This is a genomic window from Pseudomonas sp. v388, from assembly GCF_003935425.1.
Lineage (GTDB): Bacteria > Pseudomonadota > Gammaproteobacteria > Pseudomonadales > Pseudomonadaceae > Aquipseudomonas.
This window is the reverse complement of sequence record NZ_RHQN01000007.1, coordinates 287,664-344,615: the sequence shown is the minus strand read 5'-3', so window position 1 is coordinate 344,615 and position 56,952 is coordinate 287,664. Positions and strand designations below refer to the sequence as shown.

Annotated in this window: 52 protein-coding genes and 1 pseudogene (2 of these 53 running past the window's edge); 33 read left to right on the top strand and 20 right to left on the bottom strand. The window is 62.2% G+C overall.

The genetic code is table 11. The annotated features are described in order from the left end of the window. Window positions 1–964, bottom strand: the 5' portion of a protein-coding gene (locus tag EGJ27_RS18385) for a cysteine desulfurase family protein (protein WP_125832163.1). Its footprint begins 209 nt before the window's first position; the window shows 964 of its 1,173 coding nt (coding positions 1–964); it begins with the start codon at window positions 962–964; its stop codon lies beyond the left edge, outside the window. A 936-nt stretch (window positions 965–1,900) separates the two neighbouring features. Between EGJ27_RS18385 and EGJ27_RS18380 the strand changes: the two genes are divergently transcribed. From EGJ27_RS18380 to ssuE, 16 genes are all read left to right on the top strand, one after another. Then, window positions 1,901–2,695, top strand: coding sequence for a hypothetical protein (locus EGJ27_RS18380; RefSeq protein WP_125832162.1), 795 nt, complete (start codon window positions 1,901–1,903; stop codon window positions 2,693–2,695). A gap of 44 nt (window positions 2,696–2,739) precedes the next feature. After that, window positions 2,740–3,861 (top strand): DegT/DnrJ/EryC1/StrS aminotransferase family protein, encoded by a 1,122-nt coding sequence (locus EGJ27_RS18375; protein ID WP_125832161.1) that lies wholly within the window; start codon window positions 2,740–2,742, stop codon window positions 3,859–3,861. Window positions 3,862–3,865: 4 nt separating this feature from the next. Further along, window positions 3,866–5,371, top strand: coding sequence for a lipopolysaccharide biosynthesis protein (locus tag EGJ27_RS18370; protein WP_125832160.1), 1,506 nt, complete (start codon window positions 3,866–3,868; stop codon window positions 5,369–5,371). A 3-nt stretch (window positions 5,372–5,374) separates the two neighbouring features. Beyond that, complete coding sequence (locus tag EGJ27_RS18365; RefSeq protein WP_125832159.1) at window positions 5,375–6,310, top strand: glycosyltransferase; 936 nt, start codon at window positions 5,375–5,377, stop codon at window positions 6,308–6,310. Then, window positions 6,300–6,752, top strand: coding sequence for a low molecular weight protein-tyrosine-phosphatase (locus EGJ27_RS18360; RefSeq protein ID WP_125832158.1), 453 nt, complete (start codon window positions 6,300–6,302; stop codon window positions 6,750–6,752). Before EGJ27_RS18365 ends, EGJ27_RS18360 begins: the two co-directional genes overlap by 11 nt. Continuing rightward, a complete protein-coding gene (locus EGJ27_RS18355; RefSeq protein WP_125832157.1) occupies window positions 6,753–8,969 on the top strand; it encodes a polysaccharide biosynthesis tyrosine autokinase in 2,217 nt (738 codons plus the stop codon). It abuts the gene before it with no gap. Between the two features lie 53 nt (window positions 8,970–9,022). Then, window positions 9,023–9,811, top strand: coding sequence for a WbqC family protein (locus EGJ27_RS18350; RefSeq protein WP_125832156.1), 789 nt, complete (start codon window positions 9,023–9,025; stop codon window positions 9,809–9,811). 4 nt (window positions 9,812–9,815) lie between these two features. After that, entirely contained in the window at window positions 9,816–10,337 is a 522-nt protein-coding gene (gene rfaH / locus EGJ27_RS18345) for a transcription/translation regulatory transformer protein RfaH (protein WP_125832155.1), read from the top strand. Window positions 10,338–10,432: 95 nt separating this feature from the next. Continuing rightward, window positions 10,433–11,434: a glycosyltransferase gene (locus tag EGJ27_RS18340; RefSeq protein WP_125832154.1), complete on the top strand. Its 1,002-nt coding sequence runs from the start codon at window positions 10,433–10,435 to the stop codon at window positions 11,432–11,434. Next, entirely contained in the window at window positions 11,431–12,678 is a 1,248-nt protein-coding gene (locus tag EGJ27_RS18335) for a glycosyltransferase family 4 protein (protein WP_125832153.1), read from the top strand. The genes EGJ27_RS18340 and EGJ27_RS18335 overlap by 4 nt, the downstream gene beginning before the upstream one ends. A gap of 131 nt (window positions 12,679–12,809) precedes the next feature. Further along, window positions 12,810–14,105, top strand: coding sequence for a hypothetical protein (locus EGJ27_RS18330; protein ID WP_256672875.1), 1,296 nt, complete (start codon window positions 12,810–12,812; stop codon window positions 14,103–14,105). 55 nt (window positions 14,106–14,160) lie between these two features. Next, window positions 14,161–15,276, top strand: a complete 1,116-nt coding sequence (locus tag EGJ27_RS18325; RefSeq protein ID WP_125832151.1) for a glycosyltransferase family 1 protein — start codon at window positions 14,161–14,163, stop codon at window positions 15,274–15,276. A gap of 71 nt (window positions 15,277–15,347) precedes the next feature. Further along, on the top strand, window positions 15,348–16,571 hold the full coding sequence (locus tag EGJ27_RS18320) for a glycosyltransferase family 4 protein (protein ID WP_125832150.1): 1,224 nt from the start codon (window positions 15,348–15,350) through the stop codon (window positions 16,569–16,571). A gap of 12 nt (window positions 16,572–16,583) precedes the next feature. Then, window positions 16,584–17,993, top strand: a complete 1,410-nt coding sequence (locus EGJ27_RS18315) for an undecaprenyl-phosphate glucose phosphotransferase (RefSeq protein WP_125832149.1) — start codon at window positions 16,584–16,586, stop codon at window positions 17,991–17,993. 161 nt (window positions 17,994–18,154) lie between these two features. Further along, on the top strand, window positions 18,155–19,240 hold the full coding sequence (locus tag EGJ27_RS18310; RefSeq protein ID WP_125832148.1) for a polysaccharide biosynthesis/export family protein: 1,086 nt from the start codon (window positions 18,155–18,157) through the stop codon (window positions 19,238–19,240). A gap of 279 nt (window positions 19,241–19,519) precedes the next feature. Continuing rightward, entirely contained in the window at window positions 19,520–20,101 is a 582-nt protein-coding gene (gene ssuE, locus EGJ27_RS18305; RefSeq protein ID WP_125832147.1) for an NADPH-dependent FMN reductase, read from the top strand. 178 nt (window positions 20,102–20,279) lie between these two features. Here ssuE and EGJ27_RS18300 read toward each other — a convergent pair whose 3' ends face one another. From EGJ27_RS18300 to EGJ27_RS18290, 3 genes are all read right to left on the bottom strand, one after another. Further along, on the bottom strand, window positions 20,280–20,888 hold the full coding sequence (locus EGJ27_RS18300) for a LysE family translocator (RefSeq protein ID WP_125832146.1): 609 nt from the start codon (window positions 20,886–20,888) through the stop codon (window positions 20,280–20,282). Between the two features lie 136 nt (window positions 20,889–21,024). After that, a complete protein-coding gene (locus EGJ27_RS18295) occupies window positions 21,025–21,300 on the bottom strand; it encodes a hypothetical protein (protein WP_125832145.1) in 276 nt (91 codons plus the stop codon). Window positions 21,301–21,387: 87 nt separating this feature from the next. Continuing rightward, window positions 21,388–22,278 (bottom strand): LysR family transcriptional regulator, encoded by an 891-nt coding sequence (locus EGJ27_RS18290; RefSeq protein ID WP_125832144.1) that lies wholly within the window; start codon window positions 22,276–22,278, stop codon window positions 21,388–21,390. Between the two features lie 130 nt (window positions 22,279–22,408). Between EGJ27_RS18290 and EGJ27_RS18285 the strand changes: the two genes are divergently transcribed. From EGJ27_RS18285 to EGJ27_RS18275, 3 genes are all read left to right on the top strand, one after another. Beyond that, window positions 22,409–23,110 carry a CoA transferase subunit A gene (locus EGJ27_RS18285; RefSeq protein ID WP_125832143.1) on the top strand — a complete coding sequence of 234 codons (702 nt, stop codon included), beginning with the start codon at window positions 22,409–22,411 and terminating at the stop codon, window positions 23,108–23,110. A gap of 57 nt (window positions 23,111–23,167) precedes the next feature. Next, entirely contained in the window at window positions 23,168–23,824 is a 657-nt protein-coding gene (locus EGJ27_RS18280; protein WP_125832142.1) for a CoA transferase subunit B, read from the top strand. Between the two features lie 168 nt (window positions 23,825–23,992). Then, on the top strand, window positions 23,993–25,411 hold the full coding sequence (locus EGJ27_RS18275) for a short-chain fatty acid transporter (protein ID WP_125832141.1): 1,419 nt from the start codon (window positions 23,993–23,995) through the stop codon (window positions 25,409–25,411). Window positions 25,412–25,557: 146 nt separating this feature from the next. On the opposite strand, the gene EGJ27_RS18270 is transcribed toward EGJ27_RS18275, so the two are convergent. Continuing rightward, window positions 25,558–26,490, bottom strand: a complete 933-nt coding sequence (locus EGJ27_RS18270; protein WP_125832140.1) for a 2-hydroxyacid dehydrogenase — start codon at window positions 26,488–26,490, stop codon at window positions 25,558–25,560. A 130-nt stretch (window positions 26,491–26,620) separates the two neighbouring features. Here EGJ27_RS18270 and EGJ27_RS18265 point away from each other — a divergent pair, with 130 nt between their 5' ends. Both EGJ27_RS18265 and pssA read left to right on the top strand, forming a co-directional pair. Further along, window positions 26,621–27,766, top strand: a complete 1,146-nt coding sequence (locus EGJ27_RS18265) for a glycerophosphodiester phosphodiesterase (protein WP_125832139.1) — start codon at window positions 26,621–26,623, stop codon at window positions 27,764–27,766. A 172-nt stretch (window positions 27,767–27,938) separates the two neighbouring features. Further along, a complete protein-coding gene (gene pssA, locus EGJ27_RS18260; RefSeq protein WP_125832138.1) occupies window positions 27,939–29,282 on the top strand; it encodes a CDP-diacylglycerol--serine O-phosphatidyltransferase in 1,344 nt (447 codons plus the stop codon). Here the strand turns inward: pssA and EGJ27_RS18255 are convergent. From EGJ27_RS18255 to EGJ27_RS18235, 5 genes are all read right to left on the bottom strand, one after another. Beyond that, the gene (locus EGJ27_RS18255) at window positions 29,279–30,262 is read right to left on the bottom strand and encodes an aldo/keto reductase (RefSeq protein ID WP_125832137.1); all 984 of its coding nucleotides are present in this window, start codon (window positions 30,260–30,262) and stop codon (window positions 29,279–29,281) included. The two genes, pssA and EGJ27_RS18255, sit on opposite strands and share 4 nt — an antisense overlap. A gap of 3 nt (window positions 30,263–30,265) precedes the next feature. Continuing rightward, a complete protein-coding gene (locus tag EGJ27_RS18250) occupies window positions 30,266–31,579 on the bottom strand; it encodes an NTP/NDP exchange transporter (protein WP_125832136.1) in 1,314 nt (437 codons plus the stop codon). Between the two features lie 28 nt (window positions 31,580–31,607). Then, on the bottom strand, window positions 31,608–31,949 hold the full coding sequence (locus EGJ27_RS18245; protein WP_125832135.1) for a carboxymuconolactone decarboxylase family protein: 342 nt from the start codon (window positions 31,947–31,949) through the stop codon (window positions 31,608–31,610). A 99-nt stretch (window positions 31,950–32,048) separates the two neighbouring features. After that, the gene (gene ligD, locus EGJ27_RS18240) at window positions 32,049–34,667 is read right to left on the bottom strand and encodes a DNA ligase D (protein WP_125832134.1); all 2,619 of its coding nucleotides are present in this window, start codon (window positions 34,665–34,667) and stop codon (window positions 32,049–32,051) included. Window positions 34,668–34,688: 21 nt separating this feature from the next. Beyond that, on the bottom strand, window positions 34,689–35,597 hold the full coding sequence (locus EGJ27_RS18235) for a Ku protein (RefSeq protein ID WP_125832133.1): 909 nt from the start codon (window positions 35,595–35,597) through the stop codon (window positions 34,689–34,691). 357 nt (window positions 35,598–35,954) lie between these two features. Between EGJ27_RS18235 and ssuD the strand changes: the two genes are divergently transcribed. Further along, window positions 35,955–37,094, top strand: coding sequence for an FMNH2-dependent alkanesulfonate monooxygenase (gene ssuD / locus EGJ27_RS18230; protein WP_125832132.1), 1,140 nt, complete (start codon window positions 35,955–35,957; stop codon window positions 37,092–37,094). 14 nt (window positions 37,095–37,108) lie between these two features. Here the strand turns inward: ssuD and EGJ27_RS18225 are convergent, their stop codons facing one another. Continuing rightward, complete coding sequence (locus tag EGJ27_RS18225) at window positions 37,109–37,450, bottom strand: antibiotic biosynthesis monooxygenase (RefSeq protein WP_125832131.1); 342 nt, start codon at window positions 37,448–37,450, stop codon at window positions 37,109–37,111. Window positions 37,451–37,537: 87 nt separating this feature from the next. Here EGJ27_RS18225 and soxR point away from each other — a divergent pair, with 87 nt between their 5' ends. Then, window positions 37,538–37,999, top strand: a complete 462-nt coding sequence (soxR, locus tag EGJ27_RS18220; protein ID WP_125832130.1) for a redox-sensitive transcriptional activator SoxR — start codon at window positions 37,538–37,540, stop codon at window positions 37,997–37,999. Here the strand turns inward: soxR and EGJ27_RS18215 are convergent. Together EGJ27_RS18215 and EGJ27_RS18210 are read right to left on the bottom strand one after the other, a co-directional pair. Then, on the bottom strand, window positions 37,990–39,417 hold the full coding sequence (locus EGJ27_RS18215) for an FAD/NAD(P)-binding protein (protein ID WP_125832129.1): 1,428 nt from the start codon (window positions 39,415–39,417) through the stop codon (window positions 37,990–37,992). The two genes, soxR and EGJ27_RS18215, sit on opposite strands and share 10 nt — an antisense overlap. Before the next feature lie 23 nt (window positions 39,418–39,440). Then, window positions 39,441–40,010, bottom strand: coding sequence for a helix-turn-helix domain-containing protein (locus tag EGJ27_RS18210; protein WP_125832128.1), 570 nt, complete (start codon window positions 40,008–40,010; stop codon window positions 39,441–39,443). 92 nt (window positions 40,011–40,102) lie between these two features. Here EGJ27_RS18210 and EGJ27_RS18205 point away from each other — a divergent pair, with 92 nt between their 5' ends. From EGJ27_RS18205 to EGJ27_RS18175, 7 genes are all read left to right on the top strand, one after another. After that, window positions 40,103–41,023 (top strand): DMT family transporter, encoded by a 921-nt coding sequence (locus tag EGJ27_RS18205; protein WP_125832127.1) that lies wholly within the window; start codon window positions 40,103–40,105, stop codon window positions 41,021–41,023. A gap of 155 nt (window positions 41,024–41,178) precedes the next feature. Beyond that, window positions 41,179–44,121, top strand: a complete 2,943-nt coding sequence (locus EGJ27_RS18200; RefSeq protein WP_125832126.1) for a monovalent cation/H+ antiporter subunit A — start codon at window positions 41,179–41,181, stop codon at window positions 44,119–44,121. Next, entirely contained in the window at window positions 44,121–44,465 is a 345-nt protein-coding gene (locus EGJ27_RS18195; RefSeq protein WP_125832125.1) for a Na+/H+ antiporter subunit C, read from the top strand. Before EGJ27_RS18200 ends, EGJ27_RS18195 begins: the two co-directional genes overlap by 1 nt. Beyond that, a complete protein-coding gene (locus EGJ27_RS18190; protein ID WP_125832124.1) occupies window positions 44,462–46,147 on the top strand; it encodes a monovalent cation/H+ antiporter subunit D in 1,686 nt (561 codons plus the stop codon). The genes EGJ27_RS18195 and EGJ27_RS18190 overlap by 4 nt, the downstream gene beginning before the upstream one ends. Beyond that, window positions 46,144–46,632: a Na+/H+ antiporter subunit E gene (locus tag EGJ27_RS18185; protein ID WP_125832123.1), complete on the top strand. Its 489-nt coding sequence runs from the start codon at window positions 46,144–46,146 to the stop codon at window positions 46,630–46,632. The genes EGJ27_RS18190 and EGJ27_RS18185 overlap by 4 nt, the downstream gene beginning before the upstream one ends. Continuing rightward, on the top strand, window positions 46,629–46,907 hold the full coding sequence (locus EGJ27_RS18180; RefSeq protein ID WP_125832122.1) for a K+/H+ antiporter subunit F: 279 nt from the start codon (window positions 46,629–46,631) through the stop codon (window positions 46,905–46,907). Before EGJ27_RS18185 ends, EGJ27_RS18180 begins: the two co-directional genes overlap by 4 nt. Beyond that, a complete protein-coding gene (locus EGJ27_RS18175) occupies window positions 46,904–47,281 on the top strand; it encodes a Na+/H+ antiporter subunit G (RefSeq protein ID WP_125832121.1) in 378 nt (125 codons plus the stop codon). Before EGJ27_RS18180 ends, EGJ27_RS18175 begins: the two co-directional genes overlap by 4 nt. 32 nt (window positions 47,282–47,313) lie before the next feature. Here EGJ27_RS18175 and EGJ27_RS18170 read toward each other — a convergent pair whose 3' ends face one another. Beyond that, window positions 47,314–47,781, bottom strand: a complete 468-nt coding sequence (locus EGJ27_RS18170; RefSeq protein ID WP_125832120.1) for a hypothetical protein — start codon at window positions 47,779–47,781, stop codon at window positions 47,314–47,316. A gap of 429 nt (window positions 47,782–48,210) precedes the next feature. Here EGJ27_RS18170 and EGJ27_RS18165 point away from each other — a divergent pair, with 429 nt between their 5' ends. Next, window positions 48,211–48,441, top strand: coding sequence for a DUF2789 domain-containing protein (locus tag EGJ27_RS18165; RefSeq protein WP_125832119.1), 231 nt, complete (start codon window positions 48,211–48,213; stop codon window positions 48,439–48,441). Between the two features lie 5 nt (window positions 48,442–48,446). On the opposite strand, the gene EGJ27_RS18160 is transcribed toward EGJ27_RS18165, so the two are convergent. The 4 genes from EGJ27_RS18160 to iolB all read right to left on the bottom strand — a co-directional run bounded on the left by EGJ27_RS18160 (window position 48,447) and on the right by iolB (window position 52,916). Further along, on the bottom strand, window positions 48,447–49,931 hold the full coding sequence (locus EGJ27_RS18160; RefSeq protein ID WP_125832118.1) for a DUF2235 domain-containing protein: 1,485 nt from the start codon (window positions 49,929–49,931) through the stop codon (window positions 48,447–48,449). Window positions 49,932–50,279: 348 nt separating this feature from the next. Continuing rightward, the gene (locus tag EGJ27_RS18155) at window positions 50,280–50,684 is read right to left on the bottom strand and encodes a TraR/DksA C4-type zinc finger protein (RefSeq protein WP_025259414.1); all 405 of its coding nucleotides are present in this window, start codon (window positions 50,682–50,684) and stop codon (window positions 50,280–50,282) included. 298 nt (window positions 50,685–50,982) lie between these two features. Then, window positions 50,983–52,002: a Gfo/Idh/MocA family oxidoreductase gene (locus EGJ27_RS18150; protein ID WP_125832117.1), complete on the bottom strand. Its 1,020-nt coding sequence runs from the start codon at window positions 52,000–52,002 to the stop codon at window positions 50,983–50,985. Window positions 52,003–52,106: 104 nt separating this feature from the next. Then, window positions 52,107–52,916 carry a 5-deoxy-glucuronate isomerase gene (gene iolB / locus EGJ27_RS18145; RefSeq protein ID WP_125832116.1) on the bottom strand — a complete coding sequence of 270 codons (810 nt, stop codon included), beginning with the start codon at window positions 52,914–52,916 and terminating at the stop codon, window positions 52,107–52,109. Window positions 52,917–53,419: 503 nt separating this feature from the next. Between iolB and EGJ27_RS25355 the strand changes: the two are divergent. Together EGJ27_RS25355 and EGJ27_RS25350 are read left to right on the top strand one after the other, a co-directional pair. After that, window positions 53,420–54,268, top strand: a pseudogene (locus EGJ27_RS25355) (PAS domain-containing protein); the annotation flags it as partial. Window positions 54,269–54,355: 87 nt separating this feature from the next. After that, window positions 54,356–54,814 carry a methyl-accepting chemotaxis protein gene (locus EGJ27_RS25350; RefSeq protein ID WP_371920866.1) on the top strand — a complete coding sequence of 153 codons (459 nt, stop codon included), beginning with the start codon at window positions 54,356–54,358 and terminating at the stop codon, window positions 54,812–54,814. A gap of 28 nt (window positions 54,815–54,842) precedes the next feature. On the opposite strand, the gene EGJ27_RS18135 is transcribed toward EGJ27_RS25350, so the two are convergent. Further along, entirely contained in the window at window positions 54,843–55,856 is a 1,014-nt protein-coding gene (locus tag EGJ27_RS18135) for a lysylphosphatidylglycerol synthase domain-containing protein (protein ID WP_125832115.1), read from the bottom strand. Continuing rightward, window positions 55,853–56,952 carry the 3' portion of a cardiolipin synthase ClsB gene (gene clsB, locus EGJ27_RS18130; protein WP_125832114.1) on the bottom strand. The gene runs 166 nt beyond the window's last position, so only the last 1,100 of its 1,266 coding nucleotides appear in the window; its start codon lies off the right edge, out of view; the stop codon is at window positions 55,853–55,855. Before clsB ends, EGJ27_RS18135 begins: the two co-directional genes overlap by 4 nt.

The following is a 56,952-nucleotide window of genomic DNA, read 5'->3' as shown; positions in this document are numbered from 1 at the left end:
GGCCATGGCTCAACGCGCCGATATCAAGCACACCTTGAGTAAAGGTCAGGCTCAGCGTGTGGGGAATGCGCCGAGTGACGCTGCCGTTGATCCGGACCCCGGGAATCTGCGACAGATGTTCCACCAGCCGGCGATTGAGCCGCTCAATGTGCAGTGCCTCAGGTGCCAGGGTGTCGGCAGCAATCTCGAAGGCTTTGCCCATCCCGGCGATCTGGTGAGTCGCCAGGGTTCCGGAGCGCAAGCCCAGTTCGTGGCCGCCACCGTGAATCTGCGCCAGCACACGCTGCTCGGCACGCGGCCCGACATACAGTGCGCCGATGCCCTTGGGGCCGTAGATCTTGTGGGCCGACAGCGACATCAGGTCGACGGCCAGTCCGGACAGATTGATCGGCAGCTTGCCGGCGCCCTGCGCGGCGTCGACGTGAAACAAGGCACCATGCTCGCGTACCACGGTGCCGATGGCCGCGATATCGGTGACCGTACCCAATTCATTGTTCACCACCATCAGCGAGACCAGGAAGGTGTCGTCTCGTAACGCGTCGCGCACCGCAGCGGGGCTGATCAGGCCATCGGCATCCGGCGCCAGGTAGGTGACGTCGAACCCGTCCAGCTCCAGTTGTCGGGCAGTGTCGAGGATGGCCTTGTGTTCAATCTGGCTGGTGATGACATGCCCGCCACCGACACTGCGACGGCGGGCCTGCGCGGCACCCTTGAGTGCCAGGTTGTTCGACTCGGTTGCTCCCGAAGTCCAGACAATCTGCCCGGCCTGCGCGCCGATCAGTCTCGCCACCTGCGCACGAGCCTGCTCGACGGCAGCACGGGCATCACGCCCATAGCCATGAGAGCTGGATGCGGGGTTACCGAAGTTGGCCGAAACCCCCAGGCACTCGATCATGACCGGGATCACACGCTCGTCCACAGGCGTGGTTGCAGCGTAGTCAAAGTACAGCGCAGTGGTATTCATGGCTTCTCTCTCAACTGTCCGAGCCTTGGCAGCCTGGTCGCAGGCCTATCATGCACGATCTTGGTTAGAACCAAATATTATCAATGGATATTTATATATATCTTGGAGGTATATACGGCCTTGTAAACAGTGTGGTTCGTTCATCCTTCCGTCCGATAACGGAAACATTCTGGTCAGTCAACGAGACCAATAATGGATGAGCCGCCGCGGTGGACTGACAATACATTGGATATCCGAAAAATGGCCGACCGTCAGTACATGCCGGATTTCAAGGTAATTGCAAGTCTCGATAACGCTCTGTCCGCACGCCGAGCATCACGCTATTCAGACTTCCGTTTGCGCACGTCGGGCACACTACTGATCATCAAAGCGACACACGGCCATAACACTGAAAACTTGTAAAACCGCCTGAAAAACGTCATCGGGGCGCCTACGGGCAAGTGGTATTTTTTTGACTGTGTTGTAAATCAATGACTTAGAAAAGCGATGAAACCATTTATCAAAAACTTAACAGAAAGCTGACGAAATAATTTGACAGAATCCCACGCGCCACCAATATATATGCGTGTCAGACACCTCCTGGCCTGTACGCCACTGCCGAAGAGCAATGCGCAGGTAGTTGTCAGCCGTGACCCCTTTCCGTTGTGCCCTCGATGTTAGTTGTATCCACGGTGCTTTATTTGCGCCGGTGGATGTCTGTTGACTCTCTGAATTGCTGAATGACCGATACGTTCGGTGTGGCGGTAGCTTTGTCTGAAGCAAACCGGGCCATGCAGTACAGGTTCATGACGCTGTCGTGGGTAGCAACCAAACCGATGCACCAGCCTGGATCCGAGCGATTCGGGCGGTAGCGTGCCCGAGCTTCAAGCTGACCCATATACCAGGCAGCAGTATCGCTTTTGGTTTTTCGCCTCTCACGCCCCGAGGTGTAACTGAATGCCCATTCCGTCCGAGTTCAGTCCGCAGCAAATCCAAGATTTCGCAAGAGATATCGATACCCACGGTTTCGCCCGCCTGGAAGATGCCCTGAGTCCCGCCGACCTGGAGCAACTGCGTGCGTTCACTGACAGCCGGGCCGCCCACCATCCGGGCGAGTATTTTGCCTACCACGGCGAAACGGCCCTGGCCGAGAGCCTGCTGGCAAGCCTGTGGGCAGATTCGGCAATCAAGCAGTTACTGGCCGGTCTGTTCCGCCATGCAGCGGGTCGCACCAGCTCCAGCAGCCAGATATTCCCGGTCCTGCGCTGCGTTCAAGGCGACATAGGCCGGCGCGAGTCCAACTGCTTCCACTATGACGCCAGCCTGGTCACCGCACTGATCCCTATCTACATCCCGCAGGAAGGCCAGGAGTGCGGCGACCTGATGCTGTTTCCCAACCTGCGCAAGGTCCGCAGCAACGTCGTGTTCAACGTCATCGAAAAATCGGTGATGCAGAACCGCCTGGGACGCTGGGTGACCTGTCAGGCCATCGACAAAGGCTGGGCCAAGCCGCGCGTGCTCAAGCTTAAACCCGGCGATATCTATCTGTTCTGGGGATACCGGACCCTGCACGCCAACCAGCCCTGCAGCGCCGGGCTCAAGCGCGCAACCGCGATCCTGCATTACGGCGATCCCCACAGTGGCAGCACCGCCACCCGCGTGATTCTGGGGATCAACCAGCGACGCGCGGCACGCCGCAGCGCCCGCACCAACATTGCGCCTCCCGAAACCACACCCCGCCAGCAGCCATGACGCCTGACTGGCCATATCGATTCAACGCAGACAAGGAGGCTTCGATGATCAACGTAACCAAGACTTACCTGGGCGATATCGACAAGTTCCAGCGCTATGTCGAAGGCATTTACGCGCGTGGCTGGCTGACCAATCACGGTCCGCTGGTGGGCGAACTGCAGGACCGGCTCAAGGATTACCTGGGGGTCCGGCACATTATCCTGACCAATAACGGCACCCTGGCACTGCAGGTCGCCTATCGGGCGCTGGGCCTGACCGGCAGCGCGGTGACTACCCCGTTCAGCTTCGTGGCCACCACCAGTTCCTTGCAGTGGGAAGGGATCCGCCCGATCTTTGCCGACATCGACCCGCTGACCTGGAACATCTCGCCCCAGAACATCGAAAGCCGGATCGAAGAAGACACCACGGCCATCGTCGGCACCCATGTATTCGGCAACCCTTGCGCCGTGGACGCCATCGACCAGATCGCTCGCAAGCGCAACCTCAAGGTGGTCTACGACGGCGCCCATGCCTTCGCGGTGCGCCAGGGCGGCCAGTCGGTGCTCAACCGGGGCGACATCAGCACCCTGAGCTTCCACGCCACCAAGCTGTTTCACACCATCGAAGGCGGCGCGATCATCACCAACGATGACGAACTGGCGCGGCGCGCCTACCTGTTGTGCAACTTCGGCATTTCCGGCGTCGACAAGATCGACAGCATCGGCATCAACGCCAAGCTCAACGAGTTTTCCGCGGCCATGGGCCTGTGCATTCTCGACAATATCGAGAACATCCTCGAGGAACGGGCCGAGATCGCCCACCGCTATACCTCGCGGCTGGAAAACTATCTGGATCTGCAACAGCCCGAGGCCGACAGCCAGCTCAACCACAGTTATTACCCGGTTGCCCTGAGCGATGAGCAGCAGCTGTTGCAGGCCCGCACCGCACTCAACGCCCGCGGCATCAACCCGCGCCGTTACTTCTACCCGTCGCTGGACACGCTGGAGTATCTGCAACCGCAACCCGCGCAGCCGGTCTCCCGCGCCCTGAGCGAGCGAGTGCTGTGCCTGCCGATCTATCCAGGCTTGCAGCCCGAAGACCAGGAACGGGTCATCCACACGCTGATCGAGGAATGCAGCCTGAATAACCTGAGCTATCAGGCGCCTGCACCGGCGCAGGTCGTATAACGCCATGCCCAATAAAGCGTCCGTCATCCGCAATACGGCCCTGAATTACCTCGGGCAGGCTTATGTCCTGCTGGTGGGCATTCTGATCATGCCGTTCTATCTGGTGCATCTGGGGGCCGAGGCCTACGGCCTGATCGGTTTTTTCGCGGTCATGCAAGCCTGGCTGCAATTGCTCGATGCCGGGCTGTCACCCAGCCTGGTGCGCGCTGTGGCCCATCAGCAGGGCGAACCTGCGGCGCGGCGCAACCTGGGTCGCCTGTTGCGCTCGTTCGAGATCATTTTCCTGCCGCTGGCGGGCGCAGCCTGTATCGGGATCTACCTTGCCAGCCCGTGGATCGCCGTGCATTGGCTGAACGCTCAGGCACTGGAACCGCAGACCTTGATCAACTGCATCGGCCTGATGGGGGCGGTGGTTGCCCTGCGGTTGTATTCGACGCTTTACAAGAGTGGCATCCAAGGGTTGGAACAACACGGCTGGCTCAACGGCGTCAATGTGTTCATCGCCACGCTGCGCTATTTCGGCGGCCTGTTGCTGGTCAGCCTGTATTCCCAGGACCCGCAGGATTTCTTCGAATTCCAGGTGCTGATCGGCTTGATCGAAACCCTGATATTCGCTGTCCGCGCCTGGCGGCAGATGCCGGCCGGTCGCTGGCTGACCGGCTTCGACTGGCAGCTGGTCAAGCCGATCCTGCCCTTCGCCGCCAGCATGTCGCTGACCGCCGTGCTGTGGATCGTGCTGACCCAGTTGGACAAAGTGCTGTTGTCCGAGCAGCTGCCGTTGGACCAGTACGGCTACTTCTCGCTGGTGGCGTTGATCACCACCGGCATCCTGATGCTGACCAACCCGCTGGTCCAGGCGCTGCTGCCACGGTTGACGGTCTTGATCGCCGAAGGTCGCCATCAGGACATGCAGTCGCTGTTCCTGCAGGCCAACCGGTTCACCTGCACCTTTCTGTTCCCGCTGGCCGCCATCGTCGCCATGCATGCCGAGCCGCTGATTTATGCCTGGACGGGCGATCAGGCCGCAGCGCAGTGGAGCCGCTCGGTGCTGCCGTGGTACGCGCTGGGCAGCGCGATCATGGCGGCCAGCGCATTTCAGTTCTATCTGCAATACGCCTACGGGCAGATGCGCCTGCATGTCTGGTACAGCGTGATTTCCGCGCTGATCACCGTGCCGGTGATGATTCTGGCCATTCGTTATCAAGGAGCCTATGGCGCCGCACTGGCCTGGTTTTTCCTGCGTGCCGTGTCGTTCGCGGTATGGCCGATGATCGTGCATCAACGCCTGGCGCCGGGCATCCACGGGCAGTGGTTGCGCGATGTGCTGCGCATCATCGCCATGACTGCCGTCGGCGCAGTGGTCAGCACACCGGTCCTGCACCTGATCGCCGGCCAGAGCCGGGCCAGCGTGTTGCTGGGGCTGGCAGCCGGCGGCCTGATCACCCTGTTGCTGGTCGCGGCGAGTTACAAGCCTCTGGCCCTGAAGATCTACATCAAACCGAGTACCTGAGCCATGGATGCCACTGCAACTATCGCAAGCAAACGCCCGCCGCAACCGCCGCTGCTGAGCATCGTGTGCCCGGCCTACAACCAGGAAGCGTTCGTCGCCCAGACGCTGGACGGTTTCCTGTCCCAGCAGACCAGCTTCAGCTACGAAATCCTGATCAACGATGATGCGTCCACCGACAACACGGCACGCATCATCGCCCAGTACGCCGAGCGCCATCCGGACATCATCCGCCCGTTCTACCAACAGGTTAACCAGTACCGCCTGGGCAAGCCCTGCGTACCCAACCTGTTTGCCAAGGCGCGTGGACGCTACATCGCCTACTGCGAAGCGGACGACTACTGGACCGACCCGCGCAAACTGCAGCTGCAAGTGGACTTTCTCGAAAGCCACCCTGACTACGTGCTGACCTACCACGACGCCATCGCCTTCGATGCCAACGGTCAGTACGGCGTGCAGTTGCAAGGCAAGTTGCGTGGCGATGCCACCGCGCTCGAGCTGCAAAAGGCCCGGCCGATTTCGACCCTGACCACCTGCTTTCGCAATCTGTTCTGCAGTATGCCGCCGGAGTTGCAGATGGAAGTCGCGCCGCTCAACGACCTGTGCTGGTGGTCGCTGCTCGGCGCCCACGGCAAGGGCAAGTTCATGGCCGAGATCAAGCCGGCGGCGTATCGCCTGCACCCCGGCGGGATTTTTTCCATGCGCAGCGACAAACGCAAATTGCACATGAGCCTGCAAACCTGCTCCAGCCTGGCCAACTACTACAACCGCCTGGGCAATCAGGAGTTGTACGAATACTTCCTGATGCAAGCGGTCGAGCTGTCGCTGTCGGCGCTGGCGCCCAGGCACAAGATCCAGACCCTGCTGATGGTGGCGCGCAACTTCACCGTCAACCTGAGCAGGCGTCTGATGTCGGTGGTCGGCAGACCCCATGTTCAGTGACGTACTGGTGGTCTGCATCGGCAACATCTGTCGCAGCCCGATGGCTGAAGCGCTGCTGCGTCATCGGCTCAAGGCGTCCGGCGTCCGGGTGCATTCGGCCGGGATCGGCGCGGTTCCCGGCACCCCGATGGACCGCTTCGCCCAAGAGGTGTTGCAGGCGCATCAGGTGCCGATGCGCTCCCATGCGGCGCGGCGCGTGGATCGAGGGCTGCTGCGCCAGGCCGAGCTGATCCTGCTCATGGAGCAGGCGCATCTGGTGAATATTTTCCAGCTGGCGCCCGAAGCGCGCGGCAAAACGTTTTTGATCGGCCAATGGCAACACCCGTCCGAAATAGCCGACCCCTATCGGCGACCCAAGTCAGCCTTTGAACAGACCTTTGATCATCTGTCGAGATGTGTCGATGACTGGCTTCCTTATCTTCAGTCCGGAGAAACAAGATAAATGACCGTCATGAACCGTTCCTCACTGGATTACTACCAGGACACCCGGGTCGATTTGGCAACTATCTTGCGTGTGTTGTTCGACCACAAAGGCTTGATTTTCAGTATCGTCGGCCTGTTTTTCCTGGTCGGTGTGGCCTACGCGATTCTGGCCACGCCGATTTACCAGGCCGACGCCATGATCCAGATCGAGCCCAAGAAAGTCGGCATCGAAGGCACTCCGGAGGTCAACAACAAGCCGATGTCGGTGTCCCAGGCGACCACCGAAATCGAGCTGATCAAGTCCCGCGCGCTGCTGGGCAAAGTCGTCGACGACCTCAAGCTCAACATCGTGCAGAAGCCCGACCTGTTCCCGGTGATCGGGCCGTACCTGTACCGCACGTTCAGCCCTGAACATGAAGGCGCCCTCGCCGAGCCGTGGCTGGGCATGGATCAGTACGCCTGGGGCGGCGAGCGCATCGACGTGTTCCAGCTCGAAGTGCCGGAGCAACTGCTGGGGGAAAACCTCACCCTGGTGGCGGGCAAGGCCGGTGCCTTCTCGATCTACGACAAGGACCGCACCCTGCTGCTGAGCGGCACCACCAACCGGGTGGTCGAGGGCAATGGCCTGAAAGTGCAGATCGCCCGGCTGATCGCACGGCCCGGCACCGAGTTCACGCTGACGCGGCTGCGCACCCTGAATGCCGCACTGGACTATCAGAACCGCCTGAAAATCAGTGAAGCGGGCAAGGATTCCGGGATCATCTACCTGTCTCTGGAAGACGCCGATCCGGATCGCGCCAACCACATCCTCAATGAAGTCAGCCGCCTCTATGTGCGCCAGAACGTCGAACGCAGCTCCGCCGAAGCGGCGCAGCGCCTGGAATTCCTGCGCTCGCAACTGCCCATGGTGCGCAAGCAGCTGGAAGCGTCGGAAACGGCCCTGAACAATTTCCAGACCAGCGCCAAGTCGGTGGATCTGAGCATCGAGACCAAGGGTGTGCTGGATCAGGTGGTCAAGCTTGATTCACTGCTGTCCGAACTCAAGCTCAAGCGCGTTGAAACCGAGCGCCTGTATACCCCGGAACACCCGACCTATCGCGGCCTGCTGAACCAGATGAGCCAGCTGGAACAACAGAAACAGGGGCTTTTGAAGAAAATCGAATCCCTGCCCCAGACCCAACAGGATCTGCTGCGTCTGACCCGCGACATGCAGGTCACCAGCCAGACCTACACCCTGATGCTCAACAAGAGTCAGGAGCAGGACATTCTGCGTGCCGGCAGCATCGGCAACGTGCGAGTGATCGACAACGCCGACACCAACGTCGAAAAACCGGTCAAGCCGATGAAGAAGCTGACCGTGCTGTTCGCCACGCTGCTGGGCATGCTGGTGGCGGTGATCATCATCTTCGTGCGCCAGGCCTTTTCACGCGGCGTCGAAAGTGCCGAGCTGATCGAGAACATCGGCATGCCGGTCTACGCGGCGCTGCCCTACTCCCGCCAGCAGGACCGCCTGGAGAAAAACGCCAAGAACAGTGCGGCGAAAAATGTGCCCACGCTGCTCAGCCTTGCCGAACCCAACGAGCTGGCCGTGGAATCGCTGCGCAGCCTGCGCACCAGCCTGCATTTCGCCATGCTTGAGGCGCGCAACAACGTGCTGATGATTTCCAGCCCCACGCCCGGCGCCGGCAAGTCGTTCGTCTCCAGCAACCTGGCGGCGATCATCGCCCAGACCGGCAAGCGGGTATTGCTGATCGACGCCGACATGCGCAAGGGCTACCTGCACCGGGTATTCGGCCTGCATCCCAAGCACGGGCTGTCCGACACACTGGCCGCACGCCTCAAGCCTGCCGACGTCATCAACCACACCCAGATCCGCCACCTGGACTTCATCTCCTGCGGCTTCGCGGCGCCCAACCCGTCGGAGCTGCTGATGCATGACAACTTCAACAAGATGCTCACCGAACTCTCGCCGCTGTATGACCTGATCCTGATCGACACCCCGCCGATCCTGGCGGTGACCGACGCGACCCTGGTCGGCCGCCAGGCCGGGACCTGCCTGCTGGTGGCGCGTTTCGGCCTGACCACCATCAAGGAGATCGAGGCCAGCAAACGCCGGCTGGGACAGAACGGCATCCTGATCAAAGGCGCCATTTTCAACTCGGTGGTGCGCAAGGCTTCCACCTCCGATTACGACTGCGCCACCTATGGCTACAACTACCACCCTGTTCGCAAATGAACAGGCGCGGCTGATCACTTTCACTCACGCCCGCCATCCACATGGAGCTCAACATGGCCCGGACCATAGCAATGATGCAGCCGTACCTTTTCCCTTACCTGGGGTACTTCCAACTCATCGCCGCGGCGGATGTGTTCGTCCTGGGAGACGACCTGCAGTTCATCCGTGCCGGCTGGGTGAATCGCAACCGGATTCTGAGCAATGGGCAAGCCCGGTTGATTACGTTCCCGCTCAAGAAGGATCACTTCGAACTGCCGATCATGCAGCGTCAGTTGATCGAAGGCTTCCCGGACGAGGCCGCGCGAATCATCAATCTGATTCGCCAGAATTACCGCAAGGCGCCGTTCTTCGCCGAGGTGATGCCGTTGCTCGAAGGGCTGATCCGCTTCCCGCAACTGAACCTGGCGCGTTATGCGGAACACAGCCTGCGTGAGTTATGCGCCTATCTGCAGATCAGCACGCCTATCCTGCGCGGTTCGGACATCGCCCTGGAGTCCTGCACCGACAAACAGGACCGGGTCATCCGCATCGCCCACGCCCTGTCGGCCACCACCGTGCTCAATTCCATCGGCGGCCTGGAGCTTTACGACCGTGATCACTTCGCCCGCAACGGCCTGTTGCTGCGGTTTTTCAAGATGGACACCATCGAGTACCAGCAATTCGCGCACCCCTTCGTGCCTCATCTTTCGATCATCGACGTGCTGATGTTCAACAGCGTCGAACGCATCCAGGAGCTGCTCACGTTCTGCAATGCCAACGAAGGCGCTGCAGCGAATGACGCTTTCATGCGGGTCAAGACCGATCAGGTCACGACCTATCTGCCGCACCTGGCCGTGGAGTAACGACATGTCTTTATATGACAACCCCGCTCGCTGGTATCTGATCCAGACCAAGCCTCGCCAGGAAGCCCGGGCACAGGAGCATCTGCAGCGTCAGCATTTCGAATGCTATCGCCCGCTCAAGTCCGACGCTGCCAGGCGGCGCGGTGCACGGCCGCACGTCGAAGAAGAGCTGTTCCCCGGCTATCTGTTCATCCGCATGGATCAACTGCACGACAATTGGTACCCGATCCGCTCGACCCGCGGCGTGGCCCGCATCGTCACCTTCGGCGGGCATCCGGTGCCGGTCCAGGACGAGCTGATCGAACAGATCCGCCAGCGCCTGGCCGCGCCGATGCCCACGCAACGGGTGGTGTTCACCCAAGGCGAACTGGTCAGGATCAATGCCGGCGGGTTTGGCGATGTGGAAGCGATCTTCCTCGCCGCCGACGGTACCGAACGCGCCGTGATCCTGCTCAATCTGTTGCAGCGCCAGCAGAAAGTCGTGCTGCCGATGAGCAGCCTGGTGCGCATGCAAGCCCACGCCTGAAGTGCCGGCGCCGACCCGGCTCAGCTCGTTGCGCGAGCGTGAACCGGACCGGCGCCGCCGGCCTGGCCACAGACAACCCTGGACGGACCCTCACCATGACCCAACGAACTTCCCTGGTGACGCTCACCTATGGTGACCGTTTCAACTACCTGCACACACTGGTCAGTCGCTCGCTGGAAAGCCCGCTGATCGATCGGGTGATCATCGTCAGCAACGCATCGGTCGCTCCGCTGCACACCCTGAGCGAGAAGTGGCCGGGTCAGGTGCAGGTGATCTACCTGGAGCACAACACCGGCTCGGCCAATGGCTATTCGGTGGGCATCCAGGCCGCGCTGGACGCAGGAGCCGACTACATCTGGCTGATGGATGACGACAACGCGCCGACCATCAACGCCATCGAAGTCCTGCACCAGCATCTGCACCAGCGGGAACAGATCGACGGCCAGGAAAACGCTGCGGTGCTCGGCTTTCGGCCCACGCACCAGGCCGATATCGCAGCAGGCGTGCCGGAACGGTTCGCGATCCAGCGCCGCTCCAGTTTCTTCGGTTTCCACATCGCTCAATTACCGTACAAGATCTGGCGCCGCCTGCCGTGGGGACGACCGCAAGGCACCGGCGGCACCCCGCAGATGGTGCAACTGCCCTTCGCCACCTACGGCGGGCTGCTGGCCCACCGCAACCTGTACAAGAAGATCGGCCTGCCGCTGGACGCCCTCAAGCTCTATGCCGACGACAGCGAGTACACCTGGCGTATTACCGCCAACGGCGGGCGGATTTTCCTGGTGCCCGAGGCGTTGCTCGATGATCTGGAAGATTCCTGGAACATCAAGGCACGCACCGGCAATGTCTACGAAAGTTTCCTGCTGGGCGGCTCGGACCTGCGCGCCTACTACGGTGCGCGCAACCAGGCCTGGTTCGACAAGAACGTCTGGGCCTCGTCGCCGCTGATCTACGGCCTCAACCGCTGGATGTTTTTCCGCCTGCTGCGCCTGATCGCCAAACGTTGTGACGCCGGCCCACGCCTGAGCCTGATCGAGAACGCCATCCGCGATGGCGAAGCCGGTGTGCTCGGCCTGAACAGGTCCTACCCGCTATGAAAATTCTCTTCATCAGCAGTCTCTACGCACCCGATATCGGCGGCGGCGCCGAAGTCATCCTGCAACGCACCGTCGAGGGTCTGCAACGACGCGGCTACCAGGTCGCCGTGCTGGCAACCGCCGGGCAGCCGGGCCTGCACATGAACGCCGTGAACCAGATCAAGGTCTACCGCGCCGGCCTGCACAACCTCTACTGGCACTTCACGGCCCAGCGCCCCGGCCGCCTGGCTCGCCTGGGCTGGCACCTGCGTGATCGCTACAACCACAGCATGCGCGATTATGTGAAAGACGTTCTGGAACTGGAGCGCCCCGATCTGGTGGTGTGCCATAACCTCACCGGCTGGTCGGTGTCGGCCTGGGACGAAGTCGCTGCCGCCGACCTGCCCATGGTGCAAGTGCTGCATGACATGTACCTGCTGTGCCCCAGCAGCACCATGTTCAGGAAAGGCCACAGCTGCCAGCAGCAATGCGGGCTGTGCGCGCGTTTTCGCAAGGGCCATGACGAACGCTCGGCGCGGGTCGACACGGTGGTAGGCGTCAGCCGCTACATGCTCGACACGCTCAAGGCCAACGGTTACTTCCAGGGCAGCCGCGGCTATGTCGTGCACAACGCCAGTCCCTACTCGGCACCCGGGCTCATCGCCTCCAGCGCGAACGCCGCCGATCCGGATCAGGCGCCGCTGCGCTTCGGCTACCTGGGCACTCTGTCCGAGCCCAAGGGCGTGGGTTGGCTGATCGAGCAATTCCAGCACCTGCCGTGTGACGCGACCCTGCAGATTGCCGGACGCGGCCAGCTGGAAGACGAACGTAAGTTCAAGGCCATGGCCAAGTCGCCGAATATCAGCTTCGTCGGTTATCAGAAGCCCGAAGAGTTCTACAGCCAGATCGACGTCGCCATTGTGCCGTCCATGTGGAACGAACCCTTTGGCATGGTGGCGGTGGAAGCCTGCGCCCACTCGCGGCCGGTGATCGCCAGCCGTATGGGCGGCCTGACCGAAATCATCCAGGACCAGTTCAACGGCCTGTTATGCAGCCCGGACGATCCGGATTCGCTGGGTGTGGCGATGCTCAAGCTGCATCAGCAGCCGCAACTGCTGGCGCGCCTCAGCGCCCAGGCCCGCGGCAGCGTGGCCTCGCTGCTCAACCTGGACCTGATGCTCGACCAATACGAAAGCATTTTCGCCCAGACCCTGCTCGACCGGGTCGCGCTGCCGGGAATGCAGCCGCTGTCAAACCCGGTCTGAGCGCCGCCGCTCCCGTCACTGCAGTGAACTCCATCGGCCCGTGCCCCTACTGAGCAAGCGCTCCGGACCGTGCCTCTTCATTGAGACAATACATGCTTAAGCAACCCGCGCGCCGATGGCGCCGAATCCTCATGGCTCTGCTGCTGAGCTTGTGGTGGGGCCTTCCGGCATCGGGCGAAGAGGCTTTCATCATCGGGGTCGACACCCATCTGATGAACACCAATGGCGCTTCGGCCCTGGCTCTGAAACTGTTGGAAGAAGCCGGCGTCGGTTCGGTCCGGGACGATGCCTACTGGACCAGCGTCGAACCCCGACGCGCGGCCCTGCGCATTCCCCCGTCCTGGCAGGCGTACCTGAGCAAGGCCCGGGAACACCGCGTAAGACCGCTGCTGGTCCTGGGCTACGGCAGCCCGTTCTATGAAAACTACGCCAAGCCGCGCCAGCCGCTGGTGCGCCAGGCGTTCGGCAACTATGCAAGTTTCGTGGCCAGGGAGCTGGCCGACAGCGTGGATCTGTATGAGATCTGGAATGAGTGGGACCGGGAAAACCCCATCGATGCCTGGGCCAGCAAAGACTACAGCAACCTGGTCGAGGAAACCGTCGCCCGCTTGCGCCAGCAGCGACGGCCGATCACGGTGCTGGCCGGTGCGGTCACCAGTCTGGGCATGGACCTGGGCTTTGCCGACCGGCTGATCCAGAACGGTACGTTGGATCACGTCGACGGGTTGTCGCTGCATCCGTATGTGCATTGCCGGCATGACCAGCGCCATACCCCGGAGCGCTGGATTGCCTGGCTGCGCTGGATCAATGCCGACCTGCGCGCCCTGGCCGCACGCCCGGTGCCGTTGTACCTGACCGAAATGGGCTGGCCGACCAATACCGGCAAATGCGGGATCAGCGAACGCACCCAGGCGTCCTTTCTGGCGCGCAGTTTTTTCCTCGCCCGGACGGTGCCTGACATCCGCGGGCTGTGGTGGAACGGCCTGGTGGACACCGGTGCCGACCTGAGCGATCCGCAGCAGAATTTCGGCCTGCTCAGGCAGGACATGAGCGCCAAGCCGGCGTTCCTGACCCTCAAGGCGATCAGCACGACGCTGCGCGAATACGACTACGACGCCAGGAAAAGCCGCGAACTGGACTCCACCTACCTGCTGCGTTTCAGTCGCGGCTCGGACCAGATTTTGGTGGCCTGGACCACCGGGCAGCCGGCGCTGACCCACATCGAAGCCACCAGCGTGCAGCGCGGCAACGTGCAGTTGATCGATACCGGCCAGGCCGACCGAGGCCTGTTCGAAACCGAGGTTCCCTGGACCTGCAACGACGCCCGTTGCTCGGCCCAGGTGCCCATCGATGAGTTTCCAAAAATCATCAGCCTGGGCACACGCCCGGCGCTGTTCGCCACACAAGAACAAGCGGCCAGGCCATGACGTCCAGACAGAGCCCGCACGACAACTTCAACCGTAAGCTTGCAGGATGCGCCCGATGATCTTCATCAATTCACGTTTTCTGACCCAGAACATCAGTGGGGTCCAGCGATACGCCGAGCAAATGTGTCTCTCACTCAAGAAACTGCGCGACGACATCGTGTGCGTCGCACCTCACGACATCAAACGGCTTGAAGCAGCCAAGGCACTGGATGTGCAATGCATCGGCCGCAACCGGGGCCATCTCTGGGAGCAACTCGATCTGCCGCTGTACCTGAGGCGGCGTGGCAACCCGCTGCTGATCTCGATCAGCAGCACCGGACCGATGTTCTACCGCAACCAGGTAGCAACCCATCACGACATCAATTACGTGCGCTATCCGCAAAGCTACACCCGGATCTTCAGGCTCGCCTACCGCACCATCACACCGATCCTCGCCTCTCGTGCCAAGACCGTGATCACGTGCAGCAACTTTTCCCGAGGCGAGATCTCGCGTTTCTACGGCATCGACGAAAAGAAGTTTCTGGTACTGCCCGCAGCAGTCAGCGAAGGCTTTCGCGCACGAACGCCAAAGCCCGACGGCGTGCAGTACCTGCTGGCCGTCTCGTCACCTGCCGCGCACAAGAACTTCAACCGCATGATCGAGGCGTTCCTGAGTTTGCGCGGTTTTCCTGACTTGCAACTGCATATCGTCGGTGCCGCCACGCACATCTTCGCCAACCCCGATCTGCAGCGCCTGGCCTGCCGCGACCCGCGCATCCGGTTTCTGGGACACCTGAGCGATGCCGAGCTGATCGAGCAGTACCAGGGTGCGGCGGCGTTCGTTTTTCCGTCGCTCTATGAAGGATTCGGCATTCCGCCACTGGAAGCCCAGGCCTGCGGCTGCCCGGTGCTGGCCGCCAACGCGGCCTCGATTCCCGAAGTGCTGCAAGCCAGCGCGCTGTATTTCGATCCGCTGGACGTGCGGCACATGGCGGCCGCCATGCAGCGCGTGCTGACCGATCAACCGCTGCGTGAGGCGCTGCGGCTGCATGGCCTGAACAACGTGGAGCGCTTTTCCTGGGACCTTTCGGCCCAGCGCCTGTCGCAGCGCCTCGATGCACTGCTGGAAACCAAGGCCGCCACCAGCGCCAAGGTTACCGCCGCCACCCAATCCCCACCCAGCAAACCCTGACCCATACAGCAACGCCAAGTCGCGACCTGCCGCGCCTGAAGTAGAGCGAGCCTTTACCGCAAGGAACTTCAATGAGAATTGCAATCGTCCACGACTGGCTGGTGACTTATGCCGGCGCCGAACGCGTACTGGCTTCACTGATCCGCATCTGGCCCGAGGCGGACCTGTTCGCCGTTATCGATTTTCTCAGCGATCAGGACCGCAAGCATCTGGGCGGCAAAGTCGCGAAGACGACCTTCATCCAGAACCTGCCCGGCGCGCGCAAGCGCTACCAGCGTTATCTGCCGTTGATGCCGCTGGCCATCGAACAGCTGGACCTGTCCGGCTACGACCTGATCATCAGCAGCAGCCACGCCGTGGCCAAAGGCGTGTTGACCGGTCCGGATCAGCTGCACGTCAGCTACGTGCATTCGCCGATCCGCTACGCCTGGGACCTGCAGCACCAGTACCTGCTGGAGTCGGGGCTGGCGACGGGATTGAAAGGCAAGCTGGCGCGCATGCTGCTGCATTACATCCGCATGTGGGACCAGCGTACCTCCACCGGTGTGGACGCCTTCATCGCCAACTCGCGTTTCATCGGCGCGCGCATTTCCAAGGCTTATCGGCGTGAATCCACGGTGATCTATCCGCCGGTCGACACCTTGGCCTTCACCGCCCAGGGGCCGCGCCAGGACTACTACTTCACCGCCTCAAGGCTGGTGCCCTACAAGCGCATGCCGATGATCATCGAAGCGTTCGCCGCCATGCCTGACAAGCGCCTGGTGATGATCGGCGACGGCCCGGACATGGACAAGGCGCAGGCCATTGCCAGCCATGCGCCCAACGTCACTCTGCTGGGTTTCCAGCCCGCAGCGGTGTTGCTTGAGCACATGCGTGCGGCCAAGGCGTTCGTGTTCGCCGCCGAGGAAGACTTCGGCATCAGCCCGGTCGAGGCCCAGGCCTGCGGCACGCCGGTGATCGCCTACGGCAAGGGCGGGGTTCTGGAAACGGTACACGGCCTGGATCACCCGCAGCCCACTGGCGTGCTTTACCAGGAGCAGACCGTGGCGTCGCTGATCGCCGCGGTGACCGAATTCGAGGCCGCACAGGCGCGCATCACCGCGCAGGCGTGCCGGACCAATGCCGAGCGGTTCTCCATTTCGCGCTTCGAGCAGGAAATCAAAAGCTTTGTCGACCACCGCCTGGCGGCCGCTCACCTGGCACGCATGCCGTCCCAGCACTGGGTAGCGCACACGACAGCCGAGCTGATCGACGGCGAGCTGTCGCCCCGAGTCGTTCCCATCAAATCCGTTTGAGCGAGCTTCTTCATGCGCACTTCCGTTCGCGGCATTCTTCACGCACATCAATCGGCCCTTTCGGTCGCGCACCGCCTGCTGGACCTGACGGTAATCGTCCTGACCGGCTACTGGCAGAGCAGTGAGTCGCCGCTGAGCAGCGCCGAGAACTGGTTTCAGATCATTCTGGCGGTGCTGGTCTTCCACTGGATCAGCGAATTTCATCAGCTGTACGGCTCCTGGCGCGGCGAGCGCATCACCCGGGAACTGACCAAGGTCTTCAACTACTGGGCGCTTACCTTCGTCATCCTGCTGTCGGTGGACTATCTGCTGCTCAATCACGAGCAGATGCCCAATGACGGCCAGATGACCTGGTTTGCCCTGGTGCTGGCGGTGCTGTGCGGTTACCGGATGCTGATTCGTCAGGTGCTGCATGGCCTGCGCCGCCAGGGTTTCAACACCCGGCGCGTAGCGATCGTCGGCACCGGCCAGGTCGGCGCACGGCTGGCGCAGTCGATTTCCGGCGCTCCCTGGATGGGCCTGAACCTGCTGGGCTTCTACGACACCGAGCCCCAGCAGACGGACATCGAAGCGCAAGGCCGGCGGATACCGGTGCTCGGCGATCTCGAACAACTGGTGGTCGACGCCCGCGAAGGTCGCATCGACAAGATCTACATCACCCTGGCGTTCAGCGCCGAGCCGCCTCTGCGGGAACTGATCACCGGGCTGTCGGACACCACCGCGTCGGTGTACCTGATCCCGGACGTGTTCATGTTCGAACTGCTGCATGCCCGCAGCGAGAGCATCAACGGCCTGGCGAGCATCAGCATTTTCGATTCGCCCATGGACGGCGCCTGGAGCCTGGTCAAGCGCGCCGAAGACATTCTGTTGTCGAGCCTGATCCTGGTGCTGATCGCCTTGCCGCTGGTGGTGATCGCCGTGGCGATCAAGCTGACGTCTCCCGGGCCTGTGCTGTTTCGCCAGCGCCGCTACGGGCTGGACGGCCGGCCCATCGAGGTGTGGAAATTCCGCAGCATGAGCGTTCAGGAAAACGGCGCCGAAGTGCGCCAGGCCACCCGCAACGATTCACGGGTCACACCGCTGGGCGGCTTTCTGCGCCGCACGTCGCTGGATGAACTGCCGCAGTTCTTCAATGTGCTGCGCGGCGACATGTCCATCGTCGGCCCGCGGCCCCATGCGGTGGCGCACAACGAGCAATACCGCAAGCAGGTCAGCGGCTACATGCTGCGCCACAAGGTCAAGCCGGGGATCACCGGCTGGGCGCAGATCAATGGCTGGCGCGGCGAAACCGACACCCTGGACAAGATGCGCAAACGCGTGGAATTCGACCTGGAATACATCGAGCACTGGTCGATCTGGCTGGACCTGAAAATCATTCTGTTGACGCTGTTCAAAGGCTTCCTGAACAAGAACGCCTTCTGAATTCTCCGTTTCCTGACCAGCAATTTCCGGGATTCCGTGCCCGGAGGGAGGTATGTGCGCACGTTGAAAACACACACAGAGACGCCGATCGGTGTTGGAAAAAAGGGATGCAACGAAATCATTGCGGTGCCAGGTGCACCTTTCAGGAAGGAACACTCACTATGAAGCGAACCCTAGTTGTCACTCTGCTCTCAAGCCTGATCCTGCAGGGCTGTGCCTTTGCCCCCGGTCAACACATGACCTCGGGCGATGTCACGACGACCGATCCGGACGAACCCAAGGCGCAGCTGGTCGACATCACGCCCAAGAGTCTGCTGCAACAGCACCAGCGTGCGGCCGATGCCAATAGCCTGCCGGCCGAACTGCTGGCCTACAAAACGCCTGAATACGTGGTCGGGCCTGGCGATACCCTGCTGGTGACCGTGTTCGAGCATCCCGAGCTGACCGCTCCAGGCTCTCAGGACCAACTCGACGCCAACACCCGCGAAGTGTTGAGCGACGGCACGATGTTTTTCCCCTACGTCGGTCGCATCCGCGCCGGCGGCAAAACCGTGAGCCAGATTCGCGAGCAACTGCGCATGGGGCTGGCGCCGCAATACACCGAGGTCAAGGTGGACGTGAAAGTGCTGCGCTACAACAGCCAGCGCGTGCTGCTGTCCGGTTCCTTCAAGACGCCGGGGCCGCAATCGATCACCAATATTCCGCTCAGCCTGGTGCAGGCGGTCAGTACTGCGGGGATCGACCTGACCGATGCCAACCTGGCGGGGCTGACACTGCGCCGCGATGGGCGCGACTACCTGATCGACATCGACTCGCTTAACCGCAAGGGTTCGCAGTTGAGCAGGATCTTCCTCAAGGATGGCGACTACCTGCACCTCAACAGCAATTCCAAGAACAAGATCTACGTGCTGGGTGAAGTGCGCAACCCGCAGGTAATCTCGTTCGGCACCACCAGCGTGACGCTGCTCGAAGCGCTGGGCAACTCCGGCGGTCTGAGTCCGGACAGCGCTGACGGTGACCGGGTTTATGTGATTCGCGGCGCCGAAAACTATGCCAATGCGACCTCCACGGTCTACCACCTCAACGCTGAAAAGCCTACCGCCTACCTGCTGGCCGGTCAGTTCCAGCTCCAGGCCCAGGACGTGGTGTTCGTAGGCCCGGCCAACATCACCCGATGGAGCCGGTTCATCAGCCAATTGCTGGGTTCGGCCAGCGTCGTGCAGACCGGTGCCGCGTTCCGCAACTGATTCACCTGTGCTCCATGACTCCCTGCAACCTGTCGTCTGCGGGGATTTTTTTGTCCGCGATTTGCACATCTGTTGCGTGAGCAACAGTCCAGCGGTGTTGGCCGGGCAACAGTTGCAAGTGTTGCCAAGGCAACAGCGATTCAGCAATTACGCGTCTGACCAACAGTCCGCCCCCGACAGCCCCGGCGTGAATGACGCCTGTATCGAGCTGTGGCTGGGTAATGCGGGAGTGGCACGCAAGCTGCTTTGCAGGTTTACGCTCATCGCAAGGAATTACGCATGCTCGTCGTCTCGCTTTCAGGAAGTCCGTCGCTCAAGTCTCGTTCAGGGGTGGTCCTGGCCCATGCCGGCCAGTGGTTGCAGAATCAGGGCGTAACGGTGACGTCCCTGCGCATTCGTGATTTCAATGCCGAGGATCTGTTGTTCGCTCGGTTCGACAGTCCGCAGGTGCTGGATTTCATCGAAGCGGTCAGGCAGGCCGATGGTCTGTTGATCGCTACGCCGGTGTACAAGGCTTCATTTTCAGGCGCCTTGAAAACCTTGCTGGACCTGCTTCCCGAGCGCGCGCTGCACGGCAAGGTGGTACTGCCGTTGGCGACCGGTGGCAGCATGGCGCATATGTTGGCGGTGGACTATGCGCTCAAGCCGGTGCTCTCGGCGCTCAAGTCGCAGGAGGTGCTGCATGGGATATTCGCAATCGACAGTCAGATCAGCTACGGCGACAACGCACAAGGCGGCGATCTGGACGACATCCTGACCGAACGGTTGCATGAGGGTCTGGAGCATTTTTTCCTCGGCCTGCAGCACCGACTTCGCGCCCGTAATAAATCGACGGGGGGGCATTTGCAGTTGGCGTTGTAATCCGGGGGCATTCCGCTTCGCCAGAGAAGGCACCCCTTTGCTCGAACCGTGCTGATTGGGGCATCTCGGTTATCAGGGTGTCCGGGCGTAAAAGGCGGAACCCGCCGACCAGCCAACCCAGGAACAGACAGGCGCCAGTTAGCCCCTTCGCCAGCACGCTGCTGCAGGGGTCGCTGCCTCAGTGATTCACAAACAATGGATACAACGAAGCCACCAGCAAAAACGCCATGACCCCATTGAACACCCGCAGGCGCAACGGATGCCGCAGAACGTTGCGCAACAAACTGCCGAAACCGGCCCAGATCCCCACGCTCGGCAGGTTGATCAGCGCAAACACCGCTGAAATGACCACCACATTGGTGAAATAACCCTGCATCGGCGTATAGGTGGTGATCGCGCCGATCGCCATGATCCACGCCTTGGGATTGACCCACTGAAACAGCGCTGCGCCGAAGAAGCCCAACGGCTCGCCACGGCTTTTGTCCGAATCCGACGCCGGGCCCGACGTAGCGATCTTCCACGCCAGGTACAACAGATAGGCCGCGCCCACGTAACGCAGGATCGTATACAGCAAAGGCCAGGCTTTAAACGCACTCCCCAGGCCGAAACCCACGCCCAGCACCAGCAGGAAAAACCCCACCGAGATACCCAGCATGTGCGGAATGGTACGGCCAAAACCGAAGTTGACCCCTGATGCCAGCAGCATCATGTTATTCGGGCCAGGTGTGACGGAAGTAACGAACGCGAACAGCGCGAACGCCAGCAGAAGATCGAGTGAAAGCGACATGTTGCAGTCCAGACAGTCATAAGGGCAGGCCTTCACACTATCGAAGCAACACTGTGAAACACACGGACAGTTGAGCGAAACTTTCAGCCGTACAGTTTTCAGAATGAATCAAACGCAGAGTACTGTAACTGCCGCCTCAGCTCTGGGGCGAGCGCAGCAACTCGCCACTGTCGGCACTGACTTCACCCTGATCATCGAACTGACGGGGTTGTTGAATCTGGGGGTTGGCCAGCAGTTGCGCCTTGCGAGCATGGTATTCCTCGAAGGACAAACCCCGACGGTTCAGGTCTTCCAGCGCCAGCTGGCGGGTTTCTTCGGCGGTGTAAGGGCGCTGCTCAACGGCGTGATGGGTAGAACAGCCGGAGATAACAGCGATGGACACAAGCAAGGCGGTGGCGACGAGACGTTTCATGGGAGCCTCCTGGCGGGCTTCGATTCGGGAATGAAGCAAGGTTAATCCCGACCTTCGCGCAGCAGAAATCACCCAAGGTGATAGTGGTTATCGGCGTTCCCGAGCGAACTCGATGAGCACATCGCGCAACGCCTGCGCGGCCGCCGACAGTTTGTGATCGGCCAGCATCGTCAGGCCAATACGCCGCTCGATGCGCGGCTCCACCAGCGGCACACAGGCGGCACCCAGTTCCTGCATCTGCTCGATGCACAGCGACGGCACGGCGCTGACACCCAGACCGTTGGCGACCATGCGGCCGATGGTGGATAACTGATGACTCTCGAAGGCCACGGACAATTTCCCGTGCCGCGCCAGGATGGCCTGCTCCAGCAATAGCCTCACGGCGGACGGTCGTTGCAGGGCGATGAAGTCTTCGCCCAGCAGCTCGCTCCAGCTCACCTCAGCCCGGTGCGCCAAGGGCGAATCGGCGGCGACCACCGCGACGAAACGGTCCATGTAGAACGGCGTGAACAGCAGCGCATTGCTTGATTCGGGCTCGAAGCCGATGCCCAGTTCCACCCGGCGATGGCGGACCATTTCCAGCACTTGCTCGTTGATGACGTCATGCACGGCGACGTTGACCCGCGGGTAGCGACCACGAAATACCTTGAGCGCGCCCGGCAGCAGGTTGCCGGCAAAGGATGGCATTGCAGCTACCGACACCTTGCCCATCTGCAGGGTGAAGCGTTGGCGCAGCAGCTCTTCGGTATTGTCCCAGTCGGCCAGCAACTGGCGCGCCAACGGCAACAGGGTTTCGCCCTCGGGGGTCAGCGCCACGTTGCGGGTGGTGCGGGTCAACAGCTGGCCACCCAGATCGTCCTCCAGGCTTTTGACCGCCAGGCTCAGGGCCGGTTGCGAAAGATGCAGTCGCTCGCCGGCCTGGGCGAAACTCAGGCATTCGGCGACCGCCAGAAAAGCACGCAGCTGCTTGACGTTCATATATTTGTTTGTCTTATCAATCCATCAGAAAAACAAAATTAACAAATCATTGAGCGCGGGAGAAGATGCCAGCAACGCTACCTGCCGTCAGCCTTGCTGACGGCCCACCAATAATAAAGGGCGGATGATCATGGCTGGACTCGACAAACGCGTGGCAACCTACCAAGAGGCCCTTGCCGGGCTGACCGATGACATGACAGTGCTGTGCGGCGGCTTCGGCCTGTGCGGAATCCCGGAAAACCTCATCGCCGAGATCAGGCGCATGGGCATTCGCGGATTGACGGTGGTGTCCAACAACTGCGGTGTCGACGGCTTCGGCCTGGGCATCCTGCTGGAAGACCGGCAGATTCGTAAGATGGTCTCGTCTTACGTCGGCGAAAACGCCCTGTTCGAACGTCAGCTGCTCAGTGGCGAACTCCAGGTCGAACTCACTCCCCAAGGCACCCTGGCCGAAAAACTGCGCGCCGGTGGCGCCGGTATTCCCGCGTTCTACACCGCCACCGGCTACGGCACGCCCGTGGCAGAAGGCAAGGAAACGCGCCAGTTCAACGGCCGCAACTACATTCTGGAAGAAGCCATCACCGGCGACTTCGCGCTGATCAAAGGCTGGAAAGCCGATCATTTCGGCAATGTCATCTACCGCCATACCGCGCAGAACTTCAACCCGGTGGTCGCCACCGCAGGCCGCATCACCGTGGTCGAAGTCGAGGAAATCGTCGAACCCGGCGTTCTGCTGCCCACCGAGATACACACTCCCGGCATTTATGTCGACCGGGTGATCCAGGGCACCTTCGAGAAGCGCATCGAACAGCGCACTGTTCGGAAATCCTGAACGCCGCGCGCCTGCAGCGTCGGCAACGGCAGATAACAACAAAAGAGATTCCAGACCATGGCACTTTCCCGCGAACAAATGGCTCAACGCGTTGCACGCGAACTCAAGGACGGCTACTACGTGAACCTGGGCATCGGCATTCCGACCCTGGTCGCCAACTTCGTCCCCGACGGCATCGATGTGATGCTGCAATCGGAAAACGGCCTGCTGGGCATGGGCGCGTTTCCCACCGAAGAGACCATCGACGCCGACATGATCAACGCCGGCAAACAGACCGTCACCGCGCGCATCGGCGCTTCGATCTTTTCCTCGGCCGAGTCTTTCGCCATGATCCGTGGCGGCCATGTGGACCTGACCGTGCTGGGCGCGTTCGAGGTGGACGTGGAAGGCAATATCGCGTCGTGGATGATCCCCGGCAAGCTGGTCAAGGGCATGGGTGGCGCGATGGATCTGGTGGCCGGCGCCGACAACATCATCGTCACCATGACCCACGCGTCCAAGGACGGCGAATCCAAGCTGCTGCCGCGCTGCAGCCTGCCGCTGACCGGTGCCGGTTGCATCCGCAAGGTGCTGACCGATCTGGCATACCTGGAAATCGAGAACGGTGCCTTCGTGCTGCGCGAACGCGCGCCGGGGGTAAGCATCGAGGAAATCGTCGCCAAGACCGCCGGCAAGTTGATCGTGCCGGATGATGTCATCGAAATGAGTTTCTGAGGTCCCCCCTGTCGGAGCCAGCCTGCTGGCGAAACCGCCGGAACTATTGACAGATTTTTTGTGAATGTACTGACGACTTCGCCAGCAAGCTGGCTCCTAACCCGCGATATCTGCGTATCCGTTCGCCTCCAACACAACACCCAAAAATAACTACAAAAGGTAAACCCTGTGGCCGCCAAACTAGAAGAAAGCCGCTCCGCCCGCTTTGCCCTGCGCTGCGCCGCCTGGGCCGAGCGCTGGTTCCCGGATTCCTGGGTATTCGCCGCGCTGGCGGTGGTCATCGTGACCGTCGCCACCCTCGCCATGGGCGCCCGCCCCGCCGAAGCCGCCAAGGCCTTCGGCGACGGTTTCTGGAGCCTGATTCCCTTCACCATGCAAATGGCCTTCGTGGTGATCGGCGGCTATGTGGTCGCCAGTTCACCGCCCGCGGTGCGTCTGATCGATCGTCTGGCGCGCATTCCCAAGAACGGGCGCTCGGCGGTGGCCTGGGTCGCGCTGATCTCGATGGTGGCTTCGCTGTTCAACTGGGGCCTGTCGCTGGTATTTGGCGGCTTGCTGGTACGCGCACTGGCGCGACGTACCGACCTGCGCATGGACTACCGCGCAGCGGGCGCCGCTGCCTACCTGGGCCTTGGCGCCGTGTGGGCGCTTGGGCTGTCTTCGTCGGCTGCTCAGTTGCAGGCCAACCCCGGCAGCCTGCCACCGTCGATCCTGGCGATCACCGGCGTGATTCCGTTCACCGAGACCATTTTCCTCTGGCAATCGGGGGTGATGCTGTTGGCGCTGATCGTGATTTCGCTGATCGTCGCCTACGCCACGGCCCCCGGCCCCAACAGCGCGCGCGACGCCAAGGCCTGTGGCGTGGACCCGGCCTTCAACCTGCCGCCGTTGCCGCCGCGCACACGTCCCGGCGAGTGGCTGGAATACAGCCCGCTGCTGATCATTCTGATGGTGCTGCTGGGCGCGGGCTGGTTGTTCAACGAGTTCTCCACCAAGCCGGCCATCACCGCCATTTCCGGGCTCAATACCTATAACTTCCTGTTCATCATGCTCGGCGCCCTGCTGCACTGGCGGCCGCGCAGCTTCCTCGATGCCGTGACCCGCGCCGTACCGACCACCACCGGCGTGCTGATCCAGTTTCCGCTGTACGGCTCCATCGCTGCGTTGCTGACCACGGTCAAGGGCGGCGATGCCCAGACCCTGGCACATCACATCTCGTTGTTTTTCACCAGCATCGCGTCCCATGACACTTATGCGTTGCTGATGGGCGTGTATTCGGCGGTGCTGGGCTTCTTCATTCCCTCGGGTGGCGGCAAGTGGATCATCGAAGCGCCTTATGTGATGCAGGTCGCCAATGAATTGCAGTACCACCTGGGCTGGGCAGTGCAGATCTACAACGCTGCCGAAGCATTGCCGAACCTGATCAACCCGTTTTATATGCTGCCGCTGCTGGGCGTGCTGGGCCTCAAGGCCCGGGATCTGATCGGTTTCTCCTTCGTGCAGCTGCTGGTGCATACGCCGTTGGTGCTGTTCCTGCTGTGGGCGCTGGGGACGACATTGACCTATACCCCGCCGGTGCTGCCGTAACGAGTTACGCGCAACTGATTGTCATGCGCTGCCTTCTGTGGGAGGCAGCTTGCTGGCGACCTGGCCAGTACATCCACAGCAGATGTATTGCCCGTAACGCAGTCGTCGCAGCGAGCTGCCTCCCACAGAAATTCAGCGCCGTACAGCTACACCACCGCGCTCAACACCGGCTCGCCTGCGAAGAATGCCTTCAGGTTATCCCTGACCATCACCACCATGGCTTCGGACGCTTCGGGCGACAGGCCGCCGACGTGGGGCGTCAGCACGACATTGTCCAGCGCCTTGAGCACGTCGGGCACCTCCGGTTCGTCATCGAAGACATCCAGCGCGGCGCCGGCGATTTGCCCCGACTTCAGCGCCTCGACCATCGCCTGGGTGTCGACCACACTGGCCCGAGCGATATTGACCAGAAACCCCTCCTGCCCCAACGCCTGCAACACCTTGGCATCCACCAGCCGCAGCGTCGCGCTTCCACCCGGCGTGGCGACGATCAGGATATCCGAAGCCGACGCCAGCTCCAGGGCCGTGGGATGCCAGCGGTAATCCACGTCGGTGCGCGGTTTGCGATTGTGATAAGCCACCACCATATCGAAACCCGTCACACGCCGGGCAATCGCCAGGCCGACCGCGCCCAGGCCGATGATCCCCACGCGTTTACCCGCCATGGACGGGCGCATTGCCTTGCGCCACTCCCCGCGCCGTACCGAGGCATCGGCCTGGGGAATGTCGCGCACCAGCGCCAGCAACAAGGCCAGGGTGTGATCGGCCACGGTCGCGGCGTTGACGCCGGCGCCGTTGGTTACAACGATGCCCCGGGCGGCGGCAGCGGCCAGGTCAACCTTTTCATAGCCGGCGCCACTGACGCAGATGATGCCCAGATTCGGCAAGGCGTCCATTTCCTCGGCAAAGAAACCCAGCGGGCCGCGGGTGACCACCGCCGTAATGGCCGGGCCATGGGCGGCGATGGCCTGGGCGCGCAACTCCGCTGTCGGCGCGCGGACCAGTTCGAAGCCGCTGGTTTCGAGGATCGCCAGATACTCATTGAGGTTTTCCACCAGCACCAGCACCTTGCGGGTCATGCATCGCTCCTTGGCGAAGAACTGAAAGTGCGACAGTAACGCGACTGAGCAGGAATGTGCAGACGTTCATGTCGCTGAAAAGCTAGGTTGCTATAGTCGAGCCTTCACGCAGACAAGGAATCACCCGACCATGCAAGGATTTCCATTGAGCAAGACCCCATTGGCCACGTTGCTGGCGGCAGGCATTCTGGCAGCGACACTGTTGTCTCCGGGCCCTGCGGTTGCGGCCGAACCACCGGGCAAGGCCCTGAGTGAAAAGCACGGCCTGCCCTGGCCTGCGGTGGTCGCGCATCGTGGCGCTTCTTACGATGCCCCTGAAGAAACCATTCCCGCCTACATCCTCGCTCGCGACCTGGGCGCTGACTACCTGGAAATGGATGTACAGCGCACCAGGGACGGGGTACTGATCGCCCTGCATGACGATCTGCTGGAGCGCACCACCAACATCGCCCAGGTATTTCCCAAACGCGCCAAGGACCCGGTGAGCACCTTTACCCTGGCCGAGATCAAGCAACTGGACGCCGGATCGTGGTTCAACAAGGCGTACCCGGACCGCGCCCGGGACAGTTACGCCGGGCTGCAGATTCTGACCCTGGATGAAGTCATCGACATTGCCGAAGGCGGCGCCAACAAACCGGGGCTGTATATCGAGACCAAGGTGCCGAACCAGTTTCCCGGTATCGAGGCCGATCTCAAGAAAGCCCTGGCCAAACGCGGCTGGCTGGGTGAACGCCCGGCAGCGGCGGCCGGGCAGGTGAACGTCGCCCATATGCCGGGCCGGGTGGTGTTGCAGACCTTCGAGAAGCAGAGCCTGGAGCTGTTGCACAAGGAGATGCCGTCGGTGCCCAAGGTGCTGCTGTTGTGGATTGGGGAAGGTTCGATCGAACCCAAGTCCAATGTCGCCTTCAAGGATTCCGGGTTCAAGGACAAGAACAGCTACTACGGGGCTCAGGAAGTGAAGTCCCCGGAAGCCTTCCAGGCCTGGGTGGACTGGGCCAAGGCCCACGGCGCCATCGGCACCGGCCCATCGGCGAAGCTGACCCAGGGCGGCGACCAGAGCTACATGGATCTGGTGAAACCCTGGATGAACACCCTGACCCACGAGAAAGGCCTGGTGATTCACCCGTACACGGTGGACGACGCGGTGGACTTCAAGAAAATCAGTACCGACGGCGTGGACGGCTTTTTCACCAACCGCACCGCCGAGCTGCTCAAATTCTATGAGCGTCCGGCCAAGGAAAGCATGGAGACCATCCTCAAGCGCAACGGCTACTGATCTCGGTTTTTTTGCCAGCAAGCTCCTGCAACACGGCAGCGTGCACGTTGCCCGTAGCAGCGAGCTTGCTGGCGAAGGGGCCGCCATGGGCAATACGAATCGCCTCCCGCCCGCGGCCGCCGTCCTAGTCTGTTAAGCTCGTGCGCTACTGGTTCATCCCATCGAGAGGCCTATGCAGTCCAACTTCCGACGCTCGACCCTGGCAGCGCTCCGCGGTTTTACCCTGCCCGCTGATGCCATCTCCATCGTCCCCAGTGCCGCCGACTACCGCCGCGTATTGCTGGAAAGGATTGCTTCGGCCAGCCGCCGCATCTACGTCACGGCTCTGTACCTGCAGCAGGATGAAGCCGGCCAGGAAATTCTCGACGCGCTGTACGCCGCCAAGGCGGCGCGCCCGGAGCTGGACGTCGTGGTACTGGTGGACTGGTTCCGCGCTCAACGCGGCCTGATCGGTGCCGGGCGCCAGCCGGGGAACTCCAGCTGGTATCAGGCGCAGAACCTGGAACACGACCACGAAGTGCCAATCTATGGCGTGCCGGTGCAGACCCGCGAGCTGTTCGGCGTGCTGCACCTCAAGGGCAGCGTGATCGACGACTGCGTGCTCTACACCGGAGCGAGCATCAACAATGTCTATCTGCACAAGCTCGACAAGTACCGGCTGGACCGTTATCACCTGATCCAGAGCCCGGCGCTGGCCGATACCTTCGTGCAGCTGGTGTGCGAGCAGATCCTGCCGTCCCCGGCCGTGCATCGCCTGGACCTGCAATCGCCCCCCAGCTCACGCAGCCTGCGCGGGGAAATCCGCGCGTTTCGCAGCGACCTCAAGCGCGCCGCCTATGAAACCCAGGCCGGCGACAAGGAAAACGGCGAGCTGCGCATCGTTCCCTTGCTCGGCGTCGGCCCGCGCAACTCGCTGAACCGCGCCATCTGCGACCTGATCGCATCCAGCAAGACCCAGCTGACCCTGTGTACCCCTTACTTCAACCTGCCAGTGGTGGTAACCCGGGAAATCAATCGCGCCCTCAAGCGTGGGGTCAAGGTGGACATCATCATCGGCGACAAGACCGCCAATGACTTCTTCATCCATCCGGATGAGCCGTTCAAGGTCATCTCCGCGCTGCCGTACCTGTACGAAATCAGCTTGCGGCGCTTCCTGCAGAAACACAAAAAGGCCATCGCCAAGCACCGGCTCAATGTTCATCTGTGGAAACACAGCGACAACACTTTCCACCTCAAGGGCGTCTGGGTCGATGACCGCTACACCCTGTTGACCGGCAATAATCTCAACCCGCGAGCCTTCAACCTGGACCTGGAAAACGCGCTGCTGATCGATGACCCGCAACGCGAGTGGATCGACCCTCGCCAGGCGGAAATCGACCTGCTGATGCGCCACACCCAGCGGGTCGGCCAGTATGACGAACTCGACACACTGGCCCATTACCCGGACAGCGTGCGCAAATTTCTGCGTCGAGTGAGCCGGGTACGCGTCGAACGCCTGCTGTACCGCATCCTTTAAAGCAGCGCGATCAACTGATGCCGTTGGGCATCGGTCAGCATGGGGCCGAAACCGGCACCGGCGTTGTCGCTCATGTAGCGTGGGTTGCCGGTGCCGGGGATCACGCAGGTTACGGCAGGATTGGCCAGCAGGAATTTCAGTGCCAGCTGCGGCCAGCTGTTTACCTCGACCTGCGCCGCCCAGCCTGGCAACGGCTTGTCCTTGAGCCGCGACAACAATCCGCCGCCGCCGAATGGCCGGTTACAGATCACTGCCACACCCCGCTCCCGACACAGAGGCAACAGCCGCGCCTCGGCTTCACGATCGTCCAGCGCATAGTTGATCTGCAGGAAATCCAACGGCTCGCTCTTGAGTACCGCTTCCACATCGGCATAGGCCGACGAGGTGTAGTGGCTGATGCCGACATAGCGAATCCGGCCCTGTTCCTTCCACTCCCGCAGCGTGGGCAGATGGGTTTTCCAGTCCAGCAGGTTGTGGATCTGCATCAGATCGATGCGCTCGGTCTGCAATAACCTGAACGACTGCTCCATCTGCGCGACGCCCTCGGCACGCCCGCGGGTCCAGACCTTGGTAGCCAGGAATGCCGGCGAGCGCGGCTCGTGGATCGACAGCAACTCGCCGGTGGTCTGCTCGGCGCGGCCGTACATCGGTGAACTGTCGATGACGCTGCCGCCGGCCGCGAACAGCGCGTCCAGCACCGCGCGCAGCTGCTTATAGGCGGGACTGGCGGTAGCCACATCGAAACCCCGGTAAGTGCCCAGGCCGATGACCGGCAGCGGTTCGTTACTGGATGGTATGACACGAGTCAGCATGGTTTTGCCTCCAGGGTTCAGGGTCGGGGGAAGCGTCGCAGGCGCGGTCGGCGTTGGCAGTGTTGCCGGGCGCTCGCTCGCCGCGGCGCTATCGAACACCAGCGCGGCGCTTGCCCCTGCCGCCAGGGTCAACAATCGTCTGCGAGTGAGCAGATGTGGAGGATGCATGAATTACTCCTTGTCTGTGCGCAATGGCAACGGGTCGGCGACCCGGTCCGGCCCCGGTTCGGCCGGCACCCTGCGTTTGTGTCTGCCCGCCAGCCAGAGCGACAGCCAGGCCCAGGCCGCGGCGAACGGAATCACCAGCACGGCCAGCAGGCCGAAGCCCGCGCCAATGGCCGCCAAACCAAAGGACAGCCAGCCACTGGCCGCATCGCCGCCCCGGTAGACCAGCGTCTCGATGACGTTCTTGGCCTTGTACTTTTCTTCACGGCTGACCACGGTCCACAACACTTCCCGGGCCGGCCGCACCACCGCGAACTCGACCGCACGACGCAGGCCCTGGGCCAGGGCCACCGTGGTCGGCACCGGCGATGCGGCCATGGCGGCAAACGCCAGCACCGTCGCCACCGGCAGCGCCACCAGCGCCCCGCCAATACCCACCAGGCGGATCAGCGGCGCGGTCAGCAGCAGTTGGAACACCAGGGTCAGGCTCGAAACCGTGAGGTCCACCAGAGCGAAGAATCGGGTGCGCGAGGCGACATCGTCGTAGCTGGCTTCCACGATGCGGCCCTGCTCGAAATACAACAGCGTAGCCGCACTGGTGTGCAACAGCATGAACAGCACCAGGCCCAGCAGGTAGCGGGAACGCAGAATCAGCGTTACGCCCGCAATCATCGAACCACCCAGGCGGCGTTCCGCAGCCGACGACGCGGGGCCTTGGGGCCGGGTGCGGGTCAGCAAGGCGCGATGGCAGGTCACCGCGCCTTCGAGCAGCAACGCCGCGCCGATACCCAGGGCCAACGGCCCGAGCCGGGTCGCCATGGTCGCCGCCAGCAACGGCCCGACGAACGTGCCAAGCGTCCCGCCGGCGGCGATAAAGCCGAACAGGCGCCGGCCCTGCTCGCTGGAAAAACGGTCGACCAGCACGCTCCAGAAAATCGAAACGATGAACAGGTTGTAGATGCTGATCCATACGAAAAACACACGCCCGACCTGGACCGGTGCAACCTGTTCGGCAATCAGCACGCCGAACACCAGCATCGACAGGGCGATCAGACGGTAGACCAGCGGCACGAAACGTTTGGCCGGCAGACGGGAAACCAGTGCACCGAACAGCGGCACCATGACCAGCATGACCACGAAGGTCGCGGTAAACAGCCACTGCAACTGGCCGGCACCGCCTTCCAGCCCCAGTGCATCGCGCAATGGACGCACCAGGTAATAGCTGGCCAGCACGCAAAAATGGAAAACGAACCCCAGCAGCAAAGCCGCCCTTTCGGACGGCTCGACGTGCACCCACCTCAGCAGCGTAGCAACCGGCATCGGACGCCTGGCTGCGTCGGCAGGCCCTTCATTTCTTCAGCTCATCAAAGGCTTCCAGCGCATGCATCGAGTAGATGTAGGCGGCCCCGGCATTCAACGACACTGCTGTCGCCAGCGCCGCGGCGACTTCTTCACGGGTCGCGCCGGCGCGGATCGCAGCGTCGGTGTGTGCGCCGATGCAACCGTCGCAGCGGGTAGTGACGGCCACCGCCACGGAAATCAGTTCGCGAGTCTTGGCATCCAGGGCGCCATTTTCCGCTGCGGCGTCGTCCAGCATCTTGTAAGCCTGGACCATCTTGGGGTTGGAGTTGCCGAGCGAGCCGAAAGACTTCTTGATGGTGACCAGCAGGTCTGACCATTGACCGAACATGAGCAGTCTCCTCATGGTTAAGGTGCAGCTTGTGGTTTGGACACGACCCGACTTGCGTCGAGCCGACTGCTGTCGGTTATCGAAGCGTCGGCGCCCGCGTTACGGCTGCTTTGCGCCCAGTTGCTTCCACATCTTTTGGGTAATGCGTTGCTTGTTGCGATAACCCTGCCACGGGTCGGCTTTGAGCGCTCGCAGGCGCTGGGCCAGATTACCGACGTTCCATTGCGCGGCAGACTGCAGGTTGGCCAGCTCATCCAGGGCGATGGGCACCGACACCGGCAAGCCTGGCCGCGCCCTGACAGAATAGGCGGCCACGGTGCTGCCGCCGCGGGTGTTGCGCAGATAATCGATGAAGATCTTGCCGACCCGATGCCTGGGTCCCATGGTGGCGGTAAACCGCTCCGGCAGCTTCTGGCTGACGAACTCGGCAATCGCCTTGCCGAAGGCTTTGACCGTGTCCCATTCCGCCTGCCGGGCAAGGGGCACGATGATGTGAATGCCCTTGCCGCCGCTGGTCTTGAGGAAGGCTTGCAAACCAAGTTCTTCCAGCACGGCGAGGATCATCTGGGTGGCTTCGATCATGCTGCGCCACGGCAGGGCCGGATCAGGGTCCAGGTCCAGCACCAGGTGGTCCGGGGTTTCGATCTTCGCGCTGGTAGCGCCCCAGGTGTGAAACTCGATGGCTCCCATTTGCGCGGCGCCCACCAGCGCCTGCACGCTGTCGATCTCCATCAGCGCGGCGTGGCCGGGGTCGAGCTTGCGATCCAGCTGCTTGATATGGGGAATCGCCAGGCGCTCGGCGTGTTTCTGGAAAAACTGCTCGCCGGTGATGCCATCCGGGCAGCGCAGCAAGGCCACCGGCCGGTTGTCCAGAAACGGCAGAATCCAGTCGGCGATGGCCTCGTAGAACTGCGCCAGCTCGACCTTGTGGGTGCCGCTTTCGGGGTCTATAACCCGGTCAGGATGGCTGACGCTGACGCCGGCCACGTCCACCCGGCCCTTGGTTTTCCTGGGCGCAGGCGCAGGCGCGGAGGATGAGCCGGTGGCTTGGCGCGACCGATTTTTGCGGGTGGCGGGACCCGCCGGTTGCGGATGCTCGCGGATGATCTCGGCGGCCGGTTTGTCGTTACGCAGCCCAATGAACGCCGCCTGGCGCAGAATGCCTTCGCGGGTCCATTCAGCGAACTCCGCCTCGCAGACCAGTTGCGGCTCGACCCACTGCACGCCGCGCCCTTGGGCGCCGGTCAGTTTACTGCTCAACGGCGATTGCTCCCTGTGCAGCGGTGTCAATTGCTCATGCAGTTGCTTGAGGCTGATCGCGCTGAAACCTGTGCCCACGCGCCCGGCATACACCAGCCCCTTGTCCGGATCGTTGACCGCCAGCAGCAACGCGCCAAAGCTGCTCCGTGTGCCTTGGGGCGCCGTGTAGCCGGCTATGACGAACTCCTGGCGCAGGCGACATTTAAGCTTGATCCAGTCTGCATTGCGCTTGCTGACATACGGGCTGCCGGCACGCTTGCCGATCACTCCTTCAAGTCCCATGGCGCTGGCGCTCTCGACGATATCGCGATGGCCGGAACGAAAGGCATCCGAATAGCGCAGCACCCGGCTGCGCTGGCCGTGCAGCAGCTGTTTGAGCTTCTCCCGGCGTTGCTCGACCGGCACGTCGCGCAGATCCTCACCGTTGTGAAACGGCATGTCGAACAGGTAATAAAGGATGTCCTTGCTGCGGCCGGTCTCGAAGGCGTTCTGTAACGCCTGAAAGTCCGGCAGACCTTGCTCGTTGAGCACCACCACCTCGCCGTCCAGCCAGCTGTCGGCAAGCTTCAACTTTTGCAGCGCCTTGACCTGCAGCGGCATGCGTTCGCTCCAGTCATGACCGTTGCGGGTGATCAGCCGCACGTCATCACCCTGGATCCTGGCCATGATTCGATACCCGTCGAACTTGATTTCATACAGCCAGTCGCCGGCCGGCGGCGACGCGACCAGCGAGGCCAGTTGTGGCGCCAGTTGCTCGGGAAACGCGACGCGTCGGCGGGTCTTTTTTGTTTTCACCGGCGCGGCTGATTCGGTCGATCCGCCCTTCTGCACAGCAGCAGTGCTGGAAGGGCTTTTGCGCTTGGCCGATACTGCCTTTTCGCGCCCCAGCCCGACCAGACCGCCGCTGATGACGCTGGCGGGCAGTTCCTCGGTAATGTCGTATTCCGCAGCAGGCCGAGCGACTTCATCCTTCTCCTTGATCAACAGCCATTGCTGCTTGCTGCTGCTTCCACGCAACCGGGTTCTAACCAGCGTCCAGTCGCCGGTGAGCTTTTCACCCACCAGGGTAAATTTGAGCTTGCCGTCTTCATAGGTTTTCTGCGGGTCGCCGTGGGGTTGCCAGACACCTCGATCCCAGACGATCACATCGCCGCCGCCATATTGGCCCTTGGGAATACTGCCCTCGAAACCGGCATAACCCAGCGGGTGGTCTTCGACATGAACGGCCAAGCGCTTCTGGCTCGGGTCCAGACTCGGGCCTTTGGGAATCGCCCAGCTTTTCAGGGTACCGTCCAGCTCCAGCCGAAAGTCGTAGTGCAGGTGGCTGGCGTCATGCTTCTGAATCACGAAACTCAAGGCCTTGCTGCCCGCCTTCGGCCGGCGGACCGTCGTTTCAGGCGGTTCGGAGGTGACGTCGAAGTTGCGCTTGCGGGTGTATTCGCTGTCGGGCTTGGCCATGGTCGTGGTTCTCTGGGGTGCTCAGGAGGCCTTGCTGGTTTTCTTGCGCGCCGGCGCCCGACGTTTGGCAGGCTTGCTCTCGTCCGCCTGGTCCGTGTCGGCAGCCTTGGCGGCCGGCTTGCGTTTGGTCGCAGCGGTCTTGCCACCGGCCAGGCTGCGGCGCAGCAAATCGGTGAGGTCGATGACATCGGCGCTCTTGCGCTCCTCCTCCCCGCTGTCGCCCTCGACGTTTTCGATCTTGCCTTCGCGGGCCTTGGTTTCCACCAGTTGCATGATCTTGTCCTGGAAGGTGTCGCGGTAGTCGCCGGGCTTCCACTGCGCGCTCATGTCCTTGACCAGCCGTTTGGCCATGTCACGTTCGCTTTTGGTCAGCTGCGCGTCGGTGACGGCTTCGGTCAGTTCCAGTGCATCCAGCTCGCGGACGTCTTCAGGCCAGCGCAGGATCACCAGGACCATGGCCGACCCGAGCGGCATGACCGCCGCCAAATGCTCGCGGGTGTGCAGCACCACGTTGGCGAGGGCGACCTTATCGGTGTCCTTGAGGGTTTCGCGCAGCAGGGCGTAGACCTTTTCACCGCGCTTGTCGGGGGTCAGGTAGTAAGGCGTGTCGATGTTCTGCAGCGGGATCTGCTCGCTGTCGACGAAGCCGAAGATGTCGATGGTCTGGGTGGACTTGGGGTGCGCGGAGCGGATCTCTTCTTCGCTCAGGACAACGTAGCGTTCCTTTTCGTACTCGACGCCTTTGACGATGTTTTCCTTGGTGACTTCCTTGCCGGTCACTTTGTTGATGCGTTTGTAGCCGACCGGCTCCATGCTGCGCTTGTCGAGCCAGTCGAAATCGACCCCTTTGGACGATGTCGCTGATACCAGCGCCACCGGAATATGCACCAGCCCGAAACTGATTGCGCCTTTCCAGATTGCCCTTGCCATGGCTTGACTCCCGTTAGTCTTATCAAAGTGACCGGGCGGTGGGTGCAAAGTTTCGATGATTTCATGCGCGGGAGCCGGGGCGTCTGTGGAGAGAACTTGCTCGCGATCTGGTGCGTATCGGCAGCAACAATTCTGGCATTGCCCGGCAGGCTGCCTTCGCCAGCAAGTTGGCTGCTACAAAATGTGCTGCTGACACAGCGCAATCACCCCTAACCCGCCTTCCACAACCGGCACCCCATATTCATTCCAGATCTAAAAATATGGTTTTAGGTTCTTTTACGGAATATCCGCAAGCCTTTATAAAGGTCGGCACCTAAAGGCTGCCGGCGAGCGGCTGTTCACTTCCAAGGATCTGTCATGAACGTTTTCTGGTTTCTACCGACCCACGGCGACGGCCACTACCTGGGCACGACCAAAGGTGCCCGCCCCGTTACCCTGAATTACCTCAAACAAGTCGCCCAGGCCGCCGATGACCTGGGTTACTACGGCGTGCTGATCCCCACCGGCCGCTCGTGCGAAGACTCCTGGGTGATCGCTTCCGCACTGGTGCCACTGACCGAACGCCTGAAGTACCTGGTCGCGATTCGCCCCGGCATTATTTCCCCCACCGTTTCCGCACGCATGGCCGCGACGCTGGACCGTCTGTCTGGCGGGCGCTTGCTGATCAACGTCGTGACCGGCGGCGACCCGGATGAAAACCGTGGCGACGGCAGCTTCCTGGACCACAGCGAACGCTACGAAGTGACCGACGAGTTCCTGCACATCTGGCGCCGGGTGCTGCAAGGCGAAGCCGTGGACTTCGAAGGCAAGCACCTTCGCGTCCAGAACGCCAAGGCGCTGTACCCGCCGATTCAGAAGCCGTATCCACCGCTGTATTTTGGCGGATCGTCCGACGCCGCCCATGACCTGGCAGCCGATCAGGTCGACGTCTACCTGACCTGGGGAGAGCCTCCGGCAGCGGTGGCCGAGAAACTGGCCGATATCCGCGAACGCGCCGCTCGCAAGGGTCGCACGGTGAAATTCGGCATTCGCCTGCACGTGATCGTGCGCGAAACCAGTGAAGATGCCTGGAAAGCCGCCAACACCCTGATCGAACACATCAGCGACGAAACCATCGCCGCCGCTCAAAAGTCCTTCGCCCGGTTCGACTCCGAAGGTCAGCGGCGCATGGCGGCCTTGCACGACGGTCGCCGGGACAATCTGGAGATCGCGCCCAACCTGTGGGCCGGCGTCGGTCTGGTGCGCGGTGGTGCCGGTACGGCGCTGGTCGGCAACCCCCAGGAAGTGGCGGCGCGTATCAAGGAATACGCCGACCTCGGCATCGAAAGCTTCATCTTTTCCGGCTATCCGCATCTGGAAGAAGCCTACCGTTTCGCCGAACTGGTCTTCCCGCTGCTGCCCGAGCCCTACGCCAGCCTGGCTGGACGCGGCATCACCAACCTGACCGGCCCGTTCGGCGAGATGATCGCCAACGACCTGCCGCCGCAGCCCAAGTAACCCGCCTCTGCTCGTCAGGCCGCGCCACGCGGGGCGACCTGACCCATCACCTTGAAGCTGCCGAAGGTCGCCGACCTTACCCGGAACCGCCTCAACATCAGGCCCAGATCCAGATCAGCTGCCTCGACATTCCGACAAGCCTGCTCGCCACAGGGCCGAGAACGCCACAGCACCTGATGCAGAACGCGCAGCCCGTCATCGCTGGCCTGCACGCGAGCCTCCAGAAAGCCTGGGTAGCTGGCGGTATAACGCTGGTCACGCTCGATCAAGGCACTGATCAAACCGGCCTGCTCACGCGGCTCGACGGCGTATTCGATCAACTGGCTGAACGGTCCCTCTTGCTCCGGCGTTGCCATGGTGCTGCCCTCCTGTTTGCAGTTGCTTTCGACGTGCACGCAGGGTAAAACCTCGAGCTTACTTGAGGTCAAGCGGGAATTTTGCCGATGAACCCTTCACCTGAACCGCGGATCGCTCCGTTGCTGACGGTCGGTCAACTGGCAGCGCGCAGCGGCGTCGCGGTCAGTGCCCTGCACTTTTACGAAACCAAAGGGCTGATCGCCAGCCAGCGCAATGCCGGAAACCAGCGACGCTACCCGCGAGATGTGTTGCGGCGCGTGGCGTTGATCAAGGTCGCCCAGCGCCTGGGTATTCCACTGGCAAGCATTCATGCCGCCTTGCAGACGTTGCCCGAAGGACGCACCCCGACCGCCGAGGACTGGAACCTGCTGTCGATGCAATGGCGGGCAGAACTGGACGAACGCATCCAGCGCCTGACTGCGCTGCGCGACCAGCTCACCGGCTGCATCGGTTGCGGCTGTCTGTCGATGCAGGCCTGCCCGCTGCGCAACAGCGACGACCAATTGGGCCGGCAAGGCGCAGGGCCGCAGTTGCTGGATCAGGAATGACTGGTTGCGCCCTGCAGCTCGACCAGGCGCAAGGCCAGTGCCTTGGCCTGGGCCGCGACGTCGGTGACCGCGGTGCTTTCCCACCACAATCCGCGCAGCGGCGGACCCAGGCTGAACAGATGTGGCGAATATCGGCCTTGCGCATCGCACACCGCGCCGCCTGCGTCGGCAGCGATGCCCAGCGCCAACGGACCGGGCTGGATCAGGCCGCGCGCCAGCAGTTGCCGGGGCAAGGCGCGGTCGACGCGGCGCCAGTCGTATTCGATTCCGGTGGAATTGATCAACGCGTCGCCGGTCACGTAAGACAGGCTGGCCTGCCCGCGCCGACGCAGGCCAATGCGTATTTGTCCGTTGTCATCCGACTCGACGCTGCGCAACGTTGCCGCGTGGATCGTCAGGCGCCCTTGCTTGACGCATTGCGCCAGCAAGGCGGCGCTCGGTGGCGGTGAGCGATGATGATGGCTTTCCCACCAGGGCCGCACATGGCGCACGAATTGCCGACGCTGAATATCGCTGGCTTGATGCCACAACCGGCCGATATTGGCCCGTACCGTATCGAGCGGCGCCTGCCAGTCGATACCGCTTTCGATGGCCAGCTCGCACTGTTCGCGCACCTTGCGCAGCAATTGCCGTGGGCTGCGGATCGTAGTGTCCTGGCTCAGGAAGTCAGGCCATGGCGGCGGTTGGCGACGCACATGCGGCAACAGGCCATGACGCGAGTACACGTCAATGGGACCGCGATGCCCGGCTTGCTGCAAGGACACTACCGCATCGACCATGGTCAGCCCGGAGCCGACGATCAGTACCCGCGCCTGGGGATCGAGCGTGCGCATCGCCGCAACATCCCACGGATCGAGAGCCGCCGCGTTCAGGCCGCTGGATTGTCGCTGCGGCGTGCGGGCCGCTGCGTACATGCCGGTGGCGAGCACGGCGAAACGTCCGTGCAGCGCGGTGCCATCGGCCAGGGTGAGCCCGACACCCTGTGCGTCGACCTGCAGATCCACCGCCTCGCCGCGCACATGCTCGACACTTGAGCCCCATTCGGAACCCATCGCTTCGGCCTCGCTGAGGCGCTGCTGGACATACAGGCCAAAGATGCCGCGCGGCGGGAAGATATCGGCCACCGGCAGTTGCAGTTCAAGGCCCTGGGGCCAGCCGCCGCCCGCCAGGAAATCGGCCAGCCATTGAGTCAGATCGTCGGCGTTATCCGGATCGACGCTCATGCGCGCCGCATTGCCGTTCAATGTGTGGCCTGGCTCGGTGGCGCTGTAGGCTTCGCCTCGGCCCAGTTCGCTGCGGGTTTCGACGATCAGGATTCGTCGTGTGCCCGGCTGGCGCAGCAGTTGCGCGGCGAGCAGCGTACCGCTGAGGCCGCCGCCAACGATCAGGATGTCGGCTTGAAGGGTGCGAGTGGTCATTGAAAGTCCGTTTCGAGCTGATATCAGAGCACGACGGTGCGCACGAAGCGCAGCGGTGCCGTCCCATGGTTGCGATAGCTGTGCGGCTGGTTGCTGGGAAACATGAAGAATTCGCCCGACCCGACTTCGCGGGCGTCGACACCCTGTGCGAAGGCGACGGTCAGGCGGCCTTCGACCACGTAGACCTGCTCGCTCCAGCCATCCGGATCCGCTTCGGAGGCATACACGTCGCCGGGCGCCAGGCAGAACTCCCACAGCTCGACTTCCCGGCGTGCGTTGGCCTTGGCCAGCAAGGTCGCTCGGCTTCCCTCCCCGGCACCGGTCCAGGCCAGTTCGTTGATGCGACTGTGATCGCGCAGCTCCGGCGCCTGGACCAAGTCACTGAACGCGACATCCAGCGCCTCGGCCACACGGTCAAGGGTCGCCAGGCTGACGTTCTTCTCCCCGGCCTCGATCGCCACCAGCATGCGCCGGCTTACCCCGGAGCGCTCCGCCAATGCGTTCTGGCTCAAGTCAGCAGCGTGCCGCAAGCGCCGTACATTCTGGCTGACGTGTTGCAGGACCGGAGCGCGCTGTGGGTTTTCTTTATCCATCTGATTTCATCCGAACCGGGTGCGCACTATACTGCCCACTTTTACACCGCAATCTGTGTTGTCCATTCAATCCCCGCAGAGCCCGCTCATTCATGAAAACCAGTCGTTGGACGCCGCGCGTCAGTAAAGCAGAACTTGTGCTGATCCTGATCACCATCTTGTGGGGTGGAACCTTTCTGCTGGTCAAATACGCCCTGACTTCCAGCGGGCCGATGTTTTTCGTCGGGCTGCGGTTCGCCGCGGCGGCCGCCATCGTAGCGCTGTTTTCCATGAAAGTGCTGCGTGGCCTGACATTACTCGAGTTGCGCGCCGGTGTGGCCATCGGCACGGCGATCATGCTCGGCTACGGCTTGCAGACCATCGGCCTGCAGACCATTCCCAGCAGCCAGTCGGCGTTCATCACCGCGCTGTACGTGCCTTGCGTGCCGTTGTTGCAATGGCTGGTGCTGGGACGTCGGCCGGGGCTGATGCCAAGCCTGGGGATCGCGCTGGCGTTTACCGGCCTGTTGCTGGTGTCAGGCCCGCAAGGCGCCGCATTGCAGTTCAGCCCCGGCGAGCTGGCGACCATTGTCAGCGCCGTGGCGATTGCCGCCGAAATCATTCTGATCAGCGCCTACGCCGGCAAGGTCGACGTGCGGCGGGTGACCGTGGTGCAACTGGCGACCGCCTCGGTGCTGGCCTTCCTGATGATCGTCCCGACCGGCGAGCATTTGCCGCAGTTCTCCTGGCTGCTGGTGATCAGCGCCGTAGGCCTGGGCGCAATGAGCGCGGTGATTCAGGTCGCCATGAACTGGGCGCAACAAAGTGTCTCACCCACCCGTGCCACGGTGATCTACGCCGGCGAACCGGTATGGGCAGGCATCGCCGGACGACTGGCCGGCGAAAGGCTACCGGCAATTGCCTTGCTCGGCGCCGCCCTGATCGTCGCCGGCGTCATCGTCAGCGAACTGAAAAGACGCCCGGTCGCCCAGACTGCGTCTGATGACGACCAGCCCCTTGAGAAAGCGGAATAGAAGCAGCGAGCCGAACGGCGTAGGACAAAATCCGTGCCCGGCGGCGAAAGATTATCCTTACCGGACATTTCTTGTAGGAAATTCGGCGGTCTCAGGTTTTGCGATGTGCTGTCTGGCACGTATGATGCTTATCTTTTCCTGCAGACTAGAAGCCTATGTCCCTGATAGTTCTACTGCTTCTGCCGTTCATTGGCAGCTGTCTCGCGGCTTTCCTGCCGCACAACGCGCGTAACGCCGAATCGATCCTCGCCGGGCTGATCGCCGTGACCGGTGCGCTGCAATGCGCACTGTGGTTCCCGCAGATTGCCGACGGCGGCATGATCCGTGAGGAATACGTCTGGCTGCCAAGCCTGGGCATCAACTTCGTACTGCGCATGGACGGGTTCGCCTGGATGTTCTCGATGCTGGTGCTGTGCATCGGCGCGCTGGTGTCGCTGTACGCGCGGTACTACATGTCGCCGGACGACCCGGTGCCGCGGTTCTTCTCGTTTTTCCTGGCGTTCATGGGCGCCATGCTGGGCCTGGTGATGTCGGGCAACCTGATCCAGATCGTGTTTTTCTGGGAGCTGACCAGCGTTTTCTCGTTCCTGCTCATCGGCTATTGGCATCACCGCGCCGACGCCAGACGCGGCGCGTACATGGCGTTGATGGTGACCGGCGCCGGCGGCCTGGCGCTGCTGGCCGGCATGTTGCTGCTGGGCCATGTGGTCGGCAGCTACGATCTGGACCGCGTACTGGCTTCGGGACAAGCCATTCGCGAGCACGCCTTGTATCCGGTGCTGCTGACCCTGATTCTGATCGGCGCCCTGAGCAAGAGCGCGCAGTTTCCATTCCACTTCTGGCTGCCTCACGCCATGGCCGCGCCAACGCCGGTCTCGGCCTATCTGCACTCGGCAACCATGGTCAAGGCCGGTGTGTTCCTGCTGGCGCGGCTATGGCCGGCGCTGTCGGGCACCGAGCAGTGGTTCTGGATCGTCAGTGGCGCCGGTGCCTGCACCCTGATTCTGGGCGCCTATGCCGCCATCTTCCAATACGACCTCAAGGGCTTGCTGGCGTACTCGACCATCAGCCACCTTGGGCTGATTACCCTGTTGTTGGGCCTCAACAGCCCGCTGGCAGCGGTGGCAGCGGTGTTCCACATTCTCAATCACGCGACGTTCAAGGCCTCGCTGTTCATGGCTGCGGGAATCATCGACCATGAAAGCGGCACCCGGGACATCCGGCGACTCAGCGGGCTGATCAAGCTGGTGCCGTATACCGCGACCCTGGCGATGGTCGCCAGCGCCTCGATGGCGGGCGTACCGTTGATGAACGGCTTTCTGTCCAAGGAAATGTTCTTCGCTGAAACCGTGTTCATTTCCTCCACCGCCTGGGTCGAAATGGCCTTGCCGGTCATCGCCACCATTGCCGGTGCATTCAGCGTGGCCTACTCGCTGCGCTTCACAGTGGACGTATTCTTCGGCCCGGCCGCCAAGGATTTGCCGCACCTGCCCCACGAACCTCCACGCTGGATGCGCGCGCCGGTGGAACTGCTGGTCATGGCCTGCCTGGTGGTGGGTATTTTCCCGGCCCAGTCCGTTGCCCCCTTGCTGGCCGCGGCCGCACGGCCGGTGGTCGGTGGTACGCTGCCCGAGTACAGCCTGGCGATCTGGCACGGCTGGAATGCGCCGATGATCATGAGCCTGATCGCCATGGCCGGCGGCGTGCTGCTGTATCTGCTGCTGCGCAAGCCGTTCAAGCGTGAGCGCTTCCCTTTCCCGCCGCTGGTGGGACGTCTGAACGGCAAGCGCTTCTTCGAACGCAGTCTGGTGGTGATGATGCAGTGGGCGCGTCGCTTCGAACGCGCCTTCACCACTTACCGCCTGCAACCGCAACTGTTTCTGCTGGTGGCCGCCGCCGCGCTGGGCGGGTTCATCCCGATGTATTTCAGCGGGCTGACCTGGGGCGATCGCCCGAAGATTCCGGGTTCGGGGGTATTCGTCGCCTTGTGGCTGATTGCGATCGCCTGCGCCCTGGGCGCGGCGTGGCAGGGCAAGTACCACCGCCTCGCGGCACTGATCATGGTCAGCGTCTGCGGCCTGATGACCTGCATCACTTTCGTCTGGTTCTCCGCGCCGGACCTGGCCCTGACCCAGCTGGTGGTGGAAGTGGTCACCACGGTGCTGATCCTGCTGGGCCTGCGCTGGCTGCCGCGCCGCAATGAAGACGTAGCGCCACTGGTCAGCACGCGCCTGAAGGCCCGCGCCCGCCGGGTTCGCGACCTGATACTGGCAACCCTGGTCGGCCTGGGTATGGCCCTGCTGTCCTACGCCATGTTGACCCGCCAGACGCCCAACGCCATTTCCTCGTTCTACCTCAGCCGCGCGCTGCCCGAGGGCGGCGGTACCAACGTCGTGAACGTCATGCTGGTGGACTTCCGCGGTTTCGATACCTTCGGCGAAATCACCGTGTTGTCGGCGGTGGCACTGACGGTGTTTGCCCTGCTGCGCCGCTTCCGTCCACCCAAGGAAAGCATCGCCCTGCCCGCTCAGCAGCGGTTGCTGGCCCAGGACGTGGTGACCGATCTGGTCAACCCGCGCAGCGCCAGCGACACCGCGCTGGGCTTCATGATGGTGCCGGCGGCATTGGTGCGCCTGTTGCTGCCGATTGCCCTGATCATCTCGATGTACCTGTTCATGCGCGGTCATAACCAGCCGGGCGGCGGTTTCGTCGCCGGGCTGGTGATGTCGGTGGCGTTCATTCTGCAATACATGGTGGCCGGTACCCAGTGGGTCGAGGCCCAGATGAGCCTGCGTCCGCTGCGCTGGATGGGCACCGGTCTGTTCACTGCAGTGTTGACCGGGATCGGCTCGATGGTGCTGGGTTATCCGTTCATGACCACCCACACCGCTCACCTGCATCTGCCGCTGCTGGGCGATATCCACTTCGCCAGCGCGCTGTTCTTCGATGTCGGCGTGTTTACCGTGGTGGTCGGCTCGACCCTGCTGATCCTCACCGCACTGGCGCACCAGTCAGTGCGCAGCCACCGCCCGACCCAGCTGCCCAAACCGGTTGCCAACCCCGTTGGTCAAGCCGCTGCCTCACAAGGAGTCGTCTGATGGAAGAAGTCATTGCCGTAGCCATCGGCGTCCTGGCCGCCTCGGGGGTCTGGTTGATCCTGCGCCCGCGGACCTTCCAGGTAGTGATGGGCCTGTGCCTGCTGTCCTACGGGGTCAACCTGTTCATCTTCAGCATGGGCAGCCTGTTCATCGGCAAGGAGCCGATCATCAAGGACGGCGTGCCGCAGGATCTGCTGCACTACACCGACCCGCTGCCCCAGGCGCTGGTGCTCACCGCCATCGTCATCAGTTTTGCGATGACCGCCCTGTTCCTGGTGGTGCTGCTGGCGTCCCGTGGCCTGACCGGCACTGACCACGTCGACGGCCGGGAGCCCAAGGCATGATCTGGATGAACCAGCTGATCGTGGCACCCATTCTGCTGCCCTTGTTGACCGCCAGCCTGATGCTGTTGCTGGGGGAAAAACATAGAACCCTCAAGGGCCGTATCAATCTGCTGTCGAGCATGTTGGGGCTGGGCATTGCCGTGGCGCTGTTGATGCGGGTCCAGCAGAGCGGCACCAGCGGTTCCATCGGCGTCTACCTGCCGGGCAACTGGGAGGTGCCGTTCGGCATCGTGCTGGTGGTCGATCACCTGTCGGCGATGATGCTGGTGCTGACCGGCATCATCGCGGTGTGCGCGCTGATGTTCGCGCTGGCCCGCTGGGACCGTGCCGGCGCCAGCTTTCACGCGTTGTTCCAGATTCAGCTGATGGGCCTCTATGGCGCGTTCCTGACTGCCGACCTGTTCAATCTGTTCGTGTTCTTCGAGGTGCTGCTGGCGGCGTCCTACGGCCTGATGCTGCACGGCTCGGGTCGCGCACGGGTCTCGGCCGGTCTGCATTACATCTCCATCAACCTGCTGGCGTCGTCGCTGTTCCTGATCGGCGCGGCGCTGATCTATGGCGTGACCGGCACGCTGAACCTGGCCGACCTGGCGATCAAGATTCCCCAGGTCCCGGAAGCCGATCTGGGGCTGCTGCATGCAGGCGCGGCGATTCTGGCGACCGCGTTTCTGACCAAGGCCGGCATGTGGCCATTGAATTTCTGGCTGGTGCCGGCCTACTCGGCGGCGAGCGCGCCGGTGGCGGCACTGTTCGCGATCATGACCAAGGTCGGCATCTACACGCTCCTGCGCCTCTGGACCCTACTGTTCTCCGGCAGTGCCGGCGCGTCGGCTTTCTTCGGCGGCGACTGGCTGATCTACGGCGGCATGGCGACCATCGTCACCGCTGCGCTGGCGATCATCGCCGCCCAGCGCCTGGAGCGTCTGGCGAGCCTGAGCATTCTGGTGTCGGCGGGCATCCTGTTGTCGGCCATCGGTTTCGCCCAGCCCAGCCTGACCGCCGGCGCGCTGTTCTATCTGGTCAGCTCGACCCTGGCGTTGAGCGCGCTGTTCCTGCTCGGTGAATTGATCGAGCGTTCACGTTCGGCCAATGAGATCCCGCTGGAAGAGGACGCCGACCAGCTGCCGCGCAACATGGAATCCCTGCATCCGCCGCCCGGCGCCAACCTGGATGAGCAGCAGAAGGTTGTGGTCGGCCAGGTGATTCCCATCACCATGGCCTTTCTCGGCCTGAGCCTGGTGGCCTGCGCGCTGCTGGTGATCGGCATGCCGCCGCTGTCCGGATTCATCGGCAAGTTGACGCTGCTCAGTGCGCTGATGAACCCGCTGGGCCTGGACGTCGCTCAGGACGAACCGATTTCCGTGCCGGCAGGCATGCTCATCGGGTTGCTGATCTTTTCCGGACTGGCCTCGCTGATTGCCTTCGCCAGACTCGGCACCCAGCGTTTCTGGACTCCGCACGAGCGGCCGTCGCCGGTGCTGCGCCGGCTTGAGTACATGCCCATCGTGATCCTGTTGGGGCTGTGCATCGGCCTGACGGTGATGGCCGAGCCGCTGCTGCGCTACACCCGCGACACTGCGGCGGCCCTTCACGAACCCAAGCAGTACGTGCAGTCGGTGCTGGCGGCACGCCCGGTGCCCGGTCCTTCCAGCGGCGCGGGCCTTTCGGAGGTGCAGCCATGAAGTCGCTGTTTCCCGCACCCTGGTTTTCGCTGGCGCTGTGGGTGCTCTGGCTGGTGCTCAACGGCTCGCTAAGCCCCGGCAACCTGTTGCTGGGTGCGCTGTTGGGTTTTCTCGCGCCGTTGCTGATGCAGCGGCTGCGGCCTCAGCGGGCGCGCTATAAAAACCCGCTCGCGATTCTCAGGCTGTTTCTGTTGGTGGGGCGCGATGTGGTGATCTCCAATCTGCAGGTGGGCTGGACGGTGTGGAACGCCCGGCGGCGCCCGCCGCGCTCGGCATTCGTGCGAATCCCGCTGGATCTGCACGACGCCAACGGCCTGGCCGCGCTGGCCATGATCACCACTGTGGTGCCCGGCACTGTATGGTCGGAGCTGGCGCTGGACCGCAGCGTGCTGCTGATGCATGTCTTCGATCTGGCGGACGAGGCGCAATTCATCGAACACTTCAAGTCCACTTACGAGCGCCCGTTGATGGAGATTTTCCAATGAGTGCCCTGCTCGACAACGCGATCCTGATCAGCCTGTTCATTTTCGCCCTGGCGATGGTCGTCACCCTGCTGCGATTGTTCCGCGGGCCATCGGCCCAGGACCGGGTGCTGGCGCTGGATTACCTGTACATCACCGCCATGCTGATGATGCTGGTGCTGGGCATCCGTTACGCCAGCGACACTTATTTCGAAGCGGCGATGCTGATCGCCCTGTTCGGCTTCGTCGGCTCGTTCGCGCTGGCCAAATTCCTGCTTCGCGGGGAGGTGATCGAATGAATTCCGTGCAGGAAATGCCCATCTGGGCAGAGGTGCTGACCGCCACCCTGCTGATCGCCAGCAGCCTGTTCACCCTGACCGGCGCGATGGGTTTGCTGCGCATGAAGGACTTCTTCCAACGCATGCATCCGCCTGCGCTGGCTTCGACGCTGGGTGCCTGGTGCGTGGCGCTGGCCTCGATCATCTACTTCTCGCAGCTTGAATCGGGACCGGTGATTCATGCCTGGCTGATTCCGATCCTGCTGGCAATCACCGTGCCGGTGACCACCCTGCTGCTGGCGCGCACTGCGCTGTTCCGCAAGCGCATGGCCGCCGAAGACGTGCCCCCGGAAGTCAGCAGCACCCGACTCGATGGGGAGTCAGGCGGCAGCTGAGCGAACGCCCAGCTGTTCCGGACCGGGCCGGCTTACTCGCTGGCCTTGAACGTCAGTTCGCCCTTGCGCCATTTGGCGGCCTTGCCGACGGCTGTCTTGAGCGTCTTGCTCATGCCGGCCAGCAACTGCTCCCTGGCCGCAAAGACCATGACCACCGAGTGACCTTCCTTGAAAACGATGCCCTGGCCTTCAGGGGTCGTCACGTGGGCATAGTCGCCCAACCCGTAGACTGCCAGCTTGATGTCGCGAAACTTGATTTCGAACTTGCCGCCTTCTCGGCTGGCCAGTACCGATGCACGGAAGTGATCGCCGACCTTGAGTTCGAGACTCGGTTTGTCATCCACCACCATCGCGGTCTCGGTGTCGATTTCAGCGATGTAGATGCCTTCGGCCGATTGCTCGGTGATGTAGACGAACCGCGACTGGAAGTGTTTGACCAATTGTGCGCGGAGATCTCCGAGCACGAACAACGCATGGGTATCCAGGTTACTTACTGCCAAGGTACAAACCCTCAAACATGAAAAATACCTGCCTGGACCCGCCAGGCAGTCAAGAAGATTGCTGCATCCTATGCCGCCGTGTAACACGGCTGAAAACATCGAGCGCCGTACCGCAGGCGCCGGGCCTTGCGCCGCGGCCTGTACAGGCTGAGGCGGGATTCTACCGGCTAGCGGGGTCCAACGGATACAGGCCATGGCGCAAACTACTGACGCGGACCGCACGCAGCGCGGCGCACCGGAAACACCCGGACACAGGCGTGCGGGAAGCGATAGTAAAGTGTTGCCAGGGACACCTGCACATTACCACTTACCACCGGGGCAGAAAAAGATTGTGGCAGGCCGCGGCGCACGACGGTCGAACTCTTGTTCCCGATCACCACTCCGATGCAGTACACCTGATGAAACAACGGCGTCCGCCGAGGAGATGATATGGAACTGCAAGCACGTAGCCTGGCTGACCTTTTTGCGCAACTGGGACTGGATTCCGATCAAGCCAGTATCGATGCGTTCGTTGCCAGCCATTCGCTGCCCGACGATGTGAAACTGATCGACGCGGAGTTCTGGACGCCCCAGCAATCGCGCTTCCTCAAGGAAGAACTGCGTGAAGATGCAGACTGGGCACCCATCGTCGACGAACTCAACGTCCTGCTTCATAAATAACACCCTCATTGGGGATAACCGGGCTGTCCGACATTGGGATGACGAACCCGACCGCCCGGTGCCGGGGCGTGCACGAAGACCGCGTCACTGAGGGTACCGATGCTGCCCAGTGTCCCGCCCCAGTGCGCGGAACGGTGGATGTAGCGCCAGCGCAGGATGCGCTCTTCATGTTCATCCAGCGTATAAGGCCCGCCACGGGCGTAATACATGAGCTTTCCCGCGATGCTTCGCAGCTCCGAGGGCAGAGTGAACTGCGGCCGATTGGGAATAGGCAGCAACGGCACGCCCGCCTGGCACGCCAGATCGTGCATGACTCGCAGATGGACCCGCGACAGGTGCCCGTACACCTGCCGCCGTAGACACACCGCCGCCGCGACGGTCTTGGCCCCCAGCCTGCTGCTTCGCCCGCGTCCGATGGACTCGCAGCATTCCACCCGCAACGAGGCCTGCGTGTCGCCTGGGTCGAGCATCCAGCGCTCGGCGTCCATATGCTGTAGGTCCGCCAGGCTGTTGAGCCAGGCCTGACTGGCCTCGCATGGACTGTCGCGATACACCAGGCTGACGCGCGGGCGGGTCAGCAGCACTTGCTCAAGCATCTGCACCGGATAACCGCCGCCGATGTCGGCGTGGGCTCCGGGCAGCACGATCTCCCGGGACCAGACCGGGGCGATACTGTTGAGTGCGAAGTTGCGCCGCGCCTCGTCGCGGGCCACCAGATGCACCACATGCTCGGCACAGCCTTGGGGGAGATACAAGTTGACCCGGACGTTGGAGGCGTCGCTGATGTTTCCCAGATCCTTGAAGCTGCCGACTGCCGCGACCGTATCGAACAGCCCGACGAACCTGACCTTGACGCTGTCGTTGTGCCAGGCAAAACACCTGCTGCGCGGCACCCGGCGGCTGCTCAGAATCGGCTCCAGCGCCCCCTTGCTCTGTTTGAGTATCTCGTTGACGAAATGCCGCGCCGAGGCCGCTCCCCGGCTGAAGCCGAACACATCCAGTTCCAGCGCCTGGATCACGCAGCCGGGGTTGTCCTGGGCGAACCGCTTCAAACGCGATTCAAGCTTGGTGAAGGCCCGCTCGACCTTGGCAACGACACCCGTCAGCCCGCGCCCGAAACTCTGTCCCGGCCATAATGAATCGCGCCCACCAGAAGTTGTACCCGCGCCACTGATATAAATCGGCCAATGGACTTTCAAACCTTGCCCATCGTCCTGCGCCAGACTCTGGTGACGATAAAGTTCGACCAGCCAGGCAATATTACTCAGCTCATTACTGTAACTACTGCCCGACTCCAGATGCCGTCCCGCGCACTGGGCAGTATGCCTACCGGCATTGACTTCCATCATCGCCTGACATTCGGCGCCGATCCGACTGTTGACCCTGTTGTTGGCCGTCCCGTCGAAGAACAGCCCCGCCCGTACCGTTACCGGCTGCCCGGCCACTGTACCGAGCGGTCGAACCTGCAGAACATTCCTTGTCTTTTGCATAACACGTGCGTCCATAGAAAGATTGATAATCCACCGTATCCGGATAACTTTTTGATACAGTTAATTAACGATCTTGCTCAGCACGAGTTGACAGTCAAGCGACGGGTAACTATTCAGATTCATCCTACAAACTAGCGCGACAACCCGTATCCCGTTAGTGAAATTTCTTCGGAAGTTAGTGACTTTAATCTTTTATCACCTGGGAATAGCCATTCATTCCAATAGTAAGAGTGGGCCATGTGGCGGTCGCACGGGTCGAGGGTGGCCGGTGGCCGAATTTCAGGCACAACGAAACCGGGAGGCAATTGCTTGCCTCCCGGTCGGGTCACTCAGGCGTGGCGCTGAAGATCAGGCCTGGCGCTGGTGCTTGTCGATCTGCTCGTGACGCTCTTGCGCTTCGATGCAGTACTTGGTGGTCGGACTGATCAGCAGGCGCTTGAGGCCGATAGGCTCGCCGCTGTCGTCACACCAGCCAAAGGTGTCATCCGCAATCCGCGACAAGGCCATTTCAAGCTGCGGCAGCATGCGCTGGTCACGGTCGATCACATTGACCAACCAGTGACGCTCTTCTTCTACCGAAGCTGCATCGGCAGGGTCTGCAGGCGTATCCAGGCTTTCGATGGCAATACGACTTTGCTCGATACGCTCGTGGATTTCGACCTTCATGGCCTGCAACAGCTCGACGAAGAAAGCATGCTGCTCAGCATTCATGTAGTCATCGGCCGGCATGGCCAGCAACTTTTCCTTTGTCATTGATTTCTCTATAAAAAAACGTGCATTGAGGAGCGGCTCAACGTTGCCGTAAAAGCGCCATCATTTCCAAGCGCCACCTGGCACTCAATTTACGAGGGGCGGCAGTCTAAGGCCGGCTTTGTCGCTCGGCAACCTAATTGAGGGGTTTTTCCATAACAATTACGGTGCCGGCGCTGCGTAAGCGGTCTGGATCGCGCCTGGACAACGGGTTTGAAGAGTTTATGACCCGGCCGGGGCGGTTCGGTTCCAGCGCCGGCCGGCCGCGACCGCCCGGCGAATGCCGCCCTCGGCGGCCTTTCTAGAGTTCCACCACTCGCCCTTGCTCGGCGCTGGTGCGTGCGGCGTCCATGACGATGGCCCCGGCCACGGCTTCATACGGATCGACCGGGTTGCGCCCCTGTCCATCGACCGCCAGGCGCAGCAGACGATAGAACTCCTGCCAGCGACCACGCTCGGAAGGCACTCGCACACGATGTTCGCCCTGTTCGATCCAGCCCCAGCGCTCTTCGGCCTCGACGCCCCAGCGCTCGCCTTCACTGCGGGGCGTCAGCCCGGCCATGGCGGCGGCTTCCTGACCGTCAAGCCCTTCGACGCTGTAGCAGCCCAATGAACCGCTGACCCGGAACCTCGGCTTGGGGGTGTTCTGCAGACAGCTGCCGGACAGATGCGACACAACACCGCCGGCATGGGTCAAGGCCAGGAAGAAGGTGTGATCCAGCAACGGGTCGGCAGCCGCGTATTGCAGCTCGGCATAGACCCTTTTGACCGGCCCGAACAACACCAGCGCCTGATCCACCAGATGACTGCCCAGATCACGCAGCACACCGCCGCCGCTGGCCTTGCCGACCGACGAAGGCGAGAAGCGCTCGATGCTGGATTCGAATCGAGTGATGGGGCCCAGCGTCTGTTCATCGAGCAGCTTGCGAATGGTCAGGAAGTCCGAATCCCAGCGTCGATTCTGGAACACGCTGAGCATCACCCCGCCACGCTCGGCGGCATCCACCAGCTCTCGAGCCTGGGCAGCGCTTTGCGCGAAAGGCTTGTCACTGACCACCCCGATACCCAGGCCGATCGCTTCTAGGATCAAGGCCCGGCGCGAGGCCAGTGGCGTGGAGATCGCCACCACGTCCACACCGGCCGCAGCCAGGTCGGCCAGCGAGTCGAACGTCGCCACGCCGGGATGGTCGGCGGCGACTTCTTGCCTGCGCTGCGGCGAGCGCGTGACGACGCCCGCAAAGCTGGTACCCGCCAGCCCCGAAATCAGAGTGGCATGAAAGTAACGCCCACCCTTGCCATATCCCACCAGTCCGATTCTCATAGCTGCTCCTGATCGTTTACCCACGCGTCGCACGCCGCCGCAGGGTGCCCATGATAGCGCGCAGCACGACCTTGCCGCCGCTGGCATTGCCCGCCAGCGGCCGCTTACAGATCCATCAGCCAACTGTGCTGCGAATCATCGCGGGCTTGCCGGCCACGGGTGGGGCCAGCCATGACATTGAGACAGCACGCTTCGTAGCCATAGGGCACGCACACCGGGTGATACCCTCTGGGCACGGCGACCAGGTCGTGATTTTCCACGGCCATGGCCTGATCCAGACTGCGGTCCTCAGTGTAGACCCGCTGGAAAACGAACCCTTGGGGTGGATTGACCTGGTGATAGCAGGACTTTTCCAGAAAGCTTTCGTCCGGCAGGTTATCCAGGTCGTGCTTGTGCGGCGGGTAGCTGGAGCAGTGTCCGGAAGGCGTGCGCACCTCCACCACCAGCAGCGAGTGCGCCAGCTCGGTGTCCGGCAGTATTTCACAGACATAGCGGGTGCAGGCGCCAGTGCCGCGCACGCTGCGCTTCATGCTGTCCGGCGTGAGCAATCGAGCCGGGACCGGTTTGGCGCTGTCGCCCGGCGCCGAGCACACGGCCACATGGGCCGGGCCCAGGGCCGTCAGGTGCGCCTGGCTGTGAGGCGGCAGGTACATGGCGAACGGCGAAGCGTCCTCGAAGACCGAATGGCGGTCGCCGATATTCTCCCAGCCGAACGCGCCTTGCCCGAGCGCTTCGCCAGTGACGCTGGCGTGGCCGGTGAGTAACACGACACACAGTTCCCGGTCCGCCGCATCCAGCGGCAGCCGCTCCCCCGCTTCGAGACGATAGGCGGCAAAGCCGACGTAAGTCAGCAGGCCCGCCGGCAGCGCCACGATATCGCGCCCCTTGGGGTTGCTTCTGGTGAGCAGATTCATGAATAGATCCTCGTCCATCGGGCACCGGTGCGCTGCAGGTCGCCCACGAAGCGAATCTGCAAGCGCGAATGGGCATGGCTGCACCGCTATGACAGTAATCAGTGACTGTTTTTGTACAGGATCGAAAGCCCGCGAAGACACCCGGCACTCCAAAAAACCTGATGCACGCGCGCCTGTCACGCCTGGCAATGAGAGTGCAACTCCCCATAAATCCCCGGGCTACTTCGGTTCGCATTTCGACCTTCCAGTCTGGAGGATAGATGCCCGGACCGAAGAACTGCCGGATCGAGCGCTGCAGCACGTCGGAACGCAACGGCGGGCAAGCCATGCCGCTCAGCGAACGGCGCGCGTCGCCCCTTCAAAATGAGGTGACCCGACCATCGTGAAGCGCCAAAAGACACTCATCCGGATGGCTTGCGCAGGACTATTCATTGTTAACGGTATTTTTTGTACAGCGGTTATACAAATGCAGCGTAGATGTACATATAGTGCCATCACTGCTCATGACGGGCATGACCTCCAGAAGAGATCAAGACCAGGGACCGAAACCGTTTCCAGACCTTACAAGCCAGGCCACCTCCGTGTTCTTCAATTCCAAGAAAGAGCTTTCCACGCTGCAACATGTCATCGAAACCCAGGCCTGGCTACTGACAGCCATCGATCGTTCCATGGCAACCATCGAGTTCGATCTCGATGGCAGGGTCCTCGACGCCAACGACAACTTCCTCGCCACCATGCGCTACACCCGTGAGGCCGTGGTGGGCAAGGAGCACAAGATGTTCTGCCCCGACGACTACGTGCGCGGCAGTGAGTACACTCGCCTGTGGGCACGGCTGCGGGCCGGCGAGTACGTTGCGCAGACCTTTCGCAGGATCGCCGGCGACGGCCGCACCGTCTGGCTGGAAGCCAGCTACAACCCGGTCAAGGACAGTTCGGGCCGTCCGGTGCGGGTCATCAAGTACGCGCTGGACGTGACTGACAAGGTTCAGGCAGAGAGCGAAGCCCAGAACAAGCTGCAAGCCATCGACCGCGCCATGGGTGTCATCGAGTTCGACCTGCAAGGCCACATTCTGCGCGCCAACAGCAATCTGACCGGCCTGGTGGGCTACAGCGAAGCAGAACTGCTCGGCAAGCACCATCGGATGCTGTGCCCCAGCGATCTGGTCAGCAGCCGCGAATATGCTGACTTCTGGCGCCGACTCAACGCTGGCGAGTTTTTCAGCGGCCAGTTCCGACGCGTCAACCGCCAGGGTCGGACGCTGTGGCTGGAAGCCAGTTACAACCCGGTCTACGACGCCGACGGAAAACTGTGGAAGATCATCAAGTTCGCCTCGGACATCACCGCCAGGGTCGAGCAACACGAACAGGACGCGAGCAGCGCCGCGCAGGCGTATCACATCTCCGTTCAGACCCAGGACATCACCGCCCAAGGTACCGAAGTGATTCAGCAGGCCGCGGCGGAGATGCGGCAGATTTCGATCAACATCGAAGAGTCGTCACGGATGATCGCGCAACTGGGCGAGCGTTCGGAGCAGATCACCGCCATCGTCAATACGATTCGCAGCATTGCCGACCAGACCAACCTGCTGGCGCTCAATGCCGCTATCGAGGCGGCGCGTGCCGGTGAACAGGGTCGCGGATTCGCCGTGGTGGCCGATGAAGTTCGTCAGCTGGCCGGACGCACCAGCCGTTCGACCGCAGAGATTTCCGAGATGATCGGGGTGATTCAGAACGAGACGCGCCAGGCCATCGAGAGCATGGACAACACTCGCAGCAATGCCGCCAAGGGGGTCGAACTGGCAGACCGCGCCGGATCGGTCATCGTGCAGATCAGCGATGGCACCCGCGAGGCGGTGAACGCGGTGAAAACCTTCGCCCGACAGGATCAGCAGCGCTGACCCCGCGAGCGCACGGCGCAGAAGGCGGTCAGGAGGTTCCGTGCGGAGCGCCGGCTTTACCGGCGCTACGCTCCTGGTTCTGCTGCCCCATCTTCTTGGCGCGCTTTTCCAGCACCAGGTAGACCACCACCGCAACCAGCAACGGCAGCAGGAAGTAGACGGCCCGATAACCGATCAGGGCCGCGAGCATGCTGCCCTTGGAAAACTGGTGCGACAGCAAGGTGATGAACACGGTCTCCAGAACGCCCAGCCCCGCCGGAATATGGGTGATGACACCGGCAATGCTGCTGATCAACAACACGCCCAGCACCGCCGGATAGAACGCCTCTTTTGGCAATAGCGTGTAGATCACCAGCGCCATCAAGGACCAGTTCAGCGCCCCCAGCCCGGCCTGCATCAATGCCTGCTTGAGCGAAGGGAGCACGATCTCCTGACCGCGGATCGTCCATGAGCGCCGCGTGGAAAAGCGACACGCCACCAGATACGCCGTGCAGACCGCCAGCAATGCAAAGCCGATCAGCTGCAGCGAGGTGGTGCCGATTGCCCACTGTTCCGGCAATTCCAGAAAGCGCAACGAAAAGACGATACCTGCCAGGAACATCCAGCCCAGCCAGTTGGTGATCAGGCTCAGGCTCAGAATCCGGGTAATGGTCGGCACATCCAGGCCCAGCCGCGAATACAGGCGGTAACGCAGCGCGATGCCGCCTACCCAGGAACTCAGGTTGAGGTTGAAGGCATAGCAGACAAAGGTCACCGGCACGATCTGCTTGATCGACAGTTTATGACGCGTGTAATAGCGCGCCAGGATGTCGAAACCGCAATAGGTCAGGTAACTGGCACAGGCAATCGCCCCGGCAATCAGCAAGGTACTAGCCTTGTACGACTGCAACGCATGGCTGACTTCTTTCCAGTCCAGGTTCTTCACCAGCAGAAACAGGAGCACCGGTACCGCAATGAAGAAAAACGCGTTGAAGGCCCGCTTGGCCCATTTCCACTTGCTGCTCTGTGGATGTCCGGCGGATGCATCGGCTGCCTGGGTCATAACGTCTTCTCCTGATCCGGCATTTCCCGGCTGGCTTGCTGCTGTTCTTCAATGACACTGGCCTCGGGCACCACATCTCCGGCACGGACCGGCTTGAGCCGCATGCCGTGGACCGGAAACAGTCCGGCGATGGCCGGAAAGTGGCGCAGAAAGTGAAAGCACAGGAATATCATCGGCGCTCGCCACCATTGACCTCGTGCCGCACCCTTGAGGCTGATCTGGGTACTGTGGGCGGCGGCCAGATCGCGCAGATGCTCGTGCAGGTGCTGGTTCAGCTCGCGGTCGCGAATGAACAGGTTGGCTTCCAGGTTCAGGGCCAGACTGAGCGGATCGAGGTTGCTGGACCCCACTGTCGACCATTCGTGATCGATCAGCGCCACCTTGCCGTGCAGGGCACGCTGTTTGTACTCGTGGATCACCACCCCGTCGCGCAACAGATAGGTGTAGGTCAGGCGCGAGCAGACGCGCACGAACGGCATGTCCGGCTGGCCCTGGAGAATCAGCGTGACCTTGACCCCGCGTCGCGCCGCGTTGCGCAGTTCGCGCAGAAAACGATAGCTGGGAAAGAAATACGCGTTGGCCAGGGTGATGCGCTGGTTGGCCTTGCGAATCGCATCCAGGTAATGCTCTTCGATGTCGGTGGTGTGTTCGGTGTTGTCACGTTCGGCCAACAACATGCGGGCGCTGCCGGCACGGTCGAGCTTGAGCGGGATCGACGTCAGCTTGCCACGCACCCCTTCACTGAGCATATGCAAGGCGCTGCGGTGGATGCTGGCAATGATCGGCCCCCGCACCAGCACGGCATAGTCCTGCTTGGCGGTCAGGCCGCTGTCGGTCATGTGGTCGACGCTGTAGTTGATCCCGCCGATGAAGCCCAGCTCTCCATCGATCACCACCACTTTGCGATGCAGGCGACGAAACAGGTTGGTACGCATGCCCATGAACCGGGGACGCGGGTCGAACAGCTGGATCTGGATGCCCACATCGAGCATGGCGCGCACGAACGCCGAGCTGAGGTCGGAAGTGCCGTAGTCATCCACGGTGACCACCACCTGCGCGCCATTGTTGGCGGCCTGGATCAGCGCCTGCTGAAGCT

Coding starts and splice junctions, on each gene's coding strand:
- pssA (WP_125832138.1), top strand. CDS start 27,939: ATGCAGTCCAACTTCCGACGCTCGACCCTGGCAGCGCTCCGCGGTTTT.
- EGJ27_RS18250 (WP_125832136.1), bottom strand. CDS start 31,579: ATGCCGGTTGCTACGCTGCTGAGGTGGGTGCACGTCGAGCCGTCCGAA.
- EGJ27_RS18355 (WP_125832157.1), top strand. CDS start 6,753: ATGACCGTCATGAACCGTTCCTCACTGGATTACTACCAGGACACCCGG.
- iolB (WP_125832116.1), bottom strand. CDS start 52,916: ATGAATCTGCTCACCAGAAGCAACCCCAAGGGGCGCGATATCGTGGCG.
- EGJ27_RS18280 (WP_125832142.1), top strand. CDS start 23,168: ATGGCACTTTCCCGCGAACAAATGGCTCAACGCGTTGCACGCGAACTC.
- EGJ27_RS18380 (WP_125832162.1), top strand. CDS start 1,901: ATGCCCATTCCGTCCGAGTTCAGTCCGCAGCAAATCCAAGATTTCGCA.
- EGJ27_RS18210 (WP_125832128.1), bottom strand. CDS start 40,010: ATGGATAAAGAAAACCCACAGCGCGCTCCGGTCCTGCAACACGTCAGC.
- EGJ27_RS18175 (WP_125832121.1), top strand. CDS start 46,904: ATGAATTCCGTGCAGGAAATGCCCATCTGGGCAGAGGTGCTGACCGCC.
- EGJ27_RS18335 (WP_125832153.1), top strand. CDS start 11,431: ATGAAAATTCTCTTCATCAGCAGTCTCTACGCACCCGATATCGGCGGC.
- EGJ27_RS18195 (WP_125832125.1), top strand. CDS start 44,121: ATGGAAGAAGTCATTGCCGTAGCCATCGGCGTCCTGGCCGCCTCGGGG.
- EGJ27_RS18190 (WP_125832124.1), top strand. CDS start 44,462: ATGATCTGGATGAACCAGCTGATCGTGGCACCCATTCTGCTGCCCTTG.
- EGJ27_RS18155 (WP_025259414.1), bottom strand. CDS start 50,684: ATGACAAAGGAAAAGTTGCTGGCCATGCCGGCCGATGACTACATGAAT.
- EGJ27_RS18350 (WP_125832156.1), top strand. CDS start 9,023: ATGGCCCGGACCATAGCAATGATGCAGCCGTACCTTTTCCCTTACCTG.
- EGJ27_RS18315 (WP_125832149.1), top strand. CDS start 16,584: ATGCGCACTTCCGTTCGCGGCATTCTTCACGCACATCAATCGGCCCTT.
- ligD (WP_125832134.1), bottom strand. CDS start 34,667: ATGGCCAAGCCCGACAGCGAATACACCCGCAAGCGCAACTTCGACGTC.
- EGJ27_RS18245 (WP_125832135.1), bottom strand. CDS start 31,949: ATGTTCGGTCAATGGTCAGACCTGCTGGTCACCATCAAGAAGTCTTTC.
- EGJ27_RS18180 (WP_125832122.1), top strand. CDS start 46,629: ATGAGTGCCCTGCTCGACAACGCGATCCTGATCAGCCTGTTCATTTTC.
- EGJ27_RS18225 (WP_125832131.1), bottom strand. CDS start 37,450: ATGGCAACGCCGGAGCAAGAGGGACCGTTCAGCCAGTTGATCGAATAC.
- EGJ27_RS18375 (WP_125832161.1), top strand. CDS start 2,740: ATGATCAACGTAACCAAGACTTACCTGGGCGATATCGACAAGTTCCAG.
- EGJ27_RS18300 (WP_125832146.1), bottom strand. CDS start 20,888: ATGTCGCTTTCACTCGATCTTCTGCTGGCGTTCGCGCTGTTCGCGTTC.
- rfaH (WP_125832155.1), top strand. CDS start 9,816: ATGTCTTTATATGACAACCCCGCTCGCTGGTATCTGATCCAGACCAAG.
- EGJ27_RS18255 (WP_125832137.1), bottom strand. CDS start 30,262: ATGCATCCTCCACATCTGCTCACTCGCAGACGATTGTTGACCCTGGCG.
- EGJ27_RS18165 (WP_125832119.1), top strand. CDS start 48,211: ATGGAACTGCAAGCACGTAGCCTGGCTGACCTTTTTGCGCAACTGGGA.
- EGJ27_RS18340 (WP_125832154.1), top strand. CDS start 10,433: ATGACCCAACGAACTTCCCTGGTGACGCTCACCTATGGTGACCGTTTC.
- ssuD (WP_125832132.1), top strand. CDS start 35,955: ATGAACGTTTTCTGGTTTCTACCGACCCACGGCGACGGCCACTACCTG.
- EGJ27_RS18265 (WP_125832139.1), top strand. CDS start 26,621: ATGCAAGGATTTCCATTGAGCAAGACCCCATTGGCCACGTTGCTGGCG.
- EGJ27_RS18325 (WP_125832151.1), top strand. CDS start 14,161: ATGATCTTCATCAATTCACGTTTTCTGACCCAGAACATCAGTGGGGTC.
- EGJ27_RS18270 (WP_125832140.1), bottom strand. CDS start 26,490: ATGACCCGCAAGGTGCTGGTGCTGGTGGAAAACCTCAATGAGTATCTG.
- EGJ27_RS18235 (WP_125832133.1), bottom strand. CDS start 35,597: ATGGCAAGGGCAATCTGGAAAGGCGCAATCAGTTTCGGGCTGGTGCAT.
- EGJ27_RS18285 (WP_125832143.1), top strand. CDS start 22,409: ATGGCTGGACTCGACAAACGCGTGGCAACCTACCAAGAGGCCCTTGCC.
- EGJ27_RS18160 (WP_125832118.1), bottom strand. CDS start 49,931: ATGCAAAAGACAAGGAATGTTCTGCAGGTTCGACCGCTCGGTACAGTG.
- EGJ27_RS18200 (WP_125832126.1), top strand. CDS start 41,179: ATGTCCCTGATAGTTCTACTGCTTCTGCCGTTCATTGGCAGCTGTCTC.
- EGJ27_RS18215 (WP_125832129.1), bottom strand. CDS start 39,417: ATGACCACTCGCACCCTTCAAGCCGACATCCTGATCGTTGGCGGCGGC.
- EGJ27_RS18290 (WP_125832144.1), bottom strand. CDS start 22,278: ATGAACGTCAAGCAGCTGCGTGCTTTTCTGGCGGTCGCCGAATGCCTG.
- EGJ27_RS18365 (WP_125832159.1), top strand. CDS start 5,375: ATGGATGCCACTGCAACTATCGCAAGCAAACGCCCGCCGCAACCGCCG.
- soxR (WP_125832130.1), top strand. CDS start 37,538: ATGAACCCTTCACCTGAACCGCGGATCGCTCCGTTGCTGACGGTCGGT.
- EGJ27_RS18205 (WP_125832127.1), top strand. CDS start 40,103: ATGAAAACCAGTCGTTGGACGCCGCGCGTCAGTAAAGCAGAACTTGTG.
- EGJ27_RS18295 (WP_125832145.1), bottom strand. CDS start 21,300: ATGAAACGTCTCGTCGCCACCGCCTTGCTTGTGTCCATCGCTGTTATC.
- EGJ27_RS18310 (WP_125832148.1), top strand. CDS start 18,155: ATGAAGCGAACCCTAGTTGTCACTCTGCTCTCAAGCCTGATCCTGCAG.
- EGJ27_RS18370 (WP_125832160.1), top strand. CDS start 3,866: ATGCCCAATAAAGCGTCCGTCATCCGCAATACGGCCCTGAATTACCTC.
- EGJ27_RS18320 (WP_125832150.1), top strand. CDS start 15,348: ATGAGAATTGCAATCGTCCACGACTGGCTGGTGACTTATGCCGGCGCC.
- EGJ27_RS18150 (WP_125832117.1), bottom strand. CDS start 52,002: ATGAGAATCGGACTGGTGGGATATGGCAAGGGTGGGCGTTACTTTCAT.
- EGJ27_RS18330 (WP_256672875.1), top strand. CDS start 12,810: ATGGCTCTGCTGCTGAGCTTGTGGTGGGGCCTTCCGGCATCGGGCGAA.
- ssuE (WP_125832147.1), top strand. CDS start 19,520: ATGCTCGTCGTCTCGCTTTCAGGAAGTCCGTCGCTCAAGTCTCGTTCA.
- EGJ27_RS18135 (WP_125832115.1), bottom strand. CDS start 55,856: ATGACCCAGGCAGCCGATGCATCCGCCGGACATCCACAGAGCAGCAAG.
- EGJ27_RS18185 (WP_125832123.1), top strand. CDS start 46,144: ATGAAGTCGCTGTTTCCCGCACCCTGGTTTTCGCTGGCGCTGTGGGTG.
- EGJ27_RS18360 (WP_125832158.1), top strand. CDS start 6,300: ATGTTCAGTGACGTACTGGTGGTCTGCATCGGCAACATCTGTCGCAGC.